This window comes from Brevundimonas vesicularis (assembly GCF_014204545.1).
Classification (GTDB): Bacteria; Pseudomonadota; Alphaproteobacteria; order Caulobacterales; family Caulobacteraceae; genus Brevundimonas; species Brevundimonas vesicularis_B.
In genome coordinates, this window is record NZ_JACHLJ010000004.1 from 1 (window position 1) to 55219 (window position 55219).

The 55219-nt window shown below is 66.6% G+C and carries 54 protein-coding genes and 1 riboswitch; of the genes, 34 read left to right on the forward strand and 20 right to left on the reverse strand.

The annotated features are described in order from the left end of the window. Nucleotides 1–190 precede the first annotated feature (190 nt). From HNP47_RS14070 to HNP47_RS14080, 3 genes are all read right to left on the reverse strand, one after another. The gene (locus tag HNP47_RS14070; protein WP_184280034.1) at nt 191–1036 is read right to left on the reverse strand and encodes a hypothetical protein; all 846 of its coding nucleotides are present in this window, start codon (nt 1034–1036) and stop codon (nt 191–193) included. Between the two features lie 83 nt (nt 1037–1119). After that, nucleotides 1120–1917, reverse strand: coding sequence for a HipA family kinase (locus HNP47_RS14075; RefSeq protein WP_184280035.1), 798 nt, complete (start codon nt 1915–1917; stop codon nt 1120–1122). Between the two features lie 124 nt (nt 1918–2041). Next, entirely contained in the window at nt 2042–2419 is a 378-nt protein-coding gene (locus HNP47_RS14080; protein ID WP_055754368.1) for a hypothetical protein, read from the reverse strand. A 136-nt stretch (nt 2420–2555) separates the two neighbouring features. Between HNP47_RS14080 and HNP47_RS14085 the strand changes: the two genes are divergently transcribed. Beyond that, entirely contained in the window at nt 2556–3347 is a 792-nt protein-coding gene (locus HNP47_RS14085; protein ID WP_184280036.1) for an SDR family oxidoreductase, read from the forward strand. A gap of 128 nt (nt 3348–3475) precedes the next feature. Further along, complete coding sequence (locus HNP47_RS14090) at nt 3476–3820, forward strand: hypothetical protein (protein ID WP_184280037.1); 345 nt, start codon at nt 3476–3478, stop codon at nt 3818–3820. Here HNP47_RS14090 and HNP47_RS14095 read toward each other — a convergent pair. The 3 genes from HNP47_RS14095 to fsa are packed head-to-tail and all read right to left on the reverse strand — an operon-like array spanning nt 3817 to nt 6132. Next, entirely contained in the window at nt 3817–4746 is a 930-nt protein-coding gene (locus HNP47_RS14095) for a tyrosine recombinase XerC (RefSeq protein WP_184280038.1), read from the reverse strand. The genes HNP47_RS14090 and HNP47_RS14095 overlap by 4 nt on opposite strands. Next, nucleotides 4728–5441, reverse strand: coding sequence for a DUF484 family protein (locus HNP47_RS14100; RefSeq protein ID WP_184280039.1), 714 nt, complete (start codon nt 5439–5441; stop codon nt 4728–4730). Before HNP47_RS14100 ends, HNP47_RS14095 begins: the two co-directional genes overlap by 19 nt. Nucleotides 5442–5478: 37 nt before the next feature. Continuing rightward, a complete protein-coding gene (gene fsa, locus HNP47_RS14105; protein WP_184280040.1) occupies nt 5479–6132 on the reverse strand; it encodes a fructose-6-phosphate aldolase in 654 nt (217 codons plus the stop codon). A gap of 30 nt (nt 6133–6162) precedes the next feature. On the opposite strand from fsa, the gene HNP47_RS14110 reads away from it, so the two are divergent. Continuing rightward, a complete protein-coding gene (locus HNP47_RS14110) occupies nt 6163–8340 on the forward strand; it encodes a primosomal protein N' (protein WP_184280041.1) in 2178 nt (725 codons plus the stop codon). A 9-nt stretch (nt 8341–8349) separates the two neighbouring features. Here the strand turns inward: HNP47_RS14110 and HNP47_RS14115 are convergent, their stop codons facing one another. Next, nucleotides 8350–8748: a Tat pathway signal protein gene (locus tag HNP47_RS14115; protein ID WP_184280042.1), complete on the reverse strand. Its 399-nt coding sequence runs from the start codon at nt 8746–8748 to the stop codon at nt 8350–8352. 135 nt (nt 8749–8883) lie between these two features. On the opposite strand from HNP47_RS14115, the gene ahcY reads away from it, so the two are divergent. From ahcY to HNP47_RS14130, 3 genes are all read left to right on the forward strand, one after another. Then, nucleotides 8884–10275, forward strand: coding sequence for an adenosylhomocysteinase (gene ahcY / locus HNP47_RS14120; RefSeq protein ID WP_184280043.1), 1392 nt, complete (start codon nt 8884–8886; stop codon nt 10273–10275). A 33-nt stretch (nt 10276–10308) separates the two neighbouring features. Then, the gene (locus HNP47_RS14125) at nt 10309–11529 is read left to right on the forward strand and encodes an NAD(P)/FAD-dependent oxidoreductase (RefSeq protein ID WP_184280044.1); all 1221 of its coding nucleotides are present in this window, start codon (nt 10309–10311) and stop codon (nt 11527–11529) included. 459 nt (nt 11530–11988) lie between these two features. Further along, nucleotides 11989–12360, forward strand: coding sequence for a zf-TFIIB domain-containing protein (locus HNP47_RS14130; protein WP_184280045.1), 372 nt, complete (start codon nt 11989–11991; stop codon nt 12358–12360). 199 nt (nt 12361–12559) lie between these two features. Here the strand turns inward: HNP47_RS14130 and HNP47_RS14135 are convergent, their stop codons facing one another. Next, entirely contained in the window at nt 12560–14278 is a 1719-nt protein-coding gene (locus tag HNP47_RS14135) for a hypothetical protein (protein ID WP_184280046.1), read from the reverse strand. 254 nt (nt 14279–14532) lie between these two features. On the opposite strand from HNP47_RS14135, the gene HNP47_RS14140 reads away from it, so the two are divergent. From HNP47_RS14140 to HNP47_RS14165, 6 genes are all read left to right on the forward strand, one after another. Next, nucleotides 14533–15237: a response regulator transcription factor gene (locus HNP47_RS14140; protein WP_039243953.1), complete on the forward strand. Its 705-nt coding sequence runs from the start codon at nt 14533–14535 to the stop codon at nt 15235–15237. Next, nucleotides 15206–16828 (forward strand): ATP-binding protein, encoded by a 1623-nt coding sequence (locus HNP47_RS14145; protein ID WP_184280047.1) that lies wholly within the window; start codon nt 15206–15208, stop codon nt 16826–16828. Before HNP47_RS14140 ends, HNP47_RS14145 begins: the two co-directional genes overlap by 32 nt. Beyond that, nucleotides 16825–17253 (forward strand): HPr kinase/phosphorylase, encoded by a 429-nt coding sequence (locus tag HNP47_RS14150; protein WP_184280048.1) that lies wholly within the window; start codon nt 16825–16827, stop codon nt 17251–17253. The genes HNP47_RS14145 and HNP47_RS14150 overlap by 4 nt, the downstream gene beginning before the upstream one ends. A gap of 120 nt (nt 17254–17373) precedes the next feature. After that, nucleotides 17374–17778: a PTS sugar transporter subunit IIA gene (locus HNP47_RS14155; RefSeq protein WP_017506133.1), complete on the forward strand. Its 405-nt coding sequence runs from the start codon at nt 17374–17376 to the stop codon at nt 17776–17778. Continuing rightward, nucleotides 17775–18047: an HPr family phosphocarrier protein gene (locus HNP47_RS14160; protein ID WP_184280049.1), complete on the forward strand. Its 273-nt coding sequence runs from the start codon at nt 17775–17777 to the stop codon at nt 18045–18047. Before HNP47_RS14155 ends, HNP47_RS14160 begins: the two co-directional genes overlap by 4 nt. Nucleotides 18048–18195: 148 nt before the next feature. Continuing rightward, the gene (locus tag HNP47_RS14165) at nt 18196–18681 is read left to right on the forward strand and encodes a hypothetical protein (RefSeq protein ID WP_184280050.1); all 486 of its coding nucleotides are present in this window, start codon (nt 18196–18198) and stop codon (nt 18679–18681) included. Between the two features lie 104 nt (nt 18682–18785). Here the strand turns inward: HNP47_RS14165 and HNP47_RS14170 are convergent, their stop codons facing one another. After that, nucleotides 18786–19886: a phytase gene (locus HNP47_RS14170; RefSeq protein ID WP_184280051.1), complete on the reverse strand. Its 1101-nt coding sequence runs from the start codon at nt 19884–19886 to the stop codon at nt 18786–18788. 241 nt (nt 19887–20127) lie between these two features. Between HNP47_RS14170 and HNP47_RS14175 the strand changes: the two genes are divergently transcribed. Both HNP47_RS14175 and lpdA read left to right on the forward strand, forming a co-directional pair. Then, nucleotides 20128–22947 (forward strand): TonB-dependent receptor, encoded by a 2820-nt coding sequence (locus HNP47_RS14175; protein WP_184280052.1) that lies wholly within the window; start codon nt 20128–20130, stop codon nt 22945–22947. A 178-nt stretch (nt 22948–23125) separates the two neighbouring features. Beyond that, nucleotides 23126–24532: a dihydrolipoyl dehydrogenase gene (gene lpdA, locus HNP47_RS14180; protein WP_184280053.1), complete on the forward strand. Its 1407-nt coding sequence runs from the start codon at nt 23126–23128 to the stop codon at nt 24530–24532. Nucleotides 24533–24592: 60 nt separating this feature from the next. On the opposite strand, the gene mutS is transcribed toward lpdA, so the two are convergent. Continuing rightward, nucleotides 24593–27211, reverse strand: coding sequence for a DNA mismatch repair protein MutS (mutS, locus tag HNP47_RS14185; RefSeq protein WP_409360163.1), 2619 nt, complete (start codon nt 27209–27211; stop codon nt 24593–24595). A gap of 128 nt (nt 27212–27339) precedes the next feature. Continuing rightward, nucleotides 27340–27549, forward strand: a riboswitch (cobalamin riboswitch). Nucleotides 27550–27693: 144 nt separating this feature from the next. Between mutS and HNP47_RS14190 the strand changes: the two genes are divergently transcribed. Then, the gene (locus HNP47_RS14190; RefSeq protein WP_184280055.1) at nt 27694–29517 is read left to right on the forward strand and encodes a TonB-dependent siderophore receptor; all 1824 of its coding nucleotides are present in this window, start codon (nt 27694–27696) and stop codon (nt 29515–29517) included. Here the strand turns inward: HNP47_RS14190 and HNP47_RS14195 are convergent. The 3 genes from HNP47_RS14195 to HNP47_RS14205 form a co-directional block, all read right to left on the reverse strand. Next, nucleotides 29501–30421, reverse strand: coding sequence for an aldo/keto reductase (locus HNP47_RS14195; RefSeq protein ID WP_311770082.1), 921 nt, complete (start codon nt 30419–30421; stop codon nt 29501–29503). The two genes, HNP47_RS14190 and HNP47_RS14195, sit on opposite strands and share 17 nt — an antisense overlap. A 95-nt stretch (nt 30422–30516) precedes the next feature. Continuing rightward, nucleotides 30517–31152, reverse strand: coding sequence for a maleylacetoacetate isomerase (gene maiA, locus HNP47_RS14200; RefSeq protein WP_184280057.1), 636 nt, complete (start codon nt 31150–31152; stop codon nt 30517–30519). Beyond that, complete coding sequence (locus HNP47_RS14205) at nt 31149–31817, reverse strand: fumarylacetoacetate hydrolase family protein (protein WP_184280058.1); 669 nt, start codon at nt 31815–31817, stop codon at nt 31149–31151. Before HNP47_RS14205 ends, maiA begins: the two co-directional genes overlap by 4 nt. A 137-nt stretch (nt 31818–31954) precedes the next feature. Between HNP47_RS14205 and HNP47_RS14210 the strand changes: the two genes are divergently transcribed. The 7 genes from HNP47_RS14210 to HNP47_RS14240 all read left to right on the forward strand — a co-directional run bounded on the left by HNP47_RS14210 (nt 31955) and on the right by HNP47_RS14240 (nt 36175). Beyond that, complete coding sequence (locus HNP47_RS14210) at nt 31955–32299, forward strand: YqjD family protein (protein WP_017506144.1); 345 nt, start codon at nt 31955–31957, stop codon at nt 32297–32299. Next, nucleotides 32299–32709: a hypothetical protein gene (locus HNP47_RS14215; protein ID WP_184280059.1), complete on the forward strand. Its 411-nt coding sequence runs from the start codon at nt 32299–32301 to the stop codon at nt 32707–32709. The genes HNP47_RS14210 and HNP47_RS14215 overlap by 1 nt, the downstream gene beginning before the upstream one ends. A gap of 97 nt (nt 32710–32806) precedes the next feature. Then, entirely contained in the window at nt 32807–32986 is a 180-nt protein-coding gene (locus HNP47_RS14220; protein ID WP_039243970.1) for a DUF1328 domain-containing protein, read from the forward strand. 140 nt (nt 32987–33126) lie between these two features. Further along, nucleotides 33127–33750: a hypothetical protein gene (locus HNP47_RS14225; RefSeq protein WP_260394878.1), complete on the forward strand. Its 624-nt coding sequence runs from the start codon at nt 33127–33129 to the stop codon at nt 33748–33750. A gap of 2 nt (nt 33751–33752) precedes the next feature. After that, nucleotides 33753–34055 carry a transcriptional regulator gene (locus HNP47_RS14230; protein WP_039243973.1) on the forward strand — a complete coding sequence of 101 codons (303 nt, stop codon included), beginning with the start codon at nt 33753–33755 and terminating at the stop codon, nt 34053–34055. Between the two features lie 21 nt (nt 34056–34076). Continuing rightward, the gene (locus HNP47_RS14235) at nt 34077–34871 is read left to right on the forward strand and encodes a tyrosine-protein phosphatase (protein WP_184280061.1); all 795 of its coding nucleotides are present in this window, start codon (nt 34077–34079) and stop codon (nt 34869–34871) included. Then, complete coding sequence (locus tag HNP47_RS14240; RefSeq protein ID WP_184280062.1) at nt 34868–36175, forward strand: anthranilate synthase component I family protein; 1308 nt, start codon at nt 34868–34870, stop codon at nt 36173–36175. The genes HNP47_RS14235 and HNP47_RS14240 overlap by 4 nt, the downstream gene beginning before the upstream one ends. A 3-nt stretch (nt 36176–36178) precedes the next feature. Here the strand turns inward: HNP47_RS14240 and HNP47_RS14245 are convergent, their stop codons facing one another. The 3 genes from HNP47_RS14245 to HNP47_RS14255 are packed head-to-tail and all read right to left on the reverse strand — an operon-like array spanning nt 36179 to nt 37676. Further along, nucleotides 36179–36712, reverse strand: coding sequence for a TadE/TadG family type IV pilus assembly protein (locus tag HNP47_RS14245; RefSeq protein ID WP_184280063.1), 534 nt, complete (start codon nt 36710–36712; stop codon nt 36179–36181). 11 nt (nt 36713–36723) lie between these two features. Next, nucleotides 36724–37263: a TadE/TadG family type IV pilus assembly protein gene (locus HNP47_RS14250; protein ID WP_184280064.1), complete on the reverse strand. Its 540-nt coding sequence runs from the start codon at nt 37261–37263 to the stop codon at nt 36724–36726. An 8-nt stretch (nt 37264–37271) separates the two neighbouring features. After that, on the reverse strand, nt 37272–37676 hold the full coding sequence (locus HNP47_RS14255) for a pilus assembly protein N-terminal domain-containing protein (protein ID WP_184280065.1): 405 nt from the start codon (nt 37674–37676) through the stop codon (nt 37272–37274). A gap of 237 nt (nt 37677–37913) precedes the next feature. Here HNP47_RS14255 and HNP47_RS14260 point away from each other — a divergent pair, with 237 nt between their 5' ends. From HNP47_RS14260 to HNP47_RS14300, 9 genes are all read left to right on the forward strand, one after another. Further along, nucleotides 37914–38093, forward strand: a complete 180-nt coding sequence (locus HNP47_RS14260) for a Flp family type IVb pilin (protein WP_184280066.1) — start codon at nt 37914–37916, stop codon at nt 38091–38093. Between the two features lie 105 nt (nt 38094–38198). After that, the gene (locus HNP47_RS14265) at nt 38199–38717 is read left to right on the forward strand and encodes a prepilin peptidase (RefSeq protein ID WP_184280067.1); all 519 of its coding nucleotides are present in this window, start codon (nt 38199–38201) and stop codon (nt 38715–38717) included. A gap of 118 nt (nt 38718–38835) precedes the next feature. Then, nucleotides 38836–39753: a Flp pilus assembly protein CpaB gene (cpaB, locus tag HNP47_RS14270; protein ID WP_184280068.1), complete on the forward strand. Its 918-nt coding sequence runs from the start codon at nt 38836–38838 to the stop codon at nt 39751–39753. 11 nt (nt 39754–39764) lie between these two features. Continuing rightward, a complete protein-coding gene (locus HNP47_RS14275; protein ID WP_184280069.1) occupies nt 39765–41405 on the forward strand; it encodes a type II and III secretion system protein family protein in 1641 nt (546 codons plus the stop codon). Between the two features lie 8 nt (nt 41406–41413). Beyond that, nucleotides 41414–42091 (forward strand): CpaD family pilus assembly protein, encoded by a 678-nt coding sequence (locus HNP47_RS14280; RefSeq protein ID WP_184280070.1) that lies wholly within the window; start codon nt 41414–41416, stop codon nt 42089–42091. Between the two features lie 2 nt (nt 42092–42093). Further along, nucleotides 42094–43680, forward strand: coding sequence for a cellulose synthase operon protein YhjQ/BcsQ (locus HNP47_RS14285; protein ID WP_184280071.1), 1587 nt, complete (start codon nt 42094–42096; stop codon nt 43678–43680). A gap of 3 nt (nt 43681–43683) precedes the next feature. Next, nucleotides 43684–45351, forward strand: a complete 1668-nt coding sequence (locus tag HNP47_RS14290) for a CpaF family protein (protein ID WP_260394879.1) — start codon at nt 43684–43686, stop codon at nt 45349–45351. Between the two features lie 4 nt (nt 45352–45355). Next, the gene (locus tag HNP47_RS14295) at nt 45356–46333 is read left to right on the forward strand and encodes a type II secretion system F family protein (protein ID WP_184280072.1); all 978 of its coding nucleotides are present in this window, start codon (nt 45356–45358) and stop codon (nt 46331–46333) included. 10 nt (nt 46334–46343) lie between these two features. Next, on the forward strand, nt 46344–47324 hold the full coding sequence (locus HNP47_RS14300) for a type II secretion system F family protein (protein WP_184280073.1): 981 nt from the start codon (nt 46344–46346) through the stop codon (nt 47322–47324). Here HNP47_RS14300 and HNP47_RS14305 read toward each other — a convergent pair. Beyond that, complete coding sequence (locus tag HNP47_RS14305) at nt 47321–47761, reverse strand: SRPBCC domain-containing protein (protein WP_184280074.1); 441 nt, start codon at nt 47759–47761, stop codon at nt 47321–47323. The genes HNP47_RS14300 and HNP47_RS14305 overlap by 4 nt on opposite strands. 46 nt (nt 47762–47807) lie before the next feature. Continuing rightward, a complete protein-coding gene (locus HNP47_RS14310) occupies nt 47808–48164 on the reverse strand; it encodes a hypothetical protein (RefSeq protein ID WP_184280075.1) in 357 nt (118 codons plus the stop codon). 90 nt (nt 48165–48254) lie between these two features. On the opposite strand from HNP47_RS14310, the gene HNP47_RS14315 reads away from it, so the two are divergent. Beyond that, complete coding sequence (locus tag HNP47_RS14315; protein ID WP_221415148.1) at nt 48255–49556, forward strand: amidohydrolase; 1302 nt, start codon at nt 48255–48257, stop codon at nt 49554–49556. Between the two features lie 1111 nt (nt 49557–50667). Here the strand turns inward: HNP47_RS14315 and dapE are convergent. Next, the gene (dapE, locus tag HNP47_RS14320; protein ID WP_184280076.1) at nt 50668–51855 is read right to left on the reverse strand and encodes a succinyl-diaminopimelate desuccinylase; all 1188 of its coding nucleotides are present in this window, start codon (nt 51853–51855) and stop codon (nt 50668–50670) included. 66 nt (nt 51856–51921) lie between these two features. Between dapE and HNP47_RS14325 the strand changes: the two genes are divergently transcribed. Further along, on the forward strand, nt 51922–53214 hold the full coding sequence (locus HNP47_RS14325) for an MFS transporter (protein WP_221415149.1): 1293 nt from the start codon (nt 51922–51924) through the stop codon (nt 53212–53214). 188 nt (nt 53215–53402) lie between these two features. Here the strand turns inward: HNP47_RS14325 and HNP47_RS14330 are convergent, their stop codons facing one another. After that, nucleotides 53403–54428, reverse strand: coding sequence for a 2'-deoxycytidine 5'-triphosphate deaminase (locus HNP47_RS14330; protein ID WP_184280077.1), 1026 nt, complete (start codon nt 54426–54428; stop codon nt 53403–53405). 81 nt (nt 54429–54509) lie between these two features. On the opposite strand from HNP47_RS14330, the gene apaG reads away from it, so the two are divergent. Then, nucleotides 54510–54917 carry a Co2+/Mg2+ efflux protein ApaG gene (gene apaG / locus HNP47_RS14335; protein ID WP_184280078.1) on the forward strand — a complete coding sequence of 136 codons (408 nt, stop codon included), beginning with the start codon at nt 54510–54512 and terminating at the stop codon, nt 54915–54917. The last annotated feature ends 302 nt before the right edge of the window (nt 54918–55219 follow it).

The window sequence follows — 55219 nt, forward strand, 5'->3', positions numbered from 1 at the left end:
CAATCAGAGCCTTGGCGATCTCCTAACCAACCGAGTCGCGCACTGCCACCATGACCGACGAAAGCGACCACACGGCCGTCCCCTCGGCTCCACCAGGCCAGCCCGGCGGGCGTAAGTTTCTTGAAAAACACCGTGTTCGGGCTTGTGTCACGCTGGCGTGGGTGACACGAGCGCGGCGTTCTGGCTGACACTAAGCGTGGCCGGCCACGTAGACGATACGGTCGGCGATCACATCCACCCCGGTCGCAGGTAGGAAGTTAATCTCTTCGCGTCGCGCCTGCTCCGCCAGCAGATCGTGCACTTCGTCCAGAACCTCCCTCTGCTTCTCGGACACGAGCGGGTCCCGCATACCTGGGCTGTACACGATGATTTCATGCGGCCGCTGACCAAGAAGAGAGGTTTGCTCCTCGTCTCGGCGTACTATCAAGTCGAAAATCTTCCGCTTGATGCCATCAACCGTACCGAGCCTCGCGGTCGGCCCGAGCGTTGCGAAGTTTGCGACGAGGTTCGGTGACGCGTAGTCGATCCCCACGCCGGCCAAACCTATCCGAGATCGGCGTTGGCGGCGCAGACGGATGTCTTCGCTGAAGAACCCTGCTTGGCTAGGGTCCCGAGCGATGACGTCGTCAGCCACAAGGAGCGGTAGCCGGTCGCCTCCGGCTACAGATGCCCCTTCTTCGGCGGCGGTATCCACGTGCGCCACACCATCGCGGACGTCCGGGATGTGAACGTAGAGGGAGGACAGGGCAGACATCCAAGTCTGGGCTATTGCCTGAAGGCTCGCACCCTCACCCGTTCGCGCGTCGCCGAGCGATACCCCACTGAAAACTAAAGACCGTTCCTTGATGGCTTCAGCGCCGTGGGCTGCTAAGGCCGAGTTCAGTTCTGCCAACGCGACCTCCGCCGCAAAGACCGCAGTATCGGCAGACTTCCCGAAGAGGCATTGCAGCCGGTTTAGAGCGTTAGCCTTCTCGACATGGAACCCGTCAGTGTTCGCGGCGGCGACGCCAATGACCAACCGCTCGGGTGAGTCCATGATGGGCGCGAGGAGAACGGGTGCCCAGCGACATTCAACGGTGCCGGAGATCGCCGGAAAACTGCGAGCGGTTAGTCCTCCAGTCATGCGAGCATCCCCAGCGCCTCTGCGGCCATTCCGGCGGTATACGGCTGCCTTCCCTGTAAGAAGGTAACCACCGCGTTGAAATCGCCCTCATCAAGAAGTTCAGCCATGTAGTTGGCAACTGCCAAGTCTGCGAAGTTCACCAGGGCCGACCCCCCGAGCCGGAGGGCCTCATGAGCAGCGAGCTGCTTTTGACGGTCGCCTAAAGCAGGTGTCAGCCACTCTTGCAGGCGACTTCGCACCCGCACATCAGCCGGGACCAAATCTCGATCCGCCCATTGTGGCCCGATGAAGCAGTGTCCGTGGTCGATCATCCAAACCTCGCGGTCGCCGCTAAAGAGGAGATTGCCGGCATGTCGGTCAATATTCGCAACCAAGGCGTCAAACCCGTAAAGCTGCCCTGCTTCTGACCACGCAGCGAGTCGGCGAAGGACCGCAGGGTGGCCGTGAGCCTCGCACAGCATAGCGACCTGTGGCTGGCCAACGTCCACGCTGGCGAAGACTAGTCTCCCGCTATCGAGAAGAGGCCCTTTGGTCGCTGGGAAGCGATCACTTGCAGCGTAAGCTAGGTAGGCTGGTGGGATCGGAAGGCCGATGGCGAGCCCCAAGGCAGCCGCCAGAACCTCATTGGCAAGTTCCCTTTGCGCAAGGTCCTTTATAATCGCGGTGCGGTCGCCGTCTTCGGTTCGCACCACACCTCGGAACGTGTCGTTGATGTTGCCCGCACGAAATGGAACTGCGCCAGCCAACACCTGGGCGAGGCGGACTTGGCGGGGGCTCGATGCGGAGTCGGTCAAAGGCGTCCCCAAAGTTGAGCCAGAGCAATATGCCAGCGGCGCTAGGGTGTCCATCGACGGTATGGCAACGTCAGGTAGCGTCGGCGGTCAAGGCTCACGGTTCCGGACATGCCCGGCGACGCGGTCATCTCAGGGCGACATAGCCCCGTTCAATGACTCGGCGCAGAGCCTCGTAGGCTTCGGCCAGTTCGTCATAGGCGGTGCGGGCGGCGGTCAGGCGGGCGACCTGGTCCGGCGTGACGGCCGAGCCGGAGTGGGCCAGGCGCAGCGATTCCGCCACCCATTTGGCGCGGGCCGTGGCGGTCATGACCGCCAGCTTTTGTAGCGAGCCGGCGTCCACGCCGGTCAGGGCGTGCCCGATCACCTCCTTGTTGGCGACATAGGCGGCGTAGTCGATCTGCTCCAGCTGCCCGCGCAGGCGGCGCTGTTCGTGGGGATCGGTGTCCTGCGGCTCGAAATGGTCGCTGTGGCGGCGGGTGCTGGACGTCATCTTGGTCGACATGGGCGAGCCCTCCCCGGCCTGTCCTGGCGGTCTCGGCGGCCGCTCGACAAAGAAGGTGCGCCGTCTCGGTTAACGCCGCGTTGCGCCGGGAACCCACGCATCCGATATCGGAGGCTGCACAGGATCGGAGATGGCCATGGACCTGAAACTGAACGGCAAGCGCGCCCTGATCTGCGGCGGCTCGTCCGGCCTGGGTCGCGCCGTGGCGACGGCCCTGGTCGCCGAGGGGGCCCACGTCGCCCTGCTGTCGCGCGATGAAGGCAAGCTTCAGGCCGTGGCGGACATGCTGAACGCATCCGGGCCGGGCAAGGCGGTCGTGGCAGCGGCGGACCTGGCGGATCATGAGGCGCTGCTGAAGGCGGTGGATCGGGCCGAGGATCTGTTGGGCGGGCCTATCGAAATCCTGTTGAACAACACCGGGGGGCCGCCGCCGTCTGGCGTGTCGGGGCTGGAGCCGTGGGTGTGGCGCGATCATTTCGAATCGATGGTGCTTTCGATCTTCCGCCTGACAGACCGGGTGCTGCCGGCCATGCGGGCCGCCGGCTGGGGGCGCATCCTGAACGTCGCCTCGATCACGGTGGTCGAGCCCTCGGCGGCGCTTGGGGTGTCCAACACCCTGCGGGCCTCGGTCGCGGCGTGGGCCAAGACGCTGGCCAATGAGGTCGGACCGGACGGGGTGACGGTCAACACCTTGTTGCCGGGTCGGATCGACACGCCGCGCATCGAACGGCTGGACCAGGCGACCGCCGAGCGCACCGGAACGACGCCGCAAGAGGCGCGGGCCGAGTCCGTCAAATCCATCCCCGTCGGCCGCATCGGCACGACCGAGGAGTTCGGCGCCACCGCCGCCTTCCTGGCCAGCCCCCTGGCGGCCTACGTGACCGGCTCGCTGATCCGGCTGGACGGCGGGGCGATCAAGGCGATCTGATCTGGGAGGACGAGTTTGAACGGGCGCAATGCGTCTCATCGCAGCCGCGCCTGTTCGCCAAGCGTTCGGTGTTGTCCGGCCAATCGGGGGTTGTCGGCGTATCGTCGGAGCCTATTCAGGAGGATGCGATGCTGACCTTGCTTATGCTGGCCTTGTCCGACCCTGCGGCGGCGTCTTCCAGCGCGATCACCAGTCGTGATCTTGTCGTTGTTTCCGCCCCAAGGGAGAACGCGCAGCGTTGCGGCGATCCGCTGATGCAGGCTCGGCAAGACGGCGCCGGCGCCATGACGCTGGATCGCTCGCTCGATGACGGACAGGTCCGGCGCTATCTGCTGCTGGACCGGCGCGACCAGAACAACTGTCCCCTGCCGATCAGCTATGCCGTGCCCGATCAACGGGCGCTGGGTCGAAACTTGATGCCGCCCCAGCCCGACGTCGGCGTGCCGCCGGCTCCGCCCGCGCCGCGTCGCTAGGCGCGGGGATGGGCGGCCGCATAGGCGTTCAAAAGTCTATCGGCATCGACGCCGGTGTATTTCTGGGTCGTCGACAGGCTGGCGTGACCCAGCAGTTCCTGGATCGATCGCAGGTCGGCGCCGGCGCCCAGCAGGTGGGTCGCGAAACTGTGGCGTAGGGCGTGAGGCGTGGTGCGTTCGGGCAGGCCTAGCCGCCCGCGCAGCTTCTGGACCGAAGCCTGGACATGACGGGGGCTTAAAGGGCCGCCGCGGCGCGCGCGAAACAGAGCGTCGGCAGGCTGGAGCGGGAAGGGCAGCAGGGCCAGATAGGCGTCCACCGCATCGCGCACGGCGGGCAGGATCGGGGCGATCCGCGTCTTGGACCCCTTTCCCACGATGCGCAGCGTCTCCCCCAGCGGCGCATCGGCGCGGGTCAGGGACATGGCCTCGGAGATCCGCAGCCCGCAGCCGTAGAGCAGGGTCAGGACGGCGCGGTCCCGCGCGGCCTCCCACGGTTCGGCGTCGGGATCGGCGTCCGGCTCGGCCAGCAGGCCGCGCGCCTGATCTTCGGTCACCGGCCGGGGCAGGGACGGCTTGACCTTGGGACCGCGCACCAGGGCCAGCTGCGGGGCGGGCGTGTCCAACCGCCGGTCGAGGAAAGCGTGAAAACCGCGAATGGCCGACAGGCTCTGGCTCAGCGACCGGGCCGCCAATGGGTGATCTCCGGATCGTCGCTCGGCCATGTGGGCGCGGACCTCGGCGGCGGTGATCGTCCCCATGTCCTTCAGCGACAGCGCCTCGCCGCGATGGCGTTCAAGGAAGGCGACATAGAGCCGCCCGATGTGCCCATAGGCCTCCAGCGTGCGCGGCGACAGCCGACGCTCGTGCGCCAAGTGATCGAGCCAGGCGCGCAGGGCGTCGGACGCGGTCAGTTCAATACCGGCCATCGCTCGGCCATCCGCTCCGTCACCCGCGCCAGGAAGGCGGCCAGTTCGCAGCCCATGTTGGGTGTGAAGCCTTCCGGCTCGGGCGAGCCGAAGGCGCAGATGCAGGGGCGGGGCGGTCCGCCGGGCGTCAGGTGCGGGGCCATACGGACCAGGGCGATGGACTTTACCTGATCCTCGGCCGCGCCAAAGAAGTTCAGTCCCTGGATCATCGGGCCCAGCCAGGTCAGGCCGTGCTCGCCCAGAAGGTTGTCGACGTCGCCCTCTTCCAGGGCGCGCCAGCCGAAGGGCACGCCGCCCGGTTTTTCCAGAGCGATGGCGGCGCCGGCCAACCCAAACCGCCCCTGCGCCGCCGCATCCAGTCGTCGGGCCAGGTCGGAATGGTTCTTGGCCTCCATCAGGTCCAGGGTCGCGACATGCGTCTGGGTCTGGGCGGCGAAGTTGGCGCGGGCGACCAGTTCGATCTCTCGCCGGGCGCCGGTCTCGCGCTCGACCACGGCCTCCAGTCGCGTCAGGGCGGCGGCGCCGAACTCGACCACGTTGCGGCCGTGCGGCCGCAGACCGATCTCTTCCAGCAGGGACCGGTCGTCCAGCAGGGTCTGAGGATGGGTCTGCAGCCAGCCGCGCACGTCGGGCCAATGCAAGCCGTCGCCGATATGGGGCGTTGCGTCCGATTCCGACGTTTCGAAAAGGTCCAATGAGCCGCTCAAACAGACCTCTCCGGGAACCGCAATGCTACAGAATAGACTGACCCGTCTTGGCCCAGTCCGACACGAAGGCATCAAGACCCTTGTCGGTTAACGGGTGGTTCACCAAGGCCTTGAATGTGTCGGCGCCGAAGGTGGCGGCGTCCGATCCGGCGACGGCGGCGGCGGCGACATGGCCGACATTGCGCAGGGACGCGGCCAGAACCTGGGTCTCGAAACCGTGCACGTCATACAGGACGCGGATTTCTTCCAGAAGGCCGATGCCGTCGGCGCCGTTGTCTTCCAGACGTCCGACGAACGGCGAGACGAAGGTGGCGCCGGCCTTGGCGGCCAGCAGCGCCTGGGCGGCCGAGAAGCACAGGGTGACGTTGGTCTTGATCCCCTTGTCGGTGAAGACGCGGCAGGCGCGCAGGCCGTCCCAGGTCAGGGGCAGTTTGACCACCACGTTCGGGGCGATGGCGGCCAGCTTGTCGCCTTCCTTGACCATGGTCTCGAAATCGAGCGAGACGGCCTCGGCGGAAATCGGCCCCTCGACCAGGGCGCAGATTTCGGCGATGACCTCGGCGATGTTCCGACCCGACTTGGCGATCAGCGACGGATTGGTGGTGACGCCATCCACCATTCCGGTGGGGACCATGTCCTTGATGACGGCGACGTCGGCGGTATCGAGAAAGAGTTTCATGGGCGGCTTCATAGCCGAGGGCGCAGTTCGGTGAAAGTCGCCTCGGTCCTCATTCCCCTGCCGGTGCCGGAGGCCTTCGACTACGAGGTTCCCGAGGCGCTGAGCCTGGCACACGGAGATTTGGCGCGGGGTGATCAGGTCGCCGTGCCGCTAGGGCCGCGCCTGATCCGGGGCGTGGTGTCCGAGGTGTTCGAAACCACAGGCTCAAACCGGCGGCTCAAGGCGGTGGACAGTCGACTGGACGATCCGCCCCTGCCGGCGGGCGTGATGGATTTCGTCGAATGGGCCGGGCGCTGGACTCTGTCGGCGCCGGGCGAGATGGCGGCGACGGCGTTAAAGGGCTTGCGCGCGCCCCGGCCCCGGCCGGAACGCCGGGTGCGTCGGGTGGGCGAGCGGTCGCCGTCGCGCGCCACCCCGGCGCGGACGGACGTGCTGGACGCCCTGGGCGATCGCGCCATGCCGCCGGCCGACCTGGCGCGGGCGGCGGGCGTGTCATCGGGCGTGGTTAAGGGCCTGATCGACGAGGGCGTGCTGGAGATCATCGAGATCACTGCCGAGGCGGCGTTCGACCGGCCCGATCCCGACCACGCCCCCGCCTCGCTGAACGGCGACCAGGCGGCGTCGGCGACGGCGATGGCGGAGGGCGTGGCGGGCGGCGGCTTCCGCCCCTTTCTCCTGGATGGGGTGACGGGGTCGGGCAAGACCGAGGCCTATCTTGAGGCGATCGCGCGGGTGCTGCGGGCCGATCCGGCGGCGCAGATCCTCATCCTGCTGCCCGAGATCGCCCTGACCCAGGCCCTGATCGAGCGGATCACGGCCCGGTTCGGCGCCGCCCCGGCCGAATGGCATTCCGGCGTCGCCCCGCCGCGCCGCCGCCAAGTGTGGGAGGCGGTCGTCGCCGGGCGCTGCAACATCGTGGTCGGGGCGCGCTCGGCCCTGTTCCTGCCCTTTACGAACCTGCGCCTGATCGTGGTGGACGAGGAGCACGATGGCTCGTTCAAACAAGAGGAAGGCCTGGTCTATCACGGCCGCGACCTGGCCGTGGCGCGGGCGCGGATCGAGGGAGCTGCGGTGGTCCTGGCCTCGGCGACGCCGTCGCTGGAGACGCTGTGGAACGCGCAGAGCGGACGCTACGACTGGCTGAAGTTGGGCGCGCGGCACGGAACGGCGGTCCTGCCGGACATCGCCCTACTGGACCTCCGTCAGAACACGCCCGATCCGCAGACCTGGCTGTCGCAGCCGCTGAGGCTGGCCATCGGCGAAACCCTGCTGCGGGGTGAGCAGACCCTGCTGTTCCTTAACCGGCGCGGCTATGCCCCCGTGGTCCTGTGTCGCGTCTGTGGTCATCGGCTGACGGCGCCGGACACCGACAGCTGGCTGGTCGAGCATCGCTACACCGGGCGGCTGGTCTGTCACCTGACCGGCTTCTCCATGGCGCGGCCAAAACTGTGTCCCTCGTGCGGGGCCGAGGATTCGCTGGTCTCGGTCGGGCCGGGGGTCGAGCGGGTCGAGGAAGAGGTGCGCCAACTGTTCCCCGAGGCGCGCACGGCGGTGTTCAGCACCGATACCACGCCGGACGCCCGATCGGCGCGCGCCCTGATCCAGCGGATGACGAACGGAGAGATCGACATTCTGGTGGCGACGCAGGCCGCGGCCAAGGGCCACAACTTCCCGCGCTTGACGCTCGTGGGCGTGGTGGATGCGGATCTGGGCTTGAGGGGCGGCGACCTGCGCGCGGCCGAACGGACCTATCAGCTTTTGGCCCAGGCGACGGGCCGGGCGGGGCGAGCCGACCGGCCGGGGCGGGCGCTGCTTCAGACCTGGACGCCCGAGCATCCGGTGCTGATGGCGCTGGCGGCCGGCGATCGCGACGCCTTCGTCGAGGCGGAAATGGCCGAGCGCGAGGCGGCGTCCCTGCCGCCCTATGGCCGGCTGGCGGCGATCATCCTGTCCAGCGAGAATGCGGCGGCTGTGGAGAAGACGGCGAACGACCTGGCCCAGGCCATTCCCAACGCCGAACGGCTGGAGGTCTATGGCCCGGCCGATGCACCGCTCGCTCTGGTGCGGGGACGCCGGCGAAAACGGCTGCTGGTGCGGGCCGACCGGGACGTGAACCTCCAGGCCTTCCTGCGCGCCTGGCTTCAGCGGGTGAAGGTGCCGGGCTCGGTCCGCCTGACGGTGGACGTGGACCCCTATTCCTTCCTTTAGAGGCGGAAGTCAGACCGCCATGACGGTGCCGAGCAGCAGGCGGGCGCCGGCGCGGCCCAAGGTGGCGTTGGTTGCCGCCTGAAGCTGGGCCGACAGCTGGTCGATGTCGGGCACGACGCCGGGACGCAGGCCGTTGGCGAAGCGTTGAGCGGCGGTGTTGTAGGCGGCGCGCAGGCGCGGCGCGGACTGCTGGGCGCGGGTGCGAAGGGTCGCATCGGGCACATCGACGCCGGTTTCGATGGTCAGCACGCCCCGACGACCGTTCGCCTGAAGGATCGAGGCAGTGATGACTGGCAGGCGGACATAGGTGTCGGCTGACGGCGCCGCGCCGCCGCTCGAAGCGCGGGCGGAGGTCGAGGCGGCGGCCGTCGCGACGACGGCGAGACCAAGAAGAGCGCGGCGTTCCATGATGAGGTCTCTACCGGCCAGGATTTAAGAAACTGCTGAGCCGGGATCGCATAAGGATATCTTTATGTGTTTGTTGATCCTCGGCGCGCGCCGGGCTATGAGGGCCCAAACTCATTGCGGCCAGGAGCCCAAGCCATGACCGACTACATCGTTCGCGACATCACCCTGGCCGATTGGGGCAACAAGGAAATCGAGATCGCGGAAACCGAAATGCCGGGCCTGATGTCCCTGCGTGACGAGTTCGGCGCCAGCCAGCCGCTGAAGGGCGCCCGCATCGCCGGCAGCCTGCACATGACCATCCAGACGGCGGTCCTGATCCAGACGCTGGAAGCCCTGGGCGCCGAAGTGCGCTGGGCCTCGTGCAACATCTTCTCGACCCAGGACCACGCCGCCGCCGCCATCGCCGCCAACGGCACCCCGGTCTTCGCCACCAAGGGCGAGACCCTGGAAGAGTACTGGGACTACGCCCACAAGATCTTCGAATGGGCTGACGGCGGCTATCCGAACCTGATCCTGGACGACGGCGGCGACGCGACCCTGCTGTGCGTGCTGGGTCCGAAGGCCGAGAAGGACGTTTCGGTTCTGGCTAACCCCCAGAACGAAGAAGAGGAAGCTCTCTTCAAGGTCATGAAGCGCTATCTGGCTGAGAAGCCCGGCTTCTATTCGGCCATCCGCGACGCCATCGGCGGCGTGTCGGAAGAGACGACCACGGGCGTGCACCGCCTATATCAGATGGCCGAAAAGGGCGAGCTGCCCTTCCCCGCCATCAACGTCAACGACAGCGTCACCAAGTCCAAGTTCGACAACCTGTACGGCTGCCGAGAATCTCTGGTCGACGCCATCCGTCGCGGCACCGACGTCATGCTGTCGGGCAAGGTCGCGGTGGTCTGCGGCTACGGCGACGTGGGCAAGGGCTCGGCCGCCTCGCTGCGCCAGGGCGGCGCCCGCGTGATCGTGACCGAGATCGACCCGATCTGCGCCCTGCAGGCCGCGATGGAAGGCTATGAGGTCCAGACGCTGGACGACACCGCCGGCCGCGCCGACATCTATGTGACCACGACCGGCAACAAGGACGTCATCACCGTCGATCACATGCGGCAGATGAAGAACAACGCCATCGTCTGCAACATCGGCCACTTCGATAGCGAGATTCAGGTCGCCGGCCTGAAGAACTTCAAGTGGGACGAGATCAAGCCGCAGGTCCACCACGTCGAGTTCCCGGACGGCAAGAAGATCATCCTGCTGTCGGAAGGCCGCCTGGTGAACCTGGGCAACGCCACGGGCCACCCCAGCTTCGTGATGTCGGCGTCCTTCACCAACCAGACGCTGGCCCAGATCGAACTGTGGACCAACGCCGACAAGTACGAGAACAAGGTCTACACCCTGCCCAAGCACCTGGACGAGAAGGTCGCCATGCTGCACCTGGCCAAGCTGGGCGCCAAGCTGACCGTCCTGACCAAGGATCAGGCCGACTACATCAACGTGCCGGTCGAAGGCCCGTTCAAGGCGGATCACTACCGTTACTAAGCTCTCCCCGAGGCTGGAACCGCGAGGTTCCAAGTGACGAGGGCGTCTTCGGGCGCCCTCGTCGACGTCCTTGTCGTCGGAGCCGGCGCGGCGGGGATGATGGCCGCCATCGAGGCCGGGCGACGGGGGCGGCGGGTCAGGGTCGTGGACCATGCCGACCGGCCGGGCGAGAAGATCCGCATCTCGGGCGGCGGGCGCTGCAACTTCACCAATCTGGGTTGCGGACCGGCGAACTTCCTGGGCGAGAACCCCCGGTTCGCGACCTCGGCCCTGCGCCGCTACACCCATCACGACTTCGTCAAGCGGATCGATAGGGCCGGGATCGCCTGGCATGAGAAGACGCTGGGTCAGCTGTTCTGCGACGACAGCGCCAAGCAGATCGTCCGTATGCTGACCGACGATATGGCGGCGGCGGGCGTGACCCTGAGCCTGAAGACCGGGGTGGAGCGGATCACGCGATCCGGCGACGGCTTTGCGGCGATCCTGTCGGATGGATCGCAGATCACGGCGGCGTCGCTGGTCGTGGCGACGGGCGGCAAGTCGATCCCCAAGATGGGGGCGACCGGCTGGGCCTATGAGGTCGCGCGCCAGTTCGACATTCGCGTCACCGAGACGCGGCCGGCCCTGGTGCCGCTGACGTTCGAGGCGGGCCTGCTGGAGACGCTGACGCCGCTGGCGGGGGTGGCGGTCGACGCCTCGGTCGCCTCGGCGCCGGAAGGGGCCAAGGCGCGCAAGGCCAGCTTCAACGAAGCGATGCTGTTCACCCACCGTGGCCTGTCGGGTCCGGCCATTCTGCAGATCAGCTCCTACTGGCGCGAGGGCGAGGCGGTGGTGGCCTCGATGGCGCCCGGCCGCGACGTGTTCGAAGAACTGAAGGCGGCCAAGGCGTCGAACGGCAAACAGGCGGTGCACACCGCGCTGGGCCATATCGTGCCGCGCCGTCTGGCCGAGAGCCTGTGCCAGCGCGAAGGGGCGTCGGGCAATCTGGCGGACCTGTCGGACAAGGTGCTGCGGCGGCTGGATCAGGCAGTCAACGCCTGGGCGGTCAAGCCCGTAGGGTCCGAAGGTTACAGGACCGCCGAGGTGACGCTGGGCGGGGTGGATACGGCCGCGCTGGACCAGCAGACGATGCAGGCCAAGGCGGTTCCGGGCCTGTATTTCATCGGCGAGGCGGTGGACGTGACCGGCTGGCTGGGCGGCTATAATTTCCAGTGGGCCTGGTCGTCGGGCTGGGCCGCCGGGCAGATCTGCTAGAATTTTTTTGAGTGCAATCTGTGCACCTTGGTCGGCGGGTCCGCTGACAAAAAGCACCGTCTAATTCGTCTAATCTGTCTAATTCGACGACCGCTATAGCGGCGCGCTAGGATGTCAAAGACCGAGGTTTCCAGTTTAACTGGGTTTGGCGCCATGACAGGTGAGTGGTCGCTGGTCGGTCGTAAGCCGTGGTAAAATCTCGCAATCGTCGTCGCTGATAGGATGGCGGGGATGGCCGAAGCCCCCTGCGGCCCCGCGACGCATGGCGGCGGGCTGCGACGGCGCCTAGCTTGAAGAGGCGGAACGGGCCCCTCTGGCGTTCTCGCGGTCCGGCGTCCCCCTTCCTTGCGCCGGGTCGTGCGACGCGATGTCGGACCGCAAGGGCGTGTCGATGCGGCGAAGCTTTCCCCTCCTGGCCTGTCGCATCGACCGCCCATTCCTTTTTGATCGGAGCCCGACATGCCTCTTCTGATGTGCCCCAACGACAACGCCGCCATGCAGACGCTGGAGCGCAATGGCGTCCAGTTCGACATGTGCCCCGAGTGTCGGGGCGTGTGGCTGGATCGCGGCGAGCTGGAAAAGCTGATGGCTGCCGCCGTCGAGGAGGGTCGCGCCGCTGCGCCTGTCGCGCCCGCGCCGCAGGCCTATGCGCCGCCGCCTCAGTCCTATGCCCAACCCCAGTCCCAACCGTGGGGCGGCGGGGCGTCACAGCCGTATCGCGGCGACGATCGAGGCTACCGGGGCGACAAATACCGCGACGACCGGCATCGCGACGACGACTATCGCTACAAGAAAAAGAAGCGTGACAGCATTTTCGACATCTTCGACTGAGGTCGGTTAGGTCCAAGCGACTTTCGGTCTGCTGCCGTCATTCCGAGGCTGAGCATAGCGAAGAACCCGGAAGCCAGGGCCGCATGCGCGCTGCTGGCGCTATTCGACGCCTATGCGACTCTCCTGGGTTCCGGGTTCGTCCTTCGGACGCCCCGGAATGACGAATGGAGAGGCCTGTCTTCTCGAAGGTCGATGAACCTTACGCCGCCAGGCCCGCCTGCTGCATGAGGCCTCGCAACGCCGCGACGTTTTGCGGGGCGGCGGTCAGGGCGGTGCGGACGTCGGGCGAGCGCAGCAGCCTTATGGCCTCGGCGCGAGCGCGGTCGGCGACGGGGCCCAGGGGGCCGGCTTCCCCGGTGGCCAGTTTCAGCAGGGCCGTCAGCTTCTGAGGCGCAGCCGCCTGGGCGCGGACGATCTGGGCCACCAGCTTTGCGTCGGCCTCCAGACTGGCGCCGACCGCGCCGATGACGTCCATGATCTGGGTTTGGTCGTGATCGGCCAAATGCGCGGCCTGGACCGAGCGTTGAAGCCGGGCCAGCGTGGCCAGCTTGTGCGAAGCGCTGGGGCCGCCCGGGACGGACTGGCGGATCTCGGTTTCAAAACGCAGCGAGCCAATACAGGCGCTGAGCCAGCGCGCGGCGGCGCGTTTGTTGGCCCCGCCGGTCACGTTCTCGCACAGGCGGGTCAGCTGCTCGGCCTCGGCCAGGACCGTCGGGCAGGGGTTGACGTAGGCGCCGACGAAATCGGCCGTGACCAGGCTCTTGGAGCGTTCGACAAAGGCGGTCTGAACCTCTTCCAGCGTCAGCAGTCGTCCGGCGGAGGCCGTCAGGGCCATGGCCAGCAGACGCAGGATGTCGATCTCTCCGACCGGATCATGGGGCCGAAGGCGGCGCTGGCTGGTCAGTTCGCGGGTGACGAGACGGGCCAGGGACGCGGCCAGAAGCGGAAACTCGCCCGAGGCCAGATGCAGGCCCAGGCGCGCGGCCGGCCCTTCGACCTGGGGCATCATCAGGGCGAGACGCGGGTCCATCCGCAACAGGGCGTCCATCTCGTCCGGCGCGACCATGCGGACGATGGCCGCCAGATTAGCGCCCTGGTCCAGTGACGGGCCCAAAATCTCGGTCAGGTTGGTGCGCACGGCCAGCATTTCAGCCACGATCTGCTCGACCACCACCACGACCAGGGCGCGCGGCGGGCCGTCGGCGGGCGCGGCGTCCATCAAATCCATCAGCACGGTCAGGCGATCACGGGCGCCGCGCCGATCCTTCAGCGCGCCGGCGACCACCCCGCCCATCCGCAGCGCCCGATCCGGCGCGCCGGTCAGCCGATGCGCCAGATCGGCGATGGAGCGGTCGTCCAGCGCGGGGAACAGGCCGTCGCGTCCGGCCTTGCGCAGCCGGGCCATCGCCTGTTCGGTCAGCTTTTGATAGTGGCGCACGACGCTGTGCACCTCCTGGCCCGTGGCCTGGCTTTCGGGGACCGCGACCTTCTGGATGGCGTGCTGCAGCTCGACCCCGGCCGCCTCCAGCCGTTCGGCGACATCGGGGCGATGCAGCAGTTCGAAGGCGGTCACCCCCTCTCGTTTCAGCCAGTCCTCCAGCACCCGGCCGATTAGCGCGCGGGCATGGGGCGAATAGAGTTCGGCCGGACTGCTGCAGGCCGGCGGGACCGCCTTGTCGGCGACCTTCTTCTTTCGCTCCTCCGGCGCGCCCAGGGTCAGGATGGTCAGGGAGCTGAACTCCATCGTCTCGGGGTCCAGCGTCTCCTTGGTCACGCGCGAGGCGATGGCGAAACGGTCCCGAAGCTGTTCCTCGGCGGTCTCGATGGCGTGTTTGCGGTCTTCGGTCGCGATCAGCAGCGTCCACGACGACGGGGCGCTCTTGCGCACATAGACTTCGTAATGGATCGGACCCGCCATGGGCCGATCCTGCACCCCAAGCCTTTAAGGCGAGGTTTTCGAAGCCGAATGTTTCTGAGCGCGCCGAAGCGACGGCGTGTGCGCGTTGAAACGAGGCGGCGCCGTGACCATCTGGCTGTCACCGAACCGCTTTCGGGTTGCAGGCGATTTTCATTCGGCCCGAAACGCTCTAGCCCTAATGTGACCGAGATCGAACGGTTACGCTTGCTGTGCGTTCTTGCTCGCGGGAACGTAAAGTTCAGGAGAAGACACCCTTGGCCAACATCACTCTGGTCGATGACGACGAGAACATCGTGGCGTCCGTTTCGCTGGCGCTGGAAAGCCATGGCCACAAGATCACCGCCTATCACGACGGGGCCTCGGGTCTGGCCGCGCTGGAATCCTCGCCGCCCGATCTGGCGATCCTGGACGTGAAGATGCCGCGCATGGACGGGATGGAGGTGCTGCGTCGCCTGCGCCAGACCTCGCAGATCCCGGTGATCATGCTGACGTCCAAGGACGAGGAGATCGACGAGATCCTGGGCTTCAACCTGGGCGCGGACGACTACATCCACAAACCCTTCAGCCAGCGTCTGCTGATCGAGCGGGTCAAGGCGCTGCTGCGCCGGACGGGCGCCGATGGCGGCGAACCGGAATCGGCGGCCGAGGTCTCGGGCCGGGCGATCAAGCGCGGCAAACTGTCGATGGACCCGGCGCGCCACGAGTCGACCTGGGACGGCAAGCCCGTCAAGCTGACGGTGACCGAGTTCCTGCTGCTGCAGGCCCTGGCCCAGCGTCCGGGCTTCGTGAAGAGCCGCGACAACCTGATGGACGCCGCCTACGACGACCAGGTCTATGTCGACGACCGCACCATCGACAGCCACGTGAAGCGGATGCGCAAGAAGTTCCGCGCCGTGGACAATGAGTTCGACGCGATCGAGACCCTGTATGGCGTCGGCTACCGCTACCGCGAGAGCTGAACCGGGCGGGCGCGAGCCCGACGAGGAGCCCCAGCGCCGGCCGTTGTTCCGCTTCGGCGGATCGCGGCTGGGCGGCTTCATCCTGGTGCTCAATCTGCTCAGCCTGCTGATCCTGTTCGGCGGGGCGTTGGCGATCAATGAATGGCGTCCCGGCCTGATCGAGGCGCGTCAGGAATCCCTGACGGTTCAGGCCGAGCTGCTGGCCAATGTGTTGCGCGAAGAAGGCGTGACGCGGGGCGAGCCGACGCCCGAGCTGGACCCCATCCGCGCATCGATCTGGCTGACCGACCGGTTCATCCCGGCGGGCCAGCGGGTGCGGCTGTATGATGTGAACGGCCTGTTGCTGGTCGACAGCTATCAGGTGACCGAGGCCATCGGGGGGCGGCCCCTGCCCGACGCGCAGCCGGCGGGAACGGCGACCGAGGACGCCGCCAAGGCCAATCTGCTGTCCGAGCGCCGGGTCGCGCGCGCCGACAGCGAACTGGCGGCCGAGGTGGCGGCGGCGCTGGACGGCTCGCCCCAATCGACCCTGCGCCGCAACGAATCCGGCGACCGCGTCGTCTCCGTGTCCATTCCCGTGCGCCATGTGCGTCAGGTGCTGGGCGTGCTGACCGTCGAATCCGGGGACGTGGACGAAATCCTGGGCGCCCAGCGGCAGGCGCTGTTCCCGTTCGCCCTGGTGGCGTTGGGGGTCAATCTCTTGGGATCGCTGCTGCTGCATCTGTTCGTGGCGCGACCGATCATGCGGCTGTCGGCGGCGGCGGATCAGGTGAAGCTGCAACGCGCGCGGGCCATCTCCCTGCCGGACCTCGAGGATCGCAAGGATGAGATCGGCGATCTGGCGCGGTCGCTGGAATCGATGACCGACACCCTGTCGACGCGGATGGACGCCATCGAACGGTTCGCGGCCGATGTGTCGCACGAGATCAAGAATCCCCTGACCTCGATCCGGTCGGCGCTGGAGACCCTGCCGCTGGTCAAGACCGATGCGCACCGCGAGAAGCTGACGGCGCTGTTGCAGCAGGACGTGCGTCGGCTGGACCGGCTGATCACCGACATCTCCAACGCCTCGCGGCTGGATGCGGAGTTGTCGCGCGATCGACCGCGGCCGGTCGATCTGAACCGGCTGCTGGTCGATATCGTCGGCGTCTATGAGACGACGGCCAAGCCCGGCGACATTCCGGTCGTGCTCACGGCGCCCGAACAGGCCCTGCGGGTCATGGGGCGCGATGGGCCGTTGGGGCAGGTGTTCCGCAACCTGATCGACAACGCCCGCTCGTTCAGCCCCCCAGGCGGCGTGGTCCGGGTGACGCTGGAGGACATCGGGGACGATCTGCCGATCCGGGTCCGGGTCGAGGACCAGGGGCCGGGCATTCCGGCCGAGAACCTGGAGACGGTGTTCGAGCGGTTCTATACCTCGCGGCCCAAGGGGGCGGTGTTCGGCTCCAACTCGGGCCTGGGCTTGTCCATCGTGCGTCAGATCGTCGAGGCGCATGGCGGTCGCGTCCACGCCGAAAACAAGACCAATGACCAGGGCGGGGGCGGCGCGCGGTTCGAGATCGTCTTCCCGTCGGTCGGCCGCCGGCCATGACCCCGGACCAGCCGGTCCACGCCACCACCGTCGCCGTGCGCCGGCGCGGGGCCTGGCAGGGGGTGATGATCCTGGGACCCTCGGGCGCGGGCAAGAGTGATCTGGCGCTGCGGCTGATCGGGCGCGGCTGGCGGCTGGTCAGCGACGACTACACACAGGTCTGGGCCTCGGACGGGGCCGTTCATGCGTCGGCGCCGGCCTCCATCGCGGGTCGGATCGAGGTGCGCGGCCTCGGAATCGTGGCCGCCAGAACACGCCCGGTCTGTCGCGTGGCGCTGGCCGTGGCCTGTGTGGCGGAAGGGGTCGAACGGCTTCCGGAGCCGCGAACACGGGCTTTCGCGGGGGTCGATCTGCCCCTGCTGGCGCTGGATCCCCGACCCGCCTCGGCCGTCGATGTGGTCGCAGCGGCGTTGGAGACGCTTTGAAACCCCGAAAGACGGGTCTATGACACGCCCCTTGCGGTCCATAGAGGGCGGCGTCCGGCCTCCCTTGCCGGGCGGGGGAATGCCTGGGACGGTTCGGGGCGGGATGCGAGTGAAGTCCTCATGATCGGTCTGGTGATCGTCACCCACGGCGGGTTGGCGTCCGAGTTTCTCTCCGCCATGGAGCATGTGGTCGGCCCGCAGCGCGGCGTCGCGGCCATCTGCATCGGGCCTGACGACGACATGGAGCGGCGGCGTCGCGACATCGTCGATGCGGCCGCGGCCGTGGACGATGGCGAAGGGGTCATCCTGCTGACCGACATGTTCGGCGGTACGCCGTCCAACCTGGCCATCTCGGTGATGGAGCAGACGCGCGCCGAGGTTATCGCCGGGCTGAACCTGCCCATGCTGATCAAACTGGCCAGCGTTCGAGGACGCGAGACGCTGGAATCCTGCGTGGCCCATGCGCAGGACGCCGGGCGCAAATACATCTCCGTCGCCTCCTGGGTGCTCGCAGGCGAAAAATGACCGTCACCGCGACAATGAACATCTGCAATACGCGTGGCCTGCACGCCCGCGCCTCGGCCAAGTTCGTCAAACTGGCCTCCAGCTTCGAAAGCGAGATCCACGTCACCCGCGACGGCGTGACGGTGGACGCCCGCTCGATCATGGGCCTGCTGATGCTGGGCGCCGGCATCGGCTGCAGCATCGACGTCTCCGCCGAAGGCCCGGACGCCGAAGAGGCCATGGAAGCCCTGGCGAACCTGGTCGCGCGGAAGTTCGACGAGGATCAGTAGGCGGCGACCGTTATTTTTGAGGTTATGCCTAAGCTTAAAAGGCCGGCCGCCGGGCAATACGGCTGACATTCCGACTGTCTGCTCGGGGTGGAAGGCGGACGCCGATCAGACCATGCTAGACCAGCGTGCGCGTGGTCCGGAGGGTTCCATGGAAGCTGAGTACAGGCGGCTCAAGTCAGTTTGGCAGAGCGGGACATGCGTGCGTGAAGACGCACTTCATCTGCTCTACTTCGTGTGGATGCACGGGGCGGAGCCACGGTTCCTCACGGGCATGGAATTTGATCCCGACGCAGAAAAACTGTGGGGAGCCATCTTCGAGTTTTTCGGGCGAGAGCATTCTCAGGATGCGGAGTTTCTCCACGTGGCCGCCATTATGGCGAGTCTATTCGACTTTAACCTTTGCTATGAAGGCGAGTGGGAGAGGATGAAAGCTCGGTCGGTCCAGTTGCAGCCGGAAGGTTATTCCCCCGAGAGCTTTGATGGACGTGGCGAGTACGGTGAGTACTTCGCACATCATGCACGCGCTCGAAGGGCAAAGTCCGTGGGAAGTGATCGCCCCTCTTCAGGTCTGCGGGGTTGGGTCGTTCAGGCCGCTGAACGCTTCTTCTGCCTAGGACGTCGAAAGTCTCATTAGGGTCGCGAGCAGTCTTCGCTTCGACACCGACTTCTGGACCTTCAAACCGCGGCTTGATGCGGTACCGTTATTGGCGAGTCTTCCCGGAAGGACCGGGTCGGGAGTTACAGCCCCAGCGCCCGTCGGATGTCGCGCCAGTCGACGTATTTGAAGTTCTGGGTGCCGATATCGTTGACGTCGTCCTGGACGACGACGAGGCCGTCGGGGAAGGGGCCGACCTGACCGCTGGCGGCCGCCAGGCCGTCGGTGCCGGTGACGCCGTCGACGGCGCCGTCCACGACCTTGAACCGGCCCTTGTATTCGGGCGCTGCGCCGTCGATGCGCCAGACGGGGAAGGTGGAGTCGCCCTGGCTGGAGGCGATCAGATAGCGGCCCGAGGCGTCGGTGATCGTCGTCAGGCCTTCAGCGTCGGCGACCAGGATGTCCTTGGCGATGGGCTGGATCAGGGTGCGGGCCGCGCCGGATGCCGGGTTCAGGCCATAGCGCCACAGGCCGACGTTCTCCTCGTTGATATAGAGGGCGTCGGTGGCCTCGTCGGCCGCGCAGCCTTCGGAGATGGTTCCGATCTCGGCGCGGCGGACCAGACGCGCCGTGGGCTGGCCGGCGGCGTCCACGCCCAGGACGAACTGGCGCAGCTCGCCCTCGTGCCCGACCAGAATGGCGTGGACCTCGGCGCCGCGACGCGCAAAGCAGAAGCCGTAGGGTTCGACCACGTCGGTGGCGACCGCGCCCCAATAGCGCACGCCGTTCTGGCCGGTCCCGGCCGGGTCGAAGGTGTAGAGGGCGATGCCCGTCTTGCCCGGCGTGCGGTCGCTGGCGCCCAGCACCACCTGCGGATGGCCGCCGACCGACAGGCCCTCGACCACATCGACATTGTTCAGCAGGCCCTCGGGCAGGAACTGCAGGATCTGGCCGTCGAAGCCGTAGATGTAGAGGCCGGACTTCTTGTCCGTGCCGGCGATGAAGCCCGGGGTTTGTTGACCCATGATCGTGACCGGCGAAGCGCTGGCCCATACGGCGGGGTCGTCGGCGGCGTCCTGACCCGCCGTGCCGACCGACGGGGTTTCCAGCACGGCCATAATCGGGGCGCCGGGGCCGACCAGGCCCGCGCCCTCGCCCTGATAATCGACCTCGTGCGTGGCGCAGGCGGCGAGCAGAGCCAAGGCGGCGCAGGCGCTCAGCGAGCGGGCGAGGGAAGGGCGCATGTCGGTCTCCGGACGATCTGAACGCGTCCCTGTGGCCACGCCGCGTGTGGGTCAACGGCGAGGGCGTGACGGTTCGGCGTCGGTTCGATGACTGATGTTCCGTCAAGGGATCAAGCGTCGCCGTTCCGTCGGAAAACCGCGAACTGGGCGTCGTGGAATCGTCGCGGTCGCGTCGCCGCCCAAGGTTAAGCGGCCCCTCCATCGGCTGAAGCGAAACGTCGCTCGCCGAAGGGGACCTGACATGAAACTGAACCTGTTGATGGGCGCTGCCTTGGCGCCGATGATCCTGGCGCCGCTGGCCATGCCCGCCCATGCCGATGTCGACGCCGTGGCCTCGGCCTCAACTGCGGTCGCCGGCGACGTGATCTACGGCCGGGTGACCAACGCCGCCGGCGCACCCCTGCCGGGCGCCGAGGTTCTGGTGCGCGGGACCAGCCAGCGGGCCGTAACCAACACCCAGGGCGAGTTCACCCTGCCGACCGCCAGCGGCGCCATGGTGCTGGAGGTCAATTATCTGGGCCTGCCCTCGACCAGCCAGACGGTCGTGACCACGCCGGGCGAAGACGCCAATGTCGCCATCGTCCTGGGCGCCCAATCCGCCACCGACGTGGCCGATGTCATCGTGACCGGCGTCATCACCGACGGCGTCGCCCGCTCGCTGAACCAGCAGAAAAACGCCGACGGCACGGTCAACGTCCTGTCGGCCGACGCCATTGGCCGCTACCCCGACCCGAACGTGGCGGAATCGCTGCAACGCGTCCAAGGCATCGCCATCCAGCGCGACCAGGGCGAAGGCCGCTACATCAATGTGCGCGGCGCGCCGGCCGCCTTCACCGCCGTGTCGGTGGACGGGGTGCAGGTTCCCGCCGTCGATCCCGGCACCCGCGCCGTCGACCTGGACACCCTGCCCAGCGACATCGTCGCCAACATCGAGGTCTCCAAGACGCTGCTGCCCAGCCAGGAAGCCGATTCCATCGCCGGCGCCGTCAACATCAAGACCCGTTCGCCGTTCGACCGTCGTCGCCTGGCCATCAGCGGCTATGCCGGCGGGAGCTATAACGACTATGGCGGCGAGGACATTCGCGCCGGCGCCGCTGCGTCCAACGTTTTCGCAAACGAGACCTTCGGCGCCCTGCTGTCCGTCAGCTATTCCGAAACCAACCGCCGGCCCGACAACGTCGAGAACGCCTGGGTGAAGGAAGAGCAGAACGGCGCCGATGTCTTCGTGCTCGAAGAAACCCTGTTCAAGGATTACGAGACCAAGCGCACCCGTCAGGCCGTGACCGGCGCTCTGGAATGGCGGCCTTCCGATGACGTCCGAGCCTATCTGCGGGGGTCGTTCGCCCAGTTCGAGGACGACGAATACCGAAACACTCTGGGGCTGATCTATTCGGACGGGACGCTGCAGCCGGGCGCGACGAACACAACGGCGACTTACACCGGCGCGCGCATCACCCGCCAGCTGCGTCACCGCACGCAGAAGAATGACATCACCACCCTCGTCGCGGGCGGCGAGAAGACGTTTGCAAACGGCGCGGTCTGGGACGCCAGCCTGTCATGGGCCGACAGCGAGCAATCCTATCCGAACCGCAACGAGCTGCTGTACCGCTCCAGCGGCACGACGCTGAGCTACGACACCGGCGATCACTATATGCCGACCTATTCGGTGTTCAGCGATCCGGCGGGCTTCTATCGCGACCCGACGCGGTTCAGCTTCCGCGAGAACGCCTTCCGCGAGAATACGACCAAGCAGGAAGACGTCGCTTTCAAAACCAACTTCGAGCTGCCCAGCCAGTTCGGCGGACGTGACGTGACCTGGAAGGTCGGCGCCAAGTTCAACACCCGCGAGATCAACGCCGACGAGCAGCGCTATCGCAACCGCGCCGCCGCCGCGAGCCCTGGCACGCTGGCTTCGATGCTGAGCGACCGTCCGTCGCGCAACTATGATTACGACCTCGGCTTCAAGTTCGACGCTGGAAAGGCCGACGACTATTTCGCGCGCGTGCGCGCCGCCTCGCCCATCCGGTTGCCGGATTCGATCGCGGCCGATTACAGCGCCCAGGAAGACATTCTGGCGGGCTATGCCCAGGCGCGCTTCGACATCGGCGCGACGAACGTCATTGTCGGCCTTCGTGTGGAGAACACCAAGTTCGACGGTGAAGCTGCGGCCCTGATCGACAACGACGGCAGCGCTCCGTTCCAGATGGCCAAGGTCAGCCGGGACGACACCGAGTTCTTCCCGAACCTGACGGTGCGTCACGCCTTTTCGGACAATCTGATCGGCCGCTTCGCCCTGACGCGCTCGATCTCGCGTCCGGAGTTCAGCGAGATCGTGCCGCGTCGCATCGAGGAAACCGATGGGTCCGACATCTCTTACGAGATCGGCAACCCGGATCTGCAGCCGGCCCTGTCGAACAATATCGACCTGGGCCTGGAATATTACTTCGCCTCGCTGGGCGTTGTGTCGGCGAACGCCTTCTACAAGGACCTGACCGACTATCGCTACACCCTTAAATACAGCGAGCCGGTGACCATCGACGGCACGGTGTACGACGCCGACTTCGACACCCCGATTAATGCGCCCGAAGGCCATTTGGCGGGCCTGGAACTTAACCTGCAGCGGAAGTTTGATTTCCTGCCGGGCCTGCTGTCGGGCTTCGGCGTCTTCGGCAACTACACCTGGACCGACGCCGAGATCAAAACGGCCCAGTCCTATGGCGGTCGCGACACCTTCTCCCTGCCGGGCCAGTCGGACACGAACTACAACGCCGCCCTCTTCTACGAAATGGCCGGGTTCAGCGCGCGCCTGTCCTACACCAAGCGTGGGGACTATCTGGAAGAGATCAACGCCGACGACGCCGATCTGGACCTCTATGTCGAGGGCCGCGAACAACTGGACTTCACCGCCAGCTACGACTTCGGCAACGGGGTGGAAGTGTTCGGCGAGGCCAAGAACCTGACCGACAGCGCGGGCGTGCGCTACTACGGCGTCAAGGAGCGGACCTACGAGTACGAGAAGTTCGGCTACAACGTCTTCCTGGGCGTGCGCTTCAAGCTCTGAGCGCGCCGGTCAGACATGATCGAAGGGGCCGGGCGGCGACGTCCGGCCCTTTTTCGTGGTTTCCGCCTCTGCAATTGCTCGAAACGCGGCCCCATATGGGGTCCAGCGGTTGACCCGTGCGGGGTCGGCGCTAGTGTCCGCGCGCCTTTCCCCGCGCGCCAGAAGACCAGAGGATACCATGGCCGAAGCCACCGCCGCCTACGACGTCGTCATCATCGGCGGAGGCCCTGGCGGCTATAACGCCGCGATCCGGGCGGGCCAACTGGGCCTGAAGGTCGCCTGCGTGGAGATGCGTTCGACGCTGGGCGGCACCTGCCTGAACGTGGGCTGCATGCCGTCCAAGGCCCTGCTGCACGCGTCGGAACTGTGGAACGCCGCCAATACCGAGTTCGCCAAGATCGGCATCGAGGTCCAGCCCAAGCTGCACCTGGACCAGATGCACAAGGCCAAGGATGACAGCGTCACGGCCCTGACCAAGGGGATCGAGTTCCTGTTCAAGAAGAACAAGGCCGACTGGATCAAGGGCAAGGGCAAGATCGTCGGCAAGGGCAAGGTCGAGGTGACCGCCGCCGACGGCTCGGTCCAGACGCTGGACGCCAAGAATATCGTCATCGCCACCGGCTCGGAGCCGACCCCTCTGCCCGGCGTCGCCTTCGAGGACGGCAAGGTCATCGATTCCACCGGCGCCCTGTCGCTGCCAGCCGTGCCCAAGAAGCTGATCGTGGTCGGCGCCGGCATCATCGGCCTGGAGCTGGGCTCGGTCTGGCGCCGTCTGGGCGCCGAGGTCACGGTGGTCGAGTTCCTGGACCGGATCACGCCCGGCATGGACACCGAGGTCGCCACCGCCTTCCAGCGCACCCTGACCAAACAGGGCATGAGCTTCAAACTGGGCGCCAAGGTCACCGGCGCCAAGTCGGGCAAGGACGGGGTGGAACTGACTGTCGAGCCGTCGGCCGGCGGCGCCGCCGAGACGATCAAGGGCGACGTAGTGCTGGTCGCCATCGGCCGTCGTCCGTACACGGACGGTCTGGGTCTGGAGAGCGTCGGCGTGACGCCGGACAAGCGCGGCTTCATCGATCATGACCACTTCAAGGTGGCTGATGGCGTCTGGGTGATCGGCGACGTGACCCACGGTCCGATGCTGGCGCACAAGGCGGAAGAAGACGCGGTCGCCGTGATCGACACCATCGCCGGCAAATACGGCCACGTCGACTATGCGCTGGTGCCCAGCGTCGTCTACACTTTCCCCGAAGTGGCCTGGGTCGGTCAGACCGAGGACCAGCTGAAGGCGGCCGGCGTTCAGTACAAGAAGGGCAAATTCCCCTTCACCGCCAACAGCCGCGCCAAGATCAATCACGAGACCGACGGCTTCGTGAAGGTTCTGGCCGACGCCGCGACCGACAAGGTGCTGGGCGTCCACATCATGGGTCCGCAGGCCGGCGAGATGATCCACGAAGCCGCCATCACCATGAGCTTCGGCGGCGCGTCGGAAGACATCGCCCGCACCTGCCACGCCCACCCGACCCGTTCCGAAGCCGTTCGTCAGGCGGCCATGGATGTCGAAGGCTGGATGATGCAGGCCTGATCCGAAACGGATCGACACTGCAAGCAAGGCCCGGACGGCGACGTCCGGGCCTTTGTCACATCAGGCCAGACCTTTTAGCCGATAGAGCGCCTCCAGCGCCTCGCGGGGGGTCAGGTCGTCGGGGTCGACGTCGCGCAGGGCCAGTTCCACGGGCGAGGGGCCGCGCATCGGTTCCGGCTCGGCGACGGCGAACAGGGGCAGGTCGTCCAGGCGGGCGGCGGCGGCCTTTTCGCCCTCCAGCCGGTTGAGCACCGAGCGGGCGCGGGCGACGACGGCGCCGGGAACGCCGGCCAGTTTGGCGACCTGGACGCCGTAGGAGCGGTCGGCCGCGCCGGGCGCCGCCTCGTGCAGGAAGACCAGTTCGCCGTTCCACTCGCGCGCGACCATGGACAGGTTGCAGACGTGGTCCAGCCGCGTCTCCAGCTGGGCCAGCTCGTGATAGTGGGTGGCGAACAGGGTGCGGGCGCGGTTGGTCTCGTGCAGGGCCTCGGCCGTGGCCCAGGCGATGGCCAGACCGTCATAGGTGGCGGTGCCGCGCCCGATCTCGTCCAGAACGACGAAGCTGTGCGGCGTGGCCTGGGTCAGGATGGCGGCGGTCTCGACCATCTCCATCATGAAGGTGGAGCGGCCTCGGGCCAGGTCATCGCCGGCTCCTACTCGGCTGAACAGCCGGTCCACCACGCCCAGCCGCATCGAGCGGGCAGGCACGAAGGCGCCGGCCTGGGCCAGGATCACCAGCAGGGCGTTCTGGCGCAGGAAGGTCGACTTACCGGCCATGTTCGGGCCGGTGACGATGGCGAGGCGCGATCCGTCCTGGCCCGACCCGTCCAGCCGGGCGTTGTTGGGGGTGTATGGATCGCCGCCCGCCTTGACCGCCGCCTCGACCACCGGGTGGCGGCCGGCCTCGACGCAGAAGGTCAGGGTGTCGTCCACGATCGGGCGGGTCGCGCCGACTTCCTGGGCCCATTCGGCGAGGGCGGCATGGGCGTCCAGTTCGGCGAGCGCCTCGGCGACGGCTTGCAGCGGCTGGGCCAGGCGGGCGGCCTCGCGTCGCCAGCCCTCGAAGGTCTCGCCTTCGATGGCGAGCGCCCGGTGGCCGGCCTGGCTGATCTTGGCGTCCAGCTCCGACAGTTCGACGGTGGTGAAACGGACCTGGGCCGCCAGGGTCTGGCGGTGGATGAAGGGGCTGTCGGGCCCGGCGCGCAGCAAGGCTTCGGCGGCCTTGGCGCTGGTTTCGAGGAAATAGCCCAGGACGGCGTTGTGCTTGATCTTGAACGGCACGCCGGACTCTGCGACGGCGCGGGCCTCCAGATCGGCGACGACGCGGCGGCTGTCGTCGCGCAGGGTGCGGGCGGCGTCCAGTTCGGGGCGATAGTCGGGGCGCACATAGCCGCCGTCGCGCGCCAGATGGGACGGCTCGTCCACCAGGCCGTCGATGAGGTCGGCCTTCAGCCGCGAGACGTCGGGCGACAGGGTCAGGCGGTCCAGCGCCGCGGCGATGCGGCGCGGCTGGCCGGTCAGGGGATCGACCTGGCCCACGAACAGGCCGGCGACGCCCTCGGCGATCGACAGGCCGGTGCGCACGGCGGCCAGGTCGCGCGGGCCGCCCCGACCCAGCGCCAGACGTCCGACGGCGCGGGCGATGTCCGACGAGGCCTTCAGCGCGTCGCGCAGGTCGCGGCGCAGGTCGCGGCGCTCCAAGAGCCATTCGACAGCGTCGAGCTGTTCGTTGATGGCCAGGGGATCGCGCAGGGGCCGGGCGATGCGTTCGGCCAGGGCCCGAGCGCCGCCCGAGGTGACGCTGCGGTCGATGCAGGCCAGGAGGCTGCCCTCGCGCTCGCCGCGCTGGGTGCGATCGATCTCAAGGCTGGCGCGGGTCGCCGGGTCGATGGCCAGAAAGCCGCTTTCGCCCAGACGGCGCGGCGGGGCCAGGGCTGGGACCTTGCCGGCCTGGGTCGTCTCCAGATAGGCGGCGATCAGACCCAGCGCCGAGACCTCGGCCTCCTCGAAGGCGCCGAAGCCGTCGAGCGCCGAGACGCCGTACAGGCGTTCGACGCGGGCGCGCGCGGCCTGGGGTTCTGCGATGGCCGAGGCCAGCGCCTGGACCACGCCGCCCGAGCCGTCCAGGGCGTCGCGCGTCGCCTCGTCCGAATACATCCGGTCGGTGACCAGGACTTCGGACGGGCGGAAGGCGGCCAGGGCCGCGCCTAGGTCTTCGATAGAACACGCGACGCTGTCGACCGCGCCGGACGACAGTTCGACCACGGCGACGGCGGCTCGACCTTTACGCACCGCGACCGCCGCCAGACGGTTGGCGCCGCGCGCGTCCAGCAGACTGTCTTCGGTCAGGGTGCCGGGGGTGACGACCCGGACCACGCCGCGATGCACCACGGCCTTGCCGCCGCGCTTCTTGGCCTCGGCGGGGTCTTCCAGCTGTTCGCAGATGGCGACCTTGTGGCCGATGCGGATCAGGCGGGCGAGGTAGCCCTCCATCGCATGGACCGGCACGCCGGCCATCGGAATGTCCTCGCCCTGATGCTTGCCTCGCTTGGTCAGGGTGATGCCGAGCGCCGCCGCCGCGACCTCGGCGTCCTTGAAGAACAGCTCGTAGAAGTCGCCCATACGGAAGAAGAGGATGGCGTCCGGCTGGCCCGCCTTGGCCGTCAGATATTGCGCCATGAACGGCGTCGCGCCTTCCAGCGAGGCGGCGATTTCCGGGGGATGCCCATTTTCGGGGAATTTGGCAGGCGCGTTCATGTGGCCACAGGGTGACGGATCGCGCCCGGCGGCTCAAGGCCGTTGACCGGCTCTTGCACAGGCTTGTCGGCCCTGCGATAGGCCGCGTCAGGCGGTTAAGGGAACACGGTGTGACGCCGTGGCTGTGCCCGCAACTGTAGGCGGCGAGAGCGTCGTCCGTCCGGGGTTTCGATCCTGGCGCCACTGGGCAACTGGGAAGGCGAGGACGGCGGTTTACGACCCGCAAGCCAGGAGACCTGGCCGCCGACGTCGCTCGCTCCTGTCCGGGACCAGACAGCAGCGCGGTTTCTCCGTGGAAGCGACCCGACCTTGCGCCGTCCAGACCTTCAGCGGTCTGGCGGGTCGGTTCGCTCATGACGGTCTCTCGCGCGCATTCGCGGGGCCGAACACGGGGATATCGCTCAATGAAGCGTTCCATTCTTCTTTCGACGGCCGCGATCGCCGCCGCCTTCGCCGCGCCTGCCTTTGCCGAGGACGCGACCCAGCTGGACGAGGTCATCGTCACCGCCACCCGCATCCCGGCCATCGTCGCCGACACGCCCGGGGCCCGCGTCATCGACGGCAAGACCATCGCGCAGCGCGGCGCGATCTTCGCCGCCGACATCCTGGCCGATGTGCCGGGCCTGTCGGTGACGCGTTCGGGCGCCTTTGGCGGCGTGGCCCAGGTGCGGATGCGCGGGGCGACGCCCGGCAAGACCCTGGTCCTGGTCGACGGCGCGCCGGTCAACGATGCGGCCGAGCCGAACGGCGCCTATGACTTCTCCAGCTTCGAACTGGCCGATATCGCGCGGATCGAAGTGCTGAGCGGCCCGCAGTCGTCGCTGTGGGGCTCTGACGCCATCGGCGGGGTGATTTCGTTCACGACGCAAGAGATCGAGGGCCTGCGCGCCGAGGCCGAGGCCGGCAGCTTCGACACCGTGCGCGGCCGCTTGTCGGCCGGGGTCGCCAACGAGACCTATGCCTTCAGCGCCTATGCGTCGCGCTTCGACACCGACGGCATTTCAGCGGCGGACGAGGCCGATGGCAATACGGAGGCCGACGGCTTCCGCAGCACGACGCTCGGCGCCAAGGGGCGATATGTCCTGTCCGATGCGGTCAAGGTCGATGGATCGGTACGCTGGAACAAATCCAAGGCCGATATCGACGGCTTCCCGGCGCCGAACTATGCGCTGGCCGACACCGACGACACCCAGGAAAGCGAGCAATGGTCGGGCTTTGGCCGGGTGACGGCCAAGGCGTTCGGCCTGACCCATCAGTTCAGCGTCTCGGCGTCGGACCTGGATCGCAGCTCGGTCAGCGGCGGCTTCGGCTCGACCTTCACCGGCGACCGTCAGGCCTATCGCTGGCAGGCGAATGGCCAGGCGCAGGACATCGACTATGCGTTCGGCGTCGAGCGGAACGAGGCCTCGGCGGCCCTGTCGTCGGGCCTGTCGCGCGATCTGTCGATCACTTCGGTGTTCGGCGTGGCCCAGTACGATGTCGGCGCGCTGAACCTGACCGGCGGACTGCGGTATGACGACACCGACGATTTCGGTTCCAAGACGACGGGGCGGGTGTCGGCAGCGTACGACTTAGCCGGCGGCTTCATCCTGTCGGGCGCCTACGGCACGGGCTTCAAGTCGCCGACGGTCAGCCAGGCGGTCTGCGACTTCTGCTTTGCGCCGCGGCCCTATCCCGAGCTGAAGCCGGAAACGGCCGACAGCGTCGAGATCGCCTTGGGCTGGGCCTCGGCCGACGGTCGGTTCGACGGGCGGGCGACCCTTTATCGCCTGAACGTCGAGGACCAGATCACCTATTCGGCCGGTCGCTATATCAACGTCGCCAAGACGCGGTCGGACGGGTTCGAACTGGAAGGCCGCGCCCTGCTGGGCGGCGGTTTCGACCTGACGCTGGCCTATGCCTGGACCGACGCGACGGACCGCACAACGGGCGCGCGCCTGCTTCGCGTGCCGGAACATGCCGGTTCAGCGACCCTGGGCTGGACGGGCGACCGTCTGTCCGGCGCGCTGACGGTGCGGGCGGAAGGCGATCAGGACGATTCGGGCGGCTTCTCGACCGTGGCGCGCGACGGCTTCGTCACCGCCAATCTGAACGCGGCCTATGAACTGACCGACCAGGTCACCCTGACGGCGCGGATCGAGAACCTGGGCGACGAACACTATCAGCAGGTGTTCGGATACGGCGAGCCGGGACGGTCAGGCTATGTGGGGATCAGGCTGCGCTACTGATCCGGGCGCGGGCGTCGGCGGTGAAGGCCGCCGGCGCCTCGAGCGCCAGGGCCGCCCAGTCCAGATTGGGACAGGGGGCGTGGGCGGCGGCCAGAATGGCGCGCAGTTCGGCGGCGGAGGCGACGCTGGCCACGACCTTGTCGACGCCGGGCAGGGCCAGGGCGTAGCCCAGAGCCGCCTGCATCGGATCGCAACGCTGCTCGGCCAGACGCCGGCGCGTGCGCGATAGGGCCTGGGCATAGCTGGCCAGTTCGGCGGGAAGATCGTCGCCGCCCGCAAACAGCAGGCCGCCGGCGAAGACCGAAGACAGATGAACCGAGGCGCCTGTGTCGGCGATGGCTTCCAGAACGCCGTCCTGGGCCGCACGCTGGTCCAAGAGGCTGCACGGCACCTGGACCACGTCGGCTTCCAGACGACGGGCCAGAAGCGCGGGGCCGTCCTCGATCGTGGCGCAGAAACCGATGCGGCGGAACAGGCCGCGATCCTTCAGGCTGCGGGCGCGATCCCACAGGGCGCGGCCCTCGGCGCCGGCCAGATCGGCGGCGTTGGAAATCAGCAGAACATCGCCGCGCGGCAGGCCCATCCGCTCCAGCGAGCGGCGAGCGCGGGCCTCGACCCGGTCCAGACCTTCACTGAGCGGCACGGTGCGGACCGTAACCTGGAAAGGCGAGGGGAAGGGCCAGGCCTGACCCAGCAGGCGTTCGCCGTCGCCCTCGGGCCGGGTGGCGATCAGCTTGACGCCAGCGTCGGCTCCGGTTTGCAGCAGAAAACGCATGGCTTCTTCGCGGGCGCCGGAGGGCGCGCTCATGAAGGCGCCGGGCGCGCGCTCGGGCTCGGTCACCACGGCGAGGGCCAGGCGATGGATGGGCGACGACGCCGAAGGTGTGGCGGGGGAATACGACACGCCCGACACTATGATCGCCAATGCTTAAGGGACGCTGAGCGAGACCTTAAGCGAACCCTACTTATCCACCGCTGATATGCGCACTGAGGCGAAAATCAGGCGTCGGCGTCAGGCTGCAAGTCCGGGTGGGCCGAGGCGAAGGCGGGGTGGGCCAGGGCGGCCTGTTCGACCGCCAGCAGGCGCGGCCAGGGCGACAGGTCCATGTTGAAGCGCCGCGCCGAATACATCTGTGGAATCAGATAGCAATCCACCACGGTCGGGGCATCGCCGAAGCTCCAGCCGGCGCCGTGGCGGGCGACCAGAGCCTCCAGCGCGTCGAAGCCCGGCGCGATCCACCCTGCGGCCCAAGCGTCCACAGCGGCCTGATCGGCGTTGAATTCAGACCGTATGGCCTTCAACACGCGCAGATTGTTCAGCGGATGAATGTCGCAGCCGATCAGCGCGGCCATGGCGCGCACGGTCGCCCGGTCGTTTGCCTCCTTCGGCAGCAGGGCCGGTTCGGGGTGGGTTTCCTCCAGCCATTCCAGAATGGCCGGGCTCTGGGTCAGGACCATATCGCCGTCCTGAAGGGCGGGGACCATGCCCTGCGGGTTCAGCGCCACATAGTCGGGCGTCTTCTGTTCGCCCTTGCGCAGGTCGTGAGCGGCGTTGTCGTAGGCCAGCCCTTTCAGGTTCAGGGCGATGCGGACCCGGTAGCTGGCGCCCGAGCGCCAGTAGCCGTGCAGGATCATGGCTGCATCTCGAAGCCGAGCGTCTCCAGACCGTCGATGGTGACGACGACGCGGTCGCCTGGCTTGACAGGGCCGACGCCGGACGGGGTGCCGGTGAAGATCAGGTCCCCGGGTTGCAGCGACCACAGGGCGGCGGCGGCCGCGACGATCCGGTCGGGGTTCAGGATCATGTCGTTCAGCACGCTGTCTTGTCTGGTTTCGCCATTGACGCTCAGGCGGATGGCGCCGTCGGGCGAAGGCAGGTCGCCCAGGGTGATGGGCCCGCAGGGCGCGGACTGATCGAACCCCTTGGCGGCGTCCCAGGGCCGGCCGGCCTTCTTGGCCTCGGCCTGAAGATCACGGCGGGTCAGGTCGCAGCCGACGGCCCAGCCGACGATCGCGACCCCGCCGTCCTCATCCGGCCCGATCGCAGCGACCAGTTCGGCCTCGTAGTGCAGGTTTGCGGTCGCCGACGGATAGGACGGGTTTGCGCCGTCCGAGACGATGGCGTCGCCCGGCTTGGTGAAAAAGAAGGGCGTCTGCTTGTCGGGGTCCGATCCCATTTCGCGCGCATGGGCGGCGTAGTTCTGGCCCACGCACAGGATGCGGCGAACGGGAAACCGCTGGTCCGATCCGACGATCGGCAAGGACGGGGCGGGGCGGGGCGCGAACAGCCATTGGGTCATAGCGACCGTTCTAGTGCGGCGAAAAGCCCGTGGCGAGAGGCGCACGCCCGACCCAACTAAAGGAACCTCGTTGCGCATGTGGCGTTGCAACACGGGGTTCTCTATTCTACCGCCAAGCTTTCAACGGAGCGCGCACCATGGCCACCACCAAGGCCCGAGAAGATATCAAGGCCGACCTGAAGACCCTCAAGGAGGATCTGAAGACCGGCGCCCGCGAAGAGACTCAACGGCTGCGCGACAAGGCCGCCGAGGCTGAAGCCAAGCTGCGCGCCAAGAGCGATGAAGTTCGCGAGCAGGCTCGCAGCTATTACGACGAAGCCCGCGTGAAGGGTCGCGAATATTATGACGACGCTGCCGAACGCTTCGACGAGGCGCAACGCTATGTCGTCGAGCGCGTGCAGGAGCGTCCGCTGCAATCGACCGCCGTGGCGCTCGGCGTCGGCGTCATCCTTGGCATGCTGCTGGCCGGCCGCCGTCGCTGATGTTCAAGGGCATCGTCAAAAAACTGGTGGCGACGGCTGTCGTCGCCGCCAGTGCGTTCCTGGCCGTCGTCTTCTTGGGCGTCGCGATCTTCTATGCGCTCAGCTTGACGCTGACGCCGCTCGGCGCGGCCGCCGTGACCTTTGGTCTGTTCGCCCTGGTCGCCCTGATCGTGACACTCGTCTTCCTGAAGGGTGACAAGCACGACGACGCGGAAGAGGAAGATGAGCCTGAGGGCCTGCTGGGCAAGATCATCCATATCGTGCGCGAGCGTCCGGTCGTGGGCGCCGTGGGCGGTCTGGGCGCCGCCTTCCTGCTGCTGCGCAACCCGGCTCTGGCGGCGATCGTCGCCAGCATGGTTGCGGATCGCAAGATGGATCAGGGCGGCTATTCGCGTCGTCGCCGTCGATAGGCGATGGAACGGCCGGGCGACCCTGGCGTTGATGATGCAGACCGACGAACGGCTCCCGGGTCGCCGACGGCAACATCAACCTAGGAGAGCTAACCCCATGATGCGCTGGGCAATTATCTTCCTCGTCGTGGCCCTGGTCGCGGCTGTTCTTGGCTTTGGCGGCATTGCGAACTTCTCGTTCGAGATCGCCAAGTTCGTCGCCGTTGTGGCCATCATCTTGTTCGTCATCGCCCTGGTGGCCGGCGGACTGCGTGGACGCGGCGCGCCACGACTATAGGCTGAAGACACCAAGTCGAACGAGGGGCGGAGCCGAAGGCATCGCCCCTTTTTCATGCGTTGCGTGGCTCAACAAGAAAGAACTTTACAACGCAAAGCAATTGAGTGATGTTGTCTCATCGGTTCGAGGAGGAGAGCATCATGACCCGCGAGACCCAAGCCATTCAGGACGACATCGCCTATATGCGCAGCTTGGCGCACGAGGGGCGGCATGCCCCCCTTCTGGCCGGCCCGATCCTTATAGCCGCGGCCGTGGTTTTCGGCGGCGCTAGTCTCGGGCAGTGGGCGATTCAATCGGGCGCCGTTCAAGTGAATCCGTGGGCTCAGTTGTGGTTGTGGATCGGCGCAGGCGTCGTCTTCGCAGTCGCCCTGAGCCTCTTGATTGGGCGTATGAAGGGAAAGCCCGGCATCAACTCAGCGGGAAACAAGGCAGTGGGAGCGGCTTGGTCCGGCGTAGGCTACGGAATCTTCGTAACCTGGGTGGCGCTGGTCGCCTTGTCGGTGAAGACCGGAAACTGGTCGTGGATGGCGGTGATGCCGACGACGGTGCTGGTTGCTTATGGCTCAGCCTGGATGATCGGCGCAGCGATGACCAAAACGCGCTGGATGTCGTTCACGGCCATTGCGGCCTATGCCGGCGCGGTTGCCGTGGCTTGGTTCATCGACAGCCCCATGATCTATCTGGTCTTCACGATTGTCCTCGTCGCTATCGCCCTGATCCCAGGGATCATCCTGATGCGTCAGGAACCGTCGGAGGTGGTCTGAGCATGGCCGACGACTTCGACATCAGCCGGATCGACGACGTCATTCATGGGCGCATCCGGCTGGGGATCATGGCCTATCTGTCGGGGGCCGGGTCGGCCGACTTCACCACCCTGAAGACCCGGTTGCAGACCACGGACGGCAATCTTTCGGTCCATCTGCGAAAGCTGGAAGAGGCGGGGTTTGTCGCCGTCTCCAAGAGTTTCAACGGTCGCAAGCCGCTGACGGAGGCCAGTCTGACCGATCAGGGACGCGACGCCTTCGTCGCCTATCTGGATGCGATGGCTGGCCTGCTGCCAGAGCGGTGAACATAGGCTAGAAACGCGGTCATGACCGAGCGCCTTCACGCCTTCGAGGCCATCGACAACTTTCGGGACTACGGCGACTACGCCACGGTGGCCGGGCGGCGCGTGAAGCCCGGCCGTTTGTTGCGTTCGGCCCACCACGCTCGCGCCAGCGAGGCGGACCTGGAGCGGCTGGAGGCGTTTGACATCGGGGCCGTGGTCGATCTGCGCCGACCCAGCGAGCGCCGCGACCAGCCGTCGCGTCGGCCTGAAGGCTTCAGCTGGCAGATCATCGAAGGCGGCGTGGACGACGGGGCCGAGGCGCCGCACATCACCTTTCTGAAGACCGCCGACCTGACGCCGGACTCGGGCCGGCGCTTCATGACCCAGACCTATCGCGCCCTGCCGTTCGACTCCTCGCATCAGGACGTGTTCGGCCGCTATTTCCAAGCCCTAGCGGATCATGACGAAACTTCTCGAAATCGGGCGGTGGTGATCCATTGCGCGGCGGGCAAGGACCGGACGGGTTTTCTCGCCGCCCTGACCCACCACCTGCTGGGCGTGTCGCGCGACGATATGGTCGAGGACTATCTGCTGACCAACACCGCCGTCGATCTGGCGGGCCGAGCGCCCGGCATCGCCAAACAGCTGCACAAGATGACGGGTCGGGTGGCCTCGGACGACGCGATCGTGGCCTTCCTGGGCGTCGAGGCCGCCTATCTGGAAGCCGCCCTTGCCGAGGTCGAGGCGCGGCACGGATCGGTGGACGCCTATCTGAAGGAGGCGCTGGGCGTCGATGCGACGCGGCGTGATCGGATCGTGGAGCGGCTGACCGCGTGAGCGAGGTTTTCAGCCACACCGTCACGCGCGACGCGCCTTGGGTCGATCCGGTCGCCGTGGCGGCGGGTCTCGGCGGCGGCGACGGCGCGTTATCCCTGCTGTCGGACGGCGGGCCGGGCGGCCGCTGGTCCCACGTCGCCCAGGCGCCGGACGTCGTGCGGGTCGGCCCGGTGGATGACGCCGCGCCGTTCGAGGCGCTGCGGGATCCGGTGTTCGCCGCCGGGGTGGTGGGTCTGGCCGCCTATGACGCAGGCGCCCGGCCGGCCACCGGACCGCGCAAGACGGTCTGGCCCGATCTGATGCTGGCGCGCTATCCCGCCATGCTGAGCTTCGATCATCTTGAACGCTCGGTGTGCGCCACGGGAAGAGGTGCGACGGCGGAGCAGGCCACAGCGGCGGCCGAGCGCGCCCTGACTTGGCTAGGCAAGGCCGCACCGGTCGTGACCCCCTCCGTGCCGGCCGATCGGTTCGAGGCCGAGGCGCCGGCGAGCGCCTACCGCGACGCGGTCGCGGATGTGGTGGAGCGCATCGGGGCGGGGGAACTGTTCCAGGCCAATATCGCCCGGGCCTGGTCCGGCGAGCTGAAGCCTGGCCGCGATCCGTTCGAGGTCTTCCTGCGGCTGCAAAAGGAGCGGGCGTCGCCGTTCGGGGCCTATTGGCGGGTCGGGGATCGAGCGCTGGTGTCGAACTCCCCCGAACTGTTCCTCGCCTGCGATCCCGCCAGCCGCCGCATCGAGGCGCGCCCGATCAAGGGCACTCGACCGCGGGCGGACGACCCCGATCAGGACCAGGCTCTGGCGACAGAGCTTCGGGCCAGCCTTAAAGATCGGGCGGAAAATCTGATGATCGTGGATCTGATGCGCAACGATCTGGCGCGCGTGTCACAGCCCGGATCGGTTCAAGTCCAAACGCTGTTCGAGGTCGAACATCATCCGACGGTGCATCATCTGGTCTCGACCGTGACGGGCGAAGCCAAGCCCGCGGTCGGTCCAGGCGAGTTGCTGGAGGCGACCTTTCCGCCGGGTTCGATCACCGGCGCGCCTAAGCATCAGGCTATGAAAGTGATCGCCGCGCACGAGCCGCCGCGCGGACCCTGGTGCGGGTCGTTGTTCCTCATCGGCGGTGACGGCGCAATGACCGCCTCTGTTCTCATCCGCACGGCCGGTTTCGAGCTGGAGAACGACGTCTGGCGCTATCGCACCCTCGCCGGCGCCGGCATCGTCGCGGACAGCGATCCGGCCGCCGAGGAGGCCGAAACGGACGTCAAGATTTCAGCGATGCGGCAGGCGCTGGTCGGGATGTAAGGATCAGCAACCGCTGCAAGGGATCGTTTCGACGGTGCGCGGACGCAGATAGGCCATGCGATTGAACTTGGTCACATAGGGCGCGACTCGGTCGAATGGCGATGTGTAGTCATAAAACGCTTCGGCGACGATCACCGACTCACCGTTGGCCAACATATCTGAAGGGACCTTGGCCTGTGCGACCGTCAGTTTTGACGTGATCCCTTTTCCAACACTCCAGTCCACCTTGTAGGTCGTCGCATTTACACGCGTGACGCTGCTGACGCGTTGGGTCAATGAAGACGAAGAAAACGGCGCCATGATCAAATCGCCGATCGCAAACACGTCGGACAGGTCGGTTTTGTTTGTGCTGTCGCTTTGGGATACCAGGTCCGCCACCATAGCGGCGACGTGGCCCGTTCTTTTCAGCGCCATATAGCCCTGACAAAACTCCACCATGCTGAAATAGAACAAGATCAGGATCGGCGCGAGGAATGCGAATTCCACTGCGGCGATGCCGCGGGTGTCGCGTCCGTACGATCGAATGAATGAGGGCATGCGCAATCGCGTCATTGCCACGGTTCATTGCGGAAGACGGTCGTCGCACTCAGCAAGACCTTTCCTGTTCCGATCCGAGATACCGCCTGGCTTAGAAGAGGCGTAGCGAGAGGGTGTGCATACCAGATGCGAACCAGAATCAGATCACCAGCCTTGCCGCCATTGTAGATGGTCTTTTTGTCATCCATGGCGTTGTTGGTGATCGGATCCTCGACAGCCGGCGCGCTGAACTTGGGAATAACTCTCACGTCCACGGTCATTCGACTGTCACAGTCGGATTTGAACACGACCATCTTCGAGCAGACCTGAGCTTTGAATTTGGTCTTGTCGAAACCCTGCGCATGGGCCTGGCCGGTGCGAATGAGACGTCCGCTATCCATGGTCGCCGTTTCAAGCACTGAATCCAGTACAAATACGACGCCCAACTCCAGGATCGAAAAGATCATCAGGAAGAAGGGGATGGCGACCATCGCGAATTCGACGGCGGCCGACCCTTCTCGCCTCCGCCTGACGAGGCTGGAACGCGACTTCAATGATCTCCGAGCGCGCATGGTTGAAGTCAGGGAGCTGAAGGCGCAGCGGATGGCGAGGAGGATCGGACGCTGGGCGTGCAAGAGGCGCCGCAGGCCATCTCCGTTGCCTGGGCGCCGCGCCAGACCCGAACCGAACCGGTAGAGCCGCCGGTCACAACGATCTCGCGTTGGAAGAGAGTGCGGCCTACGCCGTCGACCGCGACGACTTCCGTAACACCATAGCCCTTGCCGACGATGAACATGGTGTTGGCGTCGACCAGCGACACATCGGCGATCTGGGGGTTGCCGACGATGATGGAAGCGGCGGCGCCGCGAAGCTGAACGCGCGCCGAGCGATCGATCTCAACGTTCAGCGCGCCATCTTGGGCGCTGGCGACGACGGGGGCGACGATGAGGGCGGCGGCGATCAGGAAGGACGGGATGCGAGACATCGGCGGCTCTGGATAGTGGCGCGTGCAAACGCGGACGCGCGCATGATGCAGCCGTGATCCTCAACAAAGGCTGAAGCAGGGATATGAGAATTTTCTTTGGTAAATCTGCGCGTAACCAAACCTCGTGACTCAGATTTAACGGGCCTCGTGCATTTTGATCCTGCGTTTGGGGGTCAAGCGGGCTACCGGCTCCCCCCGCCAAGTTGCTCGCTAGACCATTTGAAAAAGGACCTACCCATGACCAAGTTCATCTCGCGCTTCGCCAAAGACGAATCGGGCGCCACCGCCATCGAATACGGCCTGATCGCTGCTCTGATCGCCGTCGCCCTTATCACCGTGCTTGGCACCATGAGCGGCAGCCTGAAAAACACCTTCACGAAGGTCAGCACTGAGCTTGATACGGCGAACGCCGGCTAATCGTCAGACGTTCAAAGTCGTGAGAATGGGGCCGGGGCTGAAAAGCTCCGGCCCTTTTCTGTGGTCGAAACTCAACATTAAGTCCTGTCGCACAACATGTCGGTCATGGACATTCTGCTGCTCACCCTGCTCGGCGTCTTTCCGGCCCTTGTCATCGTCGGGGGCCTGCACGACCTGCTCACGATGAAGATCCCGAACTGGATCTCGCTGGCCCTGATCGGCGCCTTCTTCCCTATCGCCTTTCTGATCGGCGCCGCGCCGATGGATGTCGCCATCCATGTCGGCATCGGGTTTGCGGCCCTGCTGGTCGGCATGGGCATGTTCGCCGCCGGCTGGATCGGCGGAGGCGACGCCAAGCTGCTGGCCGCCAGTTGTCTCTGGATGGGGATGAGCGGCGTCGCGCCCTTTTTGATCTACACCGGCATCGCGGGCGGCGCCTTCTGCCTGCTGCTGATGACTGCGCGTCAGTATTTTCCGATGGTCGCGCCTTCGGTGTCGCAAGGCTGGGTCATCAATCTGATGCAGCCCAAGGGCGATATTCCTTACGGCGTCGCCATCGCCATCGGCGCCCTGCTGGCCTTGCCTGAGAGCGGGCTGCTGCTGACGTTCGCCTCGGGGCGCTGACGCCCCGTTGACCGGCGTTCGCGGCGCTTAGGAAGCGTTAACCCGCAAGGCCCATGATCGTTAACGGTAGGCGTCGGGGGATGAATCCGAAACACGGCGCCTGCTGGAGACATTCTGGATGAAGCCCGCCCGCATCGTCGTCATCTGCATCGCCGCCGTCTCGGCCATCGGTCTGGCCCTGGTGGTCCGAGCCATGGGCTCGTCGTCGAACGAACCCACGACACCTGCCGCCGCCGCTCCCGTCGAAGTCCGTCCGATGGCCAAGGTTCTGGTCGCCGCCAAGGATCTGGAACCCGGTAAGCGTCTGGTGGAGGCTGATCTGGAATGGAAAGATTGGCCCGTAGACGAGGTCAATCCCGTCTTCATCACCGACGGCTCCACGCCGGTTCCCGCCAAGCCCGCTGCGGAAAGCGCGACCGCGAAGGCGACGGACGCCGTGAACCGCGTCGCCAAGGCGGCGACGGAGCTGGCCACGACCGGCGCCAAGTCCGACTACATCGGCTCCGTGGTCCGTGAACCTATTCTGGCTGGCGAGCCGATCGTGTCGCGCAAGATCGTGCGCGCCGGCGACAGCGGTTATCTGGCCGCCTATTTGGAGCCGGGCATGCGGGCCATGGCCATCGCCGTGACGGTCGAATCCGCGGCCGGCGGGTTCATCCTGCCGGGCGACCGCGTCGATGTGGTGCTGACCGCCGAAACCAACCGCGACGGCGCCGTCGAGGGCGCGACCAAATCCAAGTTCGCCTCGGGCGTCGTGCTGCAGAACATCAAGGTCCTGGCCATTGACCAGGCGACCCGCGTCGGCGACGACGCCCAGGCGGTGGTCGGCGCCACTGCGACCCTGGAAGTGCGGCCGCAGGAATCGGTTCTGCTGGCCCAGGCCAAGTCCGAGGGCGAACTGTCGCTGTCGCTGCGATCCTATGCCGACACCGCCGGACCATCTGGCGCCACGCGCCGCCCTGTCGCGGCCGTTTCCCAACCCCAGGCCGTGCGCATCTATCGCGGCGGCGCGCCTGAAGTGGTGGCCGTGCCATGAGGACTCAACCGATGCGCCGACCCAAGATGCGCAAGGCCGCCGCCGCCGCAACCTGCGCGCTGCTCGCCACCCTGGCCGCCGCGCCTGCCGGCGTCGCCCAAACCCGCGCCGCTGTATCGACGGGTGCGGCGCAGCGTCTGATCAACCTGCCGCGCGGCACCTCGTTCGCGGTGGATCTGCCGGCCGACGCCCGCGACGTCATCGTCTCCAATCCGCAGGTGGCCGAAGCCATGCTGCACTCGCCGCGCCGCATCACCGTCATCGGCATCGCGCCGGGTGAGACCGACGCCGTCTTCCTGGATGCGGCGGGCCGCACCATCCTGAGCCTGCGGGTTCGGGTGGACGCCGGCACCAGCGCGCTTCAGGACACGCTGAGCCGCATCGCTCCGGGAGGGCAAATCCACGCGGAAGCCGTCAATGACAGCGTCATCTTAACCGGCGTTGCGGATAATCCCGCCCAGGCGGCTCAGGCCGCGCGCGTCGCCGCCGCCTTTGTCTCTGCGCCGGAGAAGGTGATCAACATGATCAGCGTCGCCGGTTCCGACCAGGTGACGCTGCGGGTGCGCGTGGTGGAGGTGCAACGCAATGCGCTGAAACAGCTTGGCTTCAGCTCCGACATTTTAAAGGGGGCGGGCATCCATTCGTATGGCTTCAGCCGCCCCAATACCTATGGCGTCAACGGATCGGCGGCCGGCGGAACGGGTCTGTGCTACGGTCAAAATGGCGGCCGGACCACGAACGTGTCGAACTCGAACAGCAGCACCAGCCAGACCAGTTCCGGCGGGGCGTCGGCCACCGGGCAACAGGCGACGAGCGGCTCCTTCCCCTCGACCGTCACCGTGACAGATATCAATGGTAACGTTGTCCAGATTCCCGCCACAGCTATCGGTCAATCGACCGTGTCCTCTGGCTCTAGCAACACGATCACTAACGCCATCTCCAACATTGCGTCGACCGCCTTCCAAACGCTGACGGGCACGAATGCGAGCGGCTGTCTTGAGGCCTTCGAACGCGTGGGATTGGCTCGGACGCTGGCCGAACCCAACCTGACGTCTGTGAATGGCGAAGCGGCGAACTTCCTGGCCGGCGGCGAGTTTCCGCTGCCAACGGGACGTGACCGGGATGGCAACATCACCGTCATCTACAAGCCCTATGGCGTGGGCCTGGCCTTCCGACCGGTGGTCATGTCCGGCGGTCGCATCTCCTTGCAGGTGAAGGTCGAGGTTTCAGAACTGACGGCGCAGGGTGGCTTCACCATCGGCGCCGGTACCCCCTCGTCCATCACTCTGCCGGGTCTGACGGTCCGGCGCAGCGAGAACACCGTGGAGCTGCCATCGGGCGGCTCGATGATGATCGCAGGCCTGCTTCAGGAAACCACGCGCCAGACGGTGGACTCTTTGCCGGGTGTCACCAACCTGCCGGTGTTGGGATCCCTGTTCCGCTCGCGCGACTATCTGATGGGCGAGACCGAACTCGTGGTCATCGTCGAGCCCTATATCGTCAGCCCGACGTCGCCCGATCGGATGCAGACGCCGGCGGACGGCCTGCGCATGGCCAGCGACAGTCAGACCATCTTCTTTGGCCAGTTGAACCAGGTCTATGGGCTGCCGAATGCGCCCCCGGCCGGTTCGGTCGGCTATGTGATCGAGTGAGCACATCCATGACTCGCACCCTGATTGCCACGCTTCTGACGACCACGGCCCTGGCGCTGGGCGCCTGTGTCGGCGGCCCCGCCAGCCTGGGCGGCGAGCCGCCGCTGACGCCGACCTCGCGCTATCAGCTTCAGGTCGAGCCGGATTTGGACCGGATCGCCCTCGCGGTTCACGACACCGGCTTGTCGCCAGCGCAGAACGGCGCGCTGCAAGAGTTGGTCAGGCGCTATCGCTACGTCGACGCCGTGCCGATGGTGATCGAAGCCCCAGCCGGAAACGATCCGGTGGCCCTGAAGATCGCCTATGACATCCAATCAACGCTAACGGCCTACGGCGTCGCGCCGGACCGCATCACCTTGGTCAGCTACGCCGCGCCGGATCCGCGTGCGCCGGTGGTCGTGGGCTATCAAACAATTCGCGCGGCGGTGCCGCGATGCGGCGCGAACTGGGGCAATCTGAGCCGGACGGGCGATAATCAGTCCTCGTCCAACTTCGGATGCGCCGTGACGGCCAATCTGGCGGCCCAGATCGAAGATCCGCGCGACATCCAGCGGCCACGCGCCATGACGCCGGCGGACGCCGGGCGCCGGACCGTAGTGTTCGATGCCTATCGCGCCGGCAAGCCCACGTCGGCCGAGCGTGAAGACCTTATCCGGGAAACCGCCGTGTCCCGTGCGGTGAACTGACCATGAGCACAGCCCCCGCCCCCCGCGAGTTCGACAGCTTCGACGACGCGTTCGACGTCGATATGGAGTTCGCGCCTCCGGTTGACGACGTTACCGCGCCGCGCAGCCCGCTTCAGTTTACGCCTGCGGCGTCGGCGATGCCGGCCGCGGCGGCGCCGACGCCGCAATCGCCGCTTCAGGCCGCGCCTCTGGCGCCAGTCCCAGCCGCGCCGGCCTATACGCCCGACGCCGCCGGCTTCAATCCGGTCGGTGACGTGGTCGCCCAGGCGCAGGCCAGCTTGATGGATACGGGTCTGGCCTTCACCGGTCTAGTCCCGGCCAGCAACATCGGTGAAGTGTCGGTGCCGCGCATCGCCATCCATGTCTTCGCCGAACGCCAGGACACCCTCGCTTCGGCCGAGCGTGCGGCGCAGGACCGTCGCCTGTCGCGCGCCACGACCCAGATCCGTGTCGGCGGCGTCGCTGCGGCCGTCGAGACCTATCAGCACGAGCCCACGCCGCCGCTGATCATCGTCGAGTGCCTGAAAGACCCCCAGACGCTGTTGTGGGAAGTCGATCAGCTGGCCGAAGTCTGCGACGCCGGCACCAAGGTCGTTGTGATCGGCGCGACGAACGACATCATCCTGTTCCGCGAACTGATGCGACGCGGGGTCAGTGAATATCTGGTCGCGCCCTTGCAGCCCCTGCAGCTGATCGCGGCCATCGGCGGCCTGTTCAACGATCCGGCCCAGCCTTTTGTCGGGCGCACCATCGCCTTCGTCGGCGCGCGGGGCGGGGCCGGGGCCTCGGCCGTGGCGCACAACACCGCCTATGCGATTTCCGAGCGGATCGGCGCCAACACCGTCATCGTCGACTACGACCTGCCGTTCGGCACCGCCGGCCTGGACTTCAATCAGGATCCGCTGAACGGCGTCGCAGACGCACTGGGCCAGCCCGACCGGCTGGATTCGACGCTGCTGGACCGGATGATGGTCCGCTGCACCGACAAGCTGAGCCTGTTTGCCGCGCCCGCCAGTCTGGACACGGACTGGGACATCTCGACCGAGGCGTTCGAGGAGGTCACCAACCAGATCCGCGCCACGGCGCCCTTCGTCGTGTTGGACCTTCCGCACCTTTGGTCGCCGTGGATGCGCCGCACCCTGATCAGCGCCGACGAGGTGGTGGTCGTGGCGACGCCGGATCTGGCGTCCCTGCGCAACGCCAAGAACATGATCGACCTGATCCGTCAGGGCCGCCCCAATGACGCGCCGCCGCGCCTGGTGCTGAACCAGGTCGGCGTGCCCGGACGCCCGGAAATTCCGGCCAAGGACTTCGGTGCGGCGCTGGGCGTGCATCCCAGCCTGATCATTCCGTTCGACGCCAAGACTTTTGGCGCCGCCGCCAATAACGGCCAGATGATCCTGGACGCGGGGGCCAAGACCAAGTCGGCCGAAGCCTTCCAGACCCTGGCCCAGATCGTGTCGCGGCGCGAACTGCCGATGGTGGCGGGACCCAAGGCCAAGCCATCGAAGGCGGGCAAGGCGGAGAAGACCAAGCCGGCGGACGGGGCGTCGAAATCGCTGTTCGCTAATATGTTCAAGAAGCGCTGACGCATGTTCGGCAAACGCACAGGTCAGCCCGGCGCCGCCCCTGCGCCCCTGCGGCCGGCCCCGGCCCCCGCTGCGGCGTCTGCGCCCGGCGGCGAACCTGTGTCCGTGTTCAGCATGCAGGCGGCCGCCGCGCCGATGGCGGCGGCGACCAACGCATCTGCCTTTGCCTATGCCGACGAGGAACTGGAACCGGCGGCTGACGCCTTCGACCGAGCGTCTGCCCCGACCCAGCCCGCGCCGGCCGATCGTCTGGACGCCCTGGCTTCGCGTCCCAAGCCCAAGCCTGCCCCTGAGGCTCCGCGTCCCACCGGCAATGTCGCCGGCACGGGTCCGAAGGCCACGGCGGGTCTTGAACAGCTGAAAAAGGCCCAGGCGGTCGCCGAGATCGTCCGCGAACAGAGCGACTATTATCACGCCACGAAGACGACGATCTTCAATGCGTTGATGAACACCATCGACCTGGCCCAGCTGGCGCATCTGGACCAGAAGGCCGCGTCGGAAGAGATCCGCGACATCGTCGCCGAACTGGTGGCGATCAAGAACGTCTCCATGTCGGTCGCCGAACAGGAGCATCTGGTTCAGGACATCGTCAACGACGTCCTGGGCTATGGTCCGCTGGAGCCGCTGCTCAGCCGCGACGACATCGCCGACATCATGGTCAATGGCGCAGGCCGCGTCTTCATCGAGGTCGCGGGTAAGGTCCAGCTGACCAATGTCCGTTTCCGCGACAATACCCAGCTGATGAACATCTGCCAGCGGATCGTGAGCCAGGTCGGCCGCCGCGTGGACGAGTCGAGCCCCATCTGCGACGCCCGTCTGCCGGACGGCTCGCGCGTCAACGTCATCGCTCCGCCGCTGGCCATCGACGGCCCGACGCTGACGATCCGGAAGTTCAAGAAAGACAAGCTGACGATGAAGAATCTGGTGGAGTACGCCTCCATCAGTCCCGAGGGCGCGCGGGTGCTGGGCGTCATCGGCGCGTCGCGATGCAATCTGGTCATCTCGGGCGGCACCGGCTCGGGCAAGACGACCCTGCTGAACACCCTGACGGCCTTCATCGACCCGACCGAGCGGGTCATCACCTGCGAGGACGCCGCCGAACTGCAACTGCAGCAGCCGCACGTGGTGCGTCTGGAAACCCGCCCGCCGAACCTGGAAGGCCAGGGCACGATCACGATGCGGGACCTGGTCAAAAACTGCCTGCGGATGCGTCCCGAGCGGATCATCGTCGGCGAGGTGCGCGGACCCGAGGCGTTCGACCTGTTGCAGGCCATGAACACGGGCCACGACGGCTCCATGGGCACGCTGCACGCCAACAGTCCGCGCGAGGCCATCAGCCGGATGGAGTCCATGATCACCATGGGCGGCTACGGCCTGCCGTCCAAGACGATCCGCGAGATGATCGTCGGCTCGGTCGACGTCATCATCCAGGCCGCCCGCCTGCGCGACGGCTCGCGCCGCATCACTCACATCACCGAGGTCGTGGGCCTGGAAGGCGATGTGATCGTGACGCAGGACCTGTTCGTCTACGACATCACCGGCGAGGACGAGAACGGCAAGATCATCGGCCGTCACCGCTCGACCGGCATCGCCCGTCCCCGCTTCTGGGACCGGGCGCGCTATTACGGGCTGGAGCGCGAGCTGGCTGACGCCCTGGACGCGGCGGAGTAGGACGATGCTTCCGATTCTCGCCGCGGTTCTGGCCTTCATCACCATCGGCGGCCTGGGTTGGGTCTTCGTCGGTGGAGACGATTCCTCGGCCCAGGCGGTCAAACGCGCCCAAAGCCTGGGCGAACCCAAGAAGAGCGCGGCGCTTGCCCGCAAGGCTGCTGCCGCCAATACCCCCGAGGCACGCCGCAAACAGATTCTGCTCCAACTTCAGGACGCCGACCGGCGCGAGCGCAAGGCGCGTACCACCCTGGCGTCGCGCCTGAAACAGGCCGGCCTGAGCCTGAGCGTGACCACCTTCTATATCATCTCGGCCGTGGTCGGGCTGGTGACCGGGCTGGGCTCGCTGATCTTCGGTTTGCCGATCCTGGTGGTGCTGGGCATCGCCCTGATCGTCGGTCTGGGACTGCCGCGTTGGGTCGTGGGCTTCCTCGGCAAATCGCGGATGAAGAAGTTCTCGCTGGAGTTTCCCAACGCCGTCGATGTGATCGTGCGCGGCATCAAGTCGGGCCTGCCGGTCCACGAATGTTTCAAGATCATCGCCCGCGAAAGCCCCGCGCCGCTTGGGCCGGAGTTCCAGAAGCTGGTCGAGGGCCTGGGCGTGGGCCTGACCCTGGAGCAGGCGCTGGAGAAGATGTACGGCCGGATGCCGACGTCCGAACTGCGCTTCTTCACCATCGTCATCGCCATCCAGCAGAAGACCGGCGGCAACCTGGCCGAGGCGCTGGGCAATCTGTCGGCCGTGCTGCGCGCCCGCCGGATGATGGGCGAGAAGATCAAGGCGCTGTCGTCCGAAGCCTTGGCCTCAGCCGGCATCATCGCCTCCCTGCCGCCTGCGGTCATGACGATGGTCATGTTCACGACGCCTGGCTACATGATGCCGCTGTTCACCGATTTCCGCGGCAACTTCCTCCTGCTGATCGCGGTCGTCCTGATGTCGACCGGCATCTTCGTGATGAAGCGCATGATCTCGTTCAAGTTCTGAGGCCGGGATCATGGAAAGCTTCATCCGTTTCATCATCGATCCGCAAAATCTGCTCAGCATCGGCGTGGGGGTGCTGGTCTTCGCCACCATCATCACCCTGATGTCGTCGATGACGGGCGGGGTTGCGCTGGACAAGAGGATGAAGGCCGTAGCGGAACGCCGCGACGACCTGAAACGCCGGTCACGCGCGAACATGGCCGGCGGGCAGGGCGCGCTGCGTCATACCGATGACGGCTTCAAGAAGCGGATCGTGGATCAGCTGAACCTGTCCAAGCTGCTGGAAGATCCCAAGGTCGCAGGGCAGATGGCCCAGGCCGGCTATCGCGGACCGCGACCACTGACGACCTTCTACTTCTTCCGCTTTGCATCGCCCTTCATCTTCATGGTGGTGGCGGCTTTCTACCTGTTCGTCCTCAAGGTCGTGGACTGGCCCACGATGAACAAGGTGACGGCGACGATGGCGGCCGCGGTCGCGGGCTTCTATGCGCCCAACCTGTATCTGAAGAACCGCATCGACAAGCGCCGCACCTCGATCATGCAGGCGTTTCCGGATGCGCTGGACCTGCTGCTGATCTGCGTCGAGGCCGGCATGTCCATCGAGGCGGCGATCGCCAAGGTTAGTCAGGAAATGGGGCCGTCGTCGATTGATCTGGCCGAGGAGCTGTCGCTGCTGTCGGCCGAGCTTTCCTATCTGCCCGACCGTCGCATGGCCTATGAAAACCTGGGCAAGCGCACCAACCACCCGGGCGTGAAGTCGGTGGCCACCGCCATGACCCAGGCCGAAACCTATGGCACGCCGCTGGCGACCGCTCTGCGCGTCATGGCCAAGGAAAATCGCGATCTGCGCATGTCCGCTGCGGAGAAGAAGGCGGCGGCCCTGCCGGCCAAGCTGACCGTGCCGATGATCCTGTTCTTCCTGCCGGTGCTGTTCGTCGTCATTCTGGGCCCGGCGATCCTGAACGTCATGGACATGATGAAAGGCGGCGGTTAACCCGCCCCGGTTTCCGCAGCCGCCTTCAGCCCCTCGGCGGCGCTTTCGAACGCCGCCTTGATCGCCGGGCGGTGCTTGTCGTGGAACAGCTCGCCGCGAATGCCCGAAAAACGGATGCCGATGGCGACGATGCAGTTGCCGGGCGCCAGCTCCTCGATCTGGATGTAGCGCAGGCTCTGGAACAGGAAGCCGCGCCGTTCGGCCCAGACCAGCCGCGCGCGCGGCTGCCATTCCACCACCTGGGCCGCCGCCTGGCGTTCGGCCATGTCGGGCCACGCCTCGGTCATGGTCAGGCGGCCGCCATAGGCGATGGCGCCCTCGACGTCCTTGTCGATCGGGTTCCAGGCGCCCCAGTCGGATAGGTCCGCGACCAAGTCCCAGATGCGGTCCGAGGTCGCCTGAACGCCGACGCGTTTTTCGATGCGAGTGTCATCCATGGTTTCGCTCTGACACGGCTGGCCGCCGGAAGAAAGGCGCCGAGCCTCAGTCGGCCGCTTCGATACGCTTCAACCGCCGTCCGTCGTCCAGCGCCAGCCGCGTCTTGACCTCCAACAGGTCGGCGCCGGCGGGAATGATCAGCAGCTTCTTGGGTTGGGCCGTGTTGACGGCGACGACGGCGCCTTTGGGACAGATGTCGAAACAGTCGGCGCCGACGACCGTCAGCTCGCCCTTGCGACCCTGTTTGCCCTTCTGCAGGTGCAGATATTTGCGCAGCGCCTTCTTCAGCGTCAGATCGCCGCCGGGGCCGAAGCCGCCATCCAGCTTTTTCGAACATTTGCGGCACACCAAAACGACGTCGCGCCATTCGGTCTTTGCGCTCTTGAAGGCCTTCTCACCCATGCGGACAGAAATCGCCGTTCGCGACGGCTTGCACAAGCGGGTGCGGCGCCGTCACCTGTCGTCGGGCTGATAATTTCACGGGATCTTCACATGCGCCGATTGTTCGCCGCCTCCACAATGGCGCTGCTGCTTGCCGCCGGCGCCGCTCAGGCTCAGGTTGATACGGCCAGCGTGGACGCCGCCGTGCAGCGCGTCATGCCAGAGGTCGTCGCGTGGCGGCGCGACTTCCACCAGCATCCTGAACTGGGCTTCGCCGAGACTCGCTCGGCCGGCGTGATCGCCGACCATATGCGATCGCTGGGGCTGGAGGTGCGCACCGGGGTCGGCAAGACGGGGGTGATCGGCGTGCTGCGCGGCGCACGGCCGGGCCGGACGGTGGCCCTGCGCGCCGACATGGACGCCCTGCCGGTGCAGGAGGCGACGGGCCTCGACTTCGCCTCGAGCGCGACCGGAACCTATATGGGCAATATTGTGCCGGTGGCCCACGCCTGCGGCCACGACATGCATATGGCCATGCTGTTGGGCGCGGCCGAGGTGCTGGCGGGGATGAAGGACCGGATCGCCGGCACGGTGGTCTTCGTCTTCCAGCCGGCCGAGGAGGGCGCGCCGCCGGGAGAGCCGAAGGGCGGTGCGGCCCTGATGATCGCCGAAGGGGCGCTGAACGATCCCAAGCCCGAGGCCATCTTCGGACTGCACGTCGTGCCGGGCCGTCCGGGCAGCGTCTTCTACCGGCCCGAGGGTTTCATGGCGGCCTCAGACCGCGTGGATATCCGCCTGAAGGGCAAGCAGACGCACGGCGCCTGGCCCTGGCGCGGGGTCGATGTGATCGCGGTGGCGGGTCAGGTGGTTGAGACGGTCAATACCCTGACGGCGCGCACGGTCGATCCGACCACGACCCCGACCGTCTTCACCATCGCCACGATCAACGCCGGCGTCCGTTACAATATCATCCCCGACAGCGCGACGCTGTCGGGCACGCTGCGCACCTTCGATACGGCCCAGCGCGACGCCCTGGTCGCCCGCGCCGAGACCGCCATCGACCATGTCGCCGAGGCCTACGGCGCCACCGCCGAGTTCGGCGTCAAACAGAACGCGGCCCTGGTCTTCAACGACCCCGGCCTGTCCGCCTGGCTGGCCCCGGTCCTGACCGAGGCGGCGGGCGAGGGGAACGTCAACCCCGCCACGCCCCCGACCACGGTGGCCGAGGACTTCAGCTATTTCCAGCAGGTCATCCCCGGCGTCTTCTACCATCTCGGGGCCAGTCCCGACGGCGTCGACCCCGCGACCTCCGCGCCCAATCATTCGCCGGAGTTCTCACCCAACGAGAAGGTCCTGCCGCTGGGGGTGAAGACGCACGTGCTGACGGCGTTGCGGTTCTTGGAGCGGAGTTAGGGAGTGGGCGATTGCAGTGTGAGGCGATGTCGCAAACCGACCCATTGCGGTCGTACGCCCGTCCGGGAATTACGGTAGTCTGAGCCCCGCGTAGATGCTGTCAGCATCAGAGCATTGGTCGAAAGCAATGTCGTAGAGAGCCCCGTTTTCACGGCATACCCGACAGACGCCAAGCCCTCCTCGCCGAACCTGGGTGTCGGCATTTGGGAGGCGCTGGTCCGCAAGATTGGCGCACGCGGCTTCTCGCTGCACAAACCACCCGCCCATCGACAGTACGATGACGCCGACAGATATTGAAAAAGGGAGCAGCCGTCGCTTCCTGTTCATCATGTGATCATCTTATCGCCAAAACGTCCGCTTTCCACTTCCAGCACACGTCGACCGCTACCGCTTGCCGGCGGAAGACGTACTTCCGCTCTGGGCCGTGAAGCCCTGGACTGAAATCGACCCTTAGGAGATGTTGGCGCCTGCGCTACTTGTTGCGGGAGGGGTCTAAGCTTCGCGCCAGATGGGTAAGCGGATGGCACTCCGCTTTGACACGATACCGCACGTCAGCGCGGTCGAGTTGCTCAGGTGCGTAGGGAGCAGCCCGGATTATATCGCCTTCGAAATTCCATCCGACTGCCGAGATGCCGCTCGCCACCAAGTCCGGGGACATTCCAGTCTCAATCGATAGATTGCCCAGCCTATATCTTGGCCCGGTTTTGGGCCAAGATATAGGCTGGGCTGCTTTCGCTGCTGCGGTATGGGAAATATGAGTCGAACTCGACCTCAGCCAATGGGTTTCCGACTAGGGGAGCTAGAAGTTCAGTAATGCGCGCCCGGTCTGCTGTGGGTAGGTCGACTGAGTTGGCAGAAAACTGCACATTAGCGGTCCCATTCACTTCGTACTGAAGCGGACATGACGTTAAGAATATTGCGACTGCGGCTGAACTGAACATTACCTAATCCCCTCTGGCCGTCATTCGATACCGCAAAAGTGTGACGGAAGCGCCTAGTCATGCTGCGTCAGAAGGGCACGCCGAAGTCTGCTAACCACCCTTGTCAGACTTATCGGCAGGTCGGGTTTGAGGTGAGCCAAATGGGCTAGACTGAGTATCCTTGGCCGCGCTTACAACCGTTCGAACACCGTCTCGATCACCCGGCGATAGACCGCCGCCAGTGTCTCCAGCTCCCCCACCGGCACCCGTTCGTCGATCTGGTGCATGGTCTGGCCGACCAGGCCCAGTTCCAGCACCGGGCACAGGGCGCGGATGAAGCGGGCGTCGGAGGTGCCGCCGGTGGTCGAGGCCTCGGGGCGGCGGCCGGCGACGGCCTCGACGGCGTCCTGCACCGCCGCGACGAACACGCCGGACTCGGTCAGGAAGGCCTCGCCCGAGCACAGGTGCTCCAGGGTGATCTGAAGCCCGGTCTCGGCCTGCATGGCGCCGGCCTCGCGGTTCAGCCAGTCGATCAGGGCGTCGCCGGTGTGGCTGGGGTTGAAGCGGATGTTCAGCCGCGCCCTGGCCTCGGCCGGGATGATGTTGGTCGCCGGATTGCCGATGTCGATGGTGGTGATTTCGAGGTTGGACGGGGGGAAACCCTCATAGCCGTCGTCCAGCACATGGTCGTTCAGCCGGCTCATCAGCTTGGCGATCACGGGCGCCGGATTGGCCGCCCGTTCCGGATAGGCGACGTGGCCCTGTTTGCCGTGGACGGTGATCCAGGTGTTCAGCGATCCGCGACGACCGACCTTGATCATGTCGCCCAGCTGTTGCGACGACGAGGGTTCGCCGACGACGCAGGCGTCGATGACCTCGCCCTCGGCGGCCAGGGCCTCGACCACCCGTTTTGTGCCGTGCAGCGCCGGACCTTCCTCGTCGCCGGTGATCAGGAAGGAGAGGGAGCCGGCGGGTTCGCCGTCTGCGATAACCTGGGACACGGCGGCGACCCAGGCGGCGATCCCGCCCTTCATGTCCACCGCGCCGCGACCGTATAGGACGCCGTCCTTGACCTCGGCGTTGAAGGGTTGCGACGACCACTGATCCGACGGGCCGGTCGGGACCACATCCGTATGGCCGGCGAAACACAGGTTGGGCGAGGCGGTCCCGCGTCGGGCGTACAGGTTCTCTATCCGCGCATGGACGCCCTCGCCGCCCGGTCCCTCGAAGGCCAGGCGGCGGCAGGTGAAGCCCAGCGCCGTCAGATGCCGTTCCAGCACATCCATCGCCCCTTCGTCGGCGGGGGTGACGGAGGGGATGCGGATCAGGTCGCGGGTCAGTTCGACAGGATCGATAACGGGAGTTGATGCGCGGCTCATGCGGCTATGCTTTAGGGATAATCCGCGTCTGCGAGAAGACGGTGCGCTCCTGCTGAAGCCGAGACCTTGACCACAGAATCCATCGACACCGGCCCCGCCGCCCCGCCCGTTCCGCCGTCTCCGCCAGAGGGGCCCTCCAGTCCGTGGGGCATTCGCGACTTCCGCCTGTTGTGGTTTGGCCGCGTGGTGGCGGTGCTGGCGATCCAGATCCAGTCGTCGGCCCTGTTGTGGCAGGTCTATGAGATCGCCCGGCGCGATCATCCGATCGAGGAGGCTAGCCTGTATCTGGGGCTGGTGGGGTTGTGTCAGTTCCTGCCGCTGCTGGCCTTCACCCTGCCCGCCGGGGCGATGGCGGATCGGCGCGACAGAAAGCGCACGGTGTGGATCTCGATCCTGGTCGAGGCGGCGTGTGCGGGGTCGTTTCTGGCCATGGCCTTGCATGGAAATCCGCCGTTGTGGGGTCTGTTGGCGGTCGCGGCCCTGTTCGGCGCGGCGCGGGCGTTTTTGGCGCCGGCCAGCCAGGCCTTCCTGCCGATGGTTGTGGGGCGAAAGGCCCTGCCGCCGGCCATCGCGGCCCAGTCCATCGCGTTTCAGACCGGGGCCATCGCCGGCCCGGCCCTGGGCGGGGTGATTGTGGGGGTGAACGTGCCCCTGGCCTATGCGGTGTCGCTGGGCATGTTCCTGCTGGCCGTCGCCGCCTTCATCCTGATCCGCACCAGCGGCAAGCCCGCGCCCCAGGCTAATCCACTGTCGCCGGTCGACTCGGTGAAAGAGGGGCTGGCCTATGTGTGGAAGACCAAGATCGTGCTGGGCGCCATCTCGCTGGATCTGGTGGTGGTGCTGCTGGCGGGCGTGGCCCTGCTGACGCCGATCTTCGCGCGCGACATCCTGCATGTCGGACCGCAAGGGTTCGGCCTGTTGCGGGCCTCGTTCGGCGTGGGGGCCATGGTCATGGCCATCTATCTGAGCCGCTATCCGATCCGCCAGAACGGCGGGCGCTGGATGTTCGCGGCGGTGGCGGTGTTCGGCCTGTGCACCATCACCTTCGGCCTGTCGCGCATCGTCTGGCTGTCGGGCCTGGCCCTGTTCATCGGCGGGGCGGCGGACATGATCAGCGTCAATGTGCGCCAGACCCTGATCCAGCTGGCCACGCCCGATCACATGCGCGGGCGGGTGTCGTCGGTGTCGATGCTGTTCATCGGCGCCTCCAACGAACTGGGCGAGGCCTATTCCGGCGTCATGGTCCGGCTGCTGGGCGCGGTCGGCGCGGCGGTGTTCGGCGGGTTCGGCGCCCTGGCCGCGACCGGGGCCTGGGCGACGATGTTCCCGGGGCTGAGGAAGGCGGACAAGCTGACGTGACGATCTGCTGGCTTCTCCCTCCCCCTGCGGGGGAGGGTGGCTGAGCCGCAGGCGAAGCCGGGTGGGGAGGGCAGAGCGAAACCGCAACAAACTGCCTAATCCAGTCTGTGCGGCCTTGCCTGGCCGCCTCCACCCCGTCGCTGCGCGACGACCCTCCCCGGAACGGGGAGGGAGAGGTCAGTACGACCTCACCACGCCTTGAAGTGCTTCGACAGTTTCAGGCCCTGGTTCTGATAGTGGCTGCCGCTTTCGCCATACAGGCGGCTGGGGCGTTCGGTCAGGGGTTCGTAAACCAGGCGGGCGACGATCTGGCCGTGTTCCAGCAGGAAGGGCGTGTCGTGGGTGCGGACCTCCAGCACGCCTTTCGACCCCGCGCCGTGGGCCTCGTCCGTGCCGAAGCCGGGGTCGAAGAAGCCGGCGTAGTGGACGCGGAACTCGCCGACCGACGGATCAATGGGGGTCATTTCGGCGGCCTGATCGACCGGGATTTCCACGTCGTCGGACGAGGCCAGAATGTAGAACTCGCCCGGATCCAGCAGCAGTTCGCCGCGCCGCAGCGTCAACGGCTCCCAGAAGTCGCGCGGGTCGTGGCCGTCGATATGGTCCAGATCCACCACCCCCGCATGGCGACGCCCCCGGAAGCCGACGATGTCGCCGCCCTGAAGATCGACGCCGACCGAGCGGGTCTCCAGCTTGGGCGGATCGCCGGCCTTGAGCCTGAGTTGGTTCAGTCGGGTGCCGGGCCGGACCAGGATGGAGAAGGTCTGGGGCGCGACCTCCATATAGAGCGGGCCGTCATAGCCTTCGGCCACGTCATCGAAGCTGGCGCCCTGATCGGTCAGCAGGCGCACGAAGACGTCGACGCGGCCCGTCGAGCTTTTCGGATTGGCGCGGGCGATCAGGCCCTGGGGCAGTTTCAGCCGCTCCTGAAGGCGCACGATATAGACGCAGCCCTTTTCCAGCACGACGCCGGCCTCGGTGATCTCGATGGCGTGCATGGCCACATCGGCGATGCGGTCCTCGACCTTGCGCCGGCCGGGCAGGAAGGAGGCGCGGACCCGCCAGGCCTGATCCGACAGCCGCAGGTCCAGGCTGGCCGGCTGGACCTGGTCGTGGTCGAAGGGCGTGTCGGACGTGACGGCGCCGGCGGCGATCAACGTCTCGATGGACTGGGCGGGCAGGATGCCGGGACGGGGCGCTTGGAAGGAGCTCATGGCGTCTGTCTCACACGGTTTTCACGACTTGTCTCCAAGTCGCGCTTGCAGCCCGCGCGCGGCGGGGCGAGCATATAGCCCATGCACGATGGTCCTGCCTATACCGCCGAGACGAACGGCATCCTGATCCGGGTGCGCCCCAGCTATCTGGCGGGCCAGTCCGATCCCGACGAAGGCCGCTGGGTCTGGGCCTACCAGATCGAGATCGTGAACTTGACGGGTTCGACGGTGCAGCTGATGGCGCGTCGCTGGACCATCACCGACGGCCACGGCCATGTGGAAGAGGTGCGCGGGCCGGGCGTCGTCGGCGAACAGCCGGTGATAGAAGCGGGCGGCAGCTACGCCTACGCCTCGGGCTGTCCGCTGGGCACCGACAGCGGTTCGATGGTGGGCGCCTATTATATGACGGATGCGGATGGGCGCAGTTTCGAGGCGCAGATTCCGGCGTTTTCGCTGGATACGCCGGATGCGCGGCGGGTGCTGAACTGAGTAAATCCTCCCCCGAGAAGCTCAGCGGAACGGGGGAGGGGGACCGCGAAGCGGTGGAGGGGGGCGGACGCAGACTCCATGCCAAACGCCGATAGTTGGTCTGGCTTTGGTCTGATGCTGAACTTTGAAGATCGAATCCGGTTTCGCCCCCTCCACCCCGCTTCGCGCGGTCCCCCTCCCCCGCTGCGCTGGGGAGGATCAAGAAGGCGGATGGGGCTGCGTCAACCCGGATGAACCGCAGCCCCGCCCCTGAAGTCTCGCCGGCCGCTTGCGCGCACCGGCGAGGGGGAAGGCGGCTCCCT

Excerpts from the sequence above, each read along its gene's own strand:
- HNP47_RS14190 (WP_184280055.1), top strand. The coding sequence starts at position 27,694 with ATGAAGCGTTCCATTCTTCTTTCGACGGCCGCGATCGCCGCCGCCTTC.
- HNP47_RS14115 (WP_184280042.1), bottom strand. The coding sequence starts at position 8,748 with ATGGAACGCCGCGCTCTTCTTGGTCTCGCCGTCGTCGCGACGGCCGCC.
- HNP47_RS14150 (WP_184280048.1), top strand. The coding sequence starts at position 16,825 with ATGACCCCGGACCAGCCGGTCCACGCCACCACCGTCGCCGTGCGCCGG.
- lpdA (WP_184280053.1), top strand. The coding sequence starts at position 23,126 with ATGGCCGAAGCCACCGCCGCCTACGACGTCGTCATCATCGGCGGAGGC.
- HNP47_RS14090 (WP_184280037.1), top strand. The coding sequence starts at position 3,476 with ATGCTGACCTTGCTTATGCTGGCCTTGTCCGACCCTGCGGCGGCGTCT.
- HNP47_RS14225 (WP_260394878.1), top strand. The coding sequence starts at position 33,127 with ATGACCCGCGAGACCCAAGCCATTCAGGACGACATCGCCTATATGCGC.
- HNP47_RS14170 (WP_184280051.1), bottom strand. The coding sequence starts at position 19,886 with ATGCGCCCTTCCCTCGCCCGCTCGCTGAGCGCCTGCGCCGCCTTGGCT.
- apaG (WP_184280078.1), top strand. The coding sequence starts at position 54,510 with ATGCACGATGGTCCTGCCTATACCGCCGAGACGAACGGCATCCTGATC.
- HNP47_RS14235 (WP_184280061.1), top strand. The coding sequence starts at position 34,077 with ATGACCGAGCGCCTTCACGCCTTCGAGGCCATCGACAACTTTCGGGAC.
- cpaB (WP_184280068.1), top strand. The coding sequence starts at position 38,836 with ATGAAGCCCGCCCGCATCGTCGTCATCTGCATCGCCGCCGTCTCGGCC.
- HNP47_RS14205 (WP_184280058.1), bottom strand. The coding sequence starts at position 31,817 with ATGACCCAATGGCTGTTCGCGCCCCGCCCCGCCCCGTCCTTGCCGATC.
- HNP47_RS14280 (WP_184280070.1), top strand. The coding sequence starts at position 41,414 with ATGACTCGCACCCTGATTGCCACGCTTCTGACGACCACGGCCCTGGCG.
- HNP47_RS14310 (WP_184280075.1), bottom strand. The coding sequence starts at position 48,164 with ATGGGTGAGAAGGCCTTCAAGAGCGCAAAGACCGAATGGCGCGACGTC.
- HNP47_RS14215 (WP_184280059.1), top strand. The coding sequence starts at position 32,299 with ATGTTCAAGGGCATCGTCAAAAAACTGGTGGCGACGGCTGTCGTCGCC.
- HNP47_RS14305 (WP_184280074.1), bottom strand. The coding sequence starts at position 47,761 with ATGGATGACACTCGCATCGAAAAACGCGTCGGCGTTCAGGCGACCTCG.
- maiA (WP_184280057.1), bottom strand. The coding sequence starts at position 31,152 with ATGATCCTGCACGGCTACTGGCGCTCGGGCGCCAGCTACCGGGTCCGC.
- HNP47_RS14275 (WP_184280069.1), top strand. The coding sequence starts at position 39,765 with ATGCGCCGACCCAAGATGCGCAAGGCCGCCGCCGCCGCAACCTGCGCG.
- HNP47_RS14250 (WP_184280064.1), bottom strand. The coding sequence starts at position 37,263 with ATGCGCGCTCGGAGATCATTGAAGTCGCGTTCCAGCCTCGTCAGGCGG.
- HNP47_RS14300 (WP_184280073.1), top strand. The coding sequence starts at position 46,344 with ATGGAAAGCTTCATCCGTTTCATCATCGATCCGCAAAATCTGCTCAGC.
- HNP47_RS14160 (WP_184280049.1), top strand. The coding sequence starts at position 17,775 with ATGACCGTCACCGCGACAATGAACATCTGCAATACGCGTGGCCTGCAC.
- HNP47_RS14080 (WP_055754368.1), bottom strand. The coding sequence starts at position 2,419 with ATGTCGACCAAGATGACGTCCAGCACCCGCCGCCACAGCGACCATTTC.
- HNP47_RS14155 (WP_017506133.1), top strand. The coding sequence starts at position 17,374 with ATGATCGGTCTGGTGATCGTCACCCACGGCGGGTTGGCGTCCGAGTTT.
- HNP47_RS14245 (WP_184280063.1), bottom strand. The coding sequence starts at position 36,712 with ATGCCCTCATTCATTCGATCGTACGGACGCGACACCCGCGGCATCGCC.
- mutS (WP_409360163.1), bottom strand. The coding sequence starts at position 27,211 with ATGGCGCAATATCTGACGGCCAAGGCGGGCCAGCCGGACGCCATCCTC.
- fsa (WP_184280040.1), bottom strand. The coding sequence starts at position 6,132 with ATGAAACTCTTTCTCGATACCGCCGACGTCGCCGTCATCAAGGACATG.
- HNP47_RS14255 (WP_184280065.1), bottom strand. The coding sequence starts at position 37,676 with ATGTCTCGCATCCCGTCCTTCCTGATCGCCGCCGCCCTCATCGTCGCC.
- dapE (WP_184280076.1), bottom strand. The coding sequence starts at position 51,855 with ATGAGCCGCGCATCAACTCCCGTTATCGATCCTGTCGAACTGACCCGC.
- HNP47_RS14145 (WP_184280047.1), top strand. The coding sequence starts at position 15,206 with ATGGCGTCGGCTACCGCTACCGCGAGAGCTGAACCGGGCGGGCGCGAG.
- HNP47_RS14095 (WP_184280038.1), bottom strand. The coding sequence starts at position 4,746 with ATGGCCGGTATTGAACTGACCGCGTCCGACGCCCTGCGCGCCTGGCTC.
- HNP47_RS14070 (WP_184280034.1), bottom strand. The coding sequence starts at position 1,036 with ATGGACTCACCCGAGCGGTTGGTCATTGGCGTCGCCGCCGCGAACACT.
- HNP47_RS14230 (WP_039243973.1), top strand. The coding sequence starts at position 33,753 with ATGGCCGACGACTTCGACATCAGCCGGATCGACGACGTCATTCATGGG.
- HNP47_RS14290 (WP_260394879.1), top strand. The coding sequence starts at position 43,684 with ATGTTCGGCAAACGCACAGGTCAGCCCGGCGCCGCCCCTGCGCCCCTG.
- HNP47_RS14165 (WP_184280050.1), top strand. The coding sequence starts at position 18,196 with ATGGAAGCTGAGTACAGGCGGCTCAAGTCAGTTTGGCAGAGCGGGACA.
- HNP47_RS14220 (WP_039243970.1), top strand. The coding sequence starts at position 32,807 with ATGATGCGCTGGGCAATTATCTTCCTCGTCGTGGCCCTGGTCGCGGCT.
- HNP47_RS14085 (WP_184280036.1), top strand. The coding sequence starts at position 2,556 with ATGGACCTGAAACTGAACGGCAAGCGCGCCCTGATCTGCGGCGGCTCG.
- HNP47_RS14175 (WP_184280052.1), top strand. The coding sequence starts at position 20,128 with ATGAAACTGAACCTGTTGATGGGCGCTGCCTTGGCGCCGATGATCCTG.
- HNP47_RS14130 (WP_184280045.1), top strand. The coding sequence starts at position 11,989 with ATGCCTCTTCTGATGTGCCCCAACGACAACGCCGCCATGCAGACGCTG.
- HNP47_RS14260 (WP_184280066.1), top strand. The coding sequence starts at position 37,914 with ATGACCAAGTTCATCTCGCGCTTCGCCAAAGACGAATCGGGCGCCACC.
- HNP47_RS14295 (WP_184280072.1), top strand. The coding sequence starts at position 45,356 with ATGCTTCCGATTCTCGCCGCGGTTCTGGCCTTCATCACCATCGGCGGC.
- HNP47_RS14135 (WP_184280046.1), bottom strand. The coding sequence starts at position 14,278 with ATGGCGGGTCCGATCCATTACGAAGTCTATGTGCGCAAGAGCGCCCCG.
- ahcY (WP_184280043.1), top strand. The coding sequence starts at position 8,884 with ATGACCGACTACATCGTTCGCGACATCACCCTGGCCGATTGGGGCAAC.
- HNP47_RS14330 (WP_184280077.1), bottom strand. The coding sequence starts at position 54,428 with ATGAGCTCCTTCCAAGCGCCCCGTCCCGGCATCCTGCCCGCCCAGTCC.
- HNP47_RS14265 (WP_184280067.1), top strand. The coding sequence starts at position 38,199 with ATGGACATTCTGCTGCTCACCCTGCTCGGCGTCTTTCCGGCCCTTGTC.
- HNP47_RS14210 (WP_017506144.1), top strand. The coding sequence starts at position 31,955 with ATGGCCACCACCAAGGCCCGAGAAGATATCAAGGCCGACCTGAAGACC.
- HNP47_RS14285 (WP_184280071.1), top strand. The coding sequence starts at position 42,094 with ATGAGCACAGCCCCCGCCCCCCGCGAGTTCGACAGCTTCGACGACGCG.
- HNP47_RS14315 (WP_221415148.1), top strand. The coding sequence starts at position 48,255 with ATGCGCCGATTGTTCGCCGCCTCCACAATGGCGCTGCTGCTTGCCGCC.